Origin of the sequence: Clostridium fallax, from assembly GCF_900129365.1 — a bacterium.
Taxonomy (GTDB): domain Bacteria; phylum Bacillota; class Clostridia; order Clostridiales; family Clostridiaceae; genus Clostridium_AH; species Clostridium_AH fallax.
The window spans coordinates 1-57,671 of the sequence record NZ_FQVM01000001.1; the positions used below are offsets into that span (position 1 = coordinate 1).

Here is a 57,671-nt window from a genome sequence, read left to right on the forward strand (position 1 = left end):
CTATATACTATATGAGTTTCTGCTCCTAATCTTAAAGCTGTTCTTGCAGCATCCATTGCAACATTACCGCCACCTACTACTGCAACTTTCTTTCCGGCTCTTATAGGAGTTGAATAATCTTCTTTAAATGCTTTCATTAAATTGTTTCTTGTTAAAAATTCATTAGCTGAAAATACACCATTAGCATTTTCACCTGAAATATGCATAAACTTTGGAAGTCCTGCTCCTGAACCTATAAATACAGCATCAAAATCTTCTTCTTCCATAAGTTCATCTATAGTTACTGTTCTACCTATAACAACATTAGTTTCAATCTTTACACCTAACTTTTTAATATTTTCAATCTCATTTTTAACAACTGTATCCTTTGGTAATCTAAACTCTGGAATTCCATAAACTAAAACTCCACCTGGTTCATGTAAAGCTTCAAAAATTGTTACATCGTAACCTTTTTTAGCTAAATCTCCAGCACAAGTTAATCCAGCTGGACCACTTCCTATTACAGCTATTTTCTTACCATTTTTAGGTTCAGTTTCGCTTAAATCAATATTATTTTCTCTAGACCAATCTGCTACAAATCTTTCAAGCTTTCCAATAGCAACTGGCTCTCCCTTTATTCCTAATACACATTTTCCTTCACATTGGCTTTCTTGAGGACAAACTCTACCACATACTGCTGGTAATGCACTATATTTAGCAATTTCTTTAGCAGCTGATTCAATATCTCCCTCTTTAATGTGTGAAATAAATTCTGGAATATTTATAGAAACAGGACAACCAGCCATACACATTGGCTTTTTACATCCTAAACATCTTTTAGCCTCTTTTATAGCCTCTTCTAAAGTATATCCTAAACAAACCTCTTTAAAGTTTTTTGCTCTAACCTCTGCTGGCTGTTCAGCCACTGGTGTTCTAACCATTCTATCTTCCATTTTCATTACTTGTCACCTCCGCATCCGCAGCCACCGTGGTGATGAGTGTCTCCTTCTTCTATCTTTAATTGAGCTCTTCCTTCTTCTGTTTTATACATTGTTTGTCTTCTCATAGATTCATCAAAGTCAACTAAATGTCCATCAAATTCTGGTCCATCTACACAAGCAAATTTAACTTCTCCACCTACAGTAACTCTACATGCTCCACACATTCCAGTTCCATCAACCATTATTGGGTTTAAACTTACTGTTGTTGGTATATTTAGTTCTTTAGTTAACATAGCCATAAATTTCATCATTATCATAGGTCCTATAACTACTGCATGATCATATTTTTTTCCTTCTTTTTCAACTAACTCTTTTAAACAATCAGTAACTCTTCCATTAAATCCATATGAACCATCATCTGTTGCAATATAAAGATTTCCTGCAACTTTTTTCATTTCGTCTTCTAATATTAATAAGTCTTTTGTTCTACTTCCTATTATTACATCAACGTCTATTCCATGAGCTTTCATCCATTTAACCTGAGGATAAACTGGTGCTGCACCAACTCCTCCTGCTATAAATATTAATTTTTTCTTTTTAAGTTCTTCTAAATTCTCATGTACAAACTCACTAGGTTGTCCTAAAGGCCCAACAAAATCTGATACATATTCTCCAACTTTAAACTCTGCTAATTTTTTTGTCCCTTCTCCAACAGCTTGAAAAACTATTGATACTGTACCTTTTTCTGAATCATAATCTGCTATTGTTAGGGGAATTCTTTCTCCCTTTTCATCATTTTTTATTATTATAAATTGACCTGGTTTTGCTGATTTTGCTACTCTTGGAGCCTCTATATCCATCAAATAAATATTGTTAGTAAGCTCTCTTTTTGCTACTATCTTATACATTTATTTTCCTCCGTTCTATTTATCTTAAAAGTATAGTTTTTATAATAATGACTTATCTGGTGTAACTAATATTTTAACATGTTTTTTCTTTTCTGGTCCAGTTAAAGTACCAAAACCTTCTTCAACTATATCATCTAAAGAAATTTTCTTTGTTATATATTCAGTTGCCTTGATTCTTCCATCAGCCATTTGTGCTATAACAGCTGGGAATTCATTTCTATAAGCTATTGTTCCAACAATTTTCTTTTCTGTGAAAACTAATATATTAGGATTAAATTCAATATCCTTTTCCCATATACTAGTTATAACCATAGTTCCTGCACTTTTTAAGCTTTCTAAGCCTATATCTAAACCTACCTTAGCACCAGTTGTTTCAAAAGCTACATCTACACCAATTCCGTTAGTTAATTTTCTAACCTCTTCTGGAATATTAACTTCTGTTGGATCTAATACTACATCTGCTCCAGCTTTTTTTGCATATTCTTGTCTTACTGATTTTCTTTGAAGAACTATTACAAGTCTTGCACCTGCTGCTTTTAAACATTCAATAGTAGCTAATCCTATTGGTCCAGCTCCTAAAACTAAAGCAGTATCCCCTGTTCTAAAATCACCAATTCTTACTGAATGAAATCCTACTGCTATAGGTTCTATTAAAGCAGCCTTCTCATAAGACATATTATCTGGTATCTTGTGGATGAATTTTTGTGGAAATACAGTATATTCTGCAAATCCTCCACCGCCACCACATAGTCCATGGAATCCTAAAGAAGGACAAAGGTTATATTTTCCTTCTTTGCAAGCTGAACATTTACCGCAAGCTACTATAGGCTCAACTACAACTCTATCTCCTATTTTAAAATTTGTTACTCCTTCACCTACTTCTGTAACTTCACCTGCTAATTCGTGTCCTAATATAACAGGAGCTACATCTCCACTTATAGGATGTGGTTTTTCTACTGGTATAAATATAGGGCCTCCTAAATATTCATGTAAATCAGAACCGCATATTCCACACCATTTAATTTTAACTTTCACACAATCCTTTTTTATTTTAGGTTCATCAACTTCCTCTATTCTTACGTCATTTTTTCCGTACCATAATGCTGCTTTCATATAATGCCTCCAAAATTTATATTGTTTTATTGTTATCTCAAAACAAAAGCCCCCAAAATTTTGAGAGCTTTTTATTTTAATTAGAGTTAAAATTTAATTCCCTCATTAAAACTAAAAATTAACCTTTGTTCCATAGAATGTACACTCTAATAATTTTTCCATAGTTTCATCATCTATTGCTCTTGGACTTGATCCTGTACATGCATCTAAAACAGCATTATGAGCTACTGTTTTATAATTAGCTTTAAAATCTTCTTCTGTTATTCCATATTCCTTCATAGTTTTTGGAATACTTAATTCTATATTAAATTCATTAATCATTTCTATTAATGAATCTGTTAATTCTTTATCTGTTTCACCTTTTAACTTTAACATTCTAGCTATATCAGCATATCTATCTTCACATACAGTTCTGTTATATTCAATTACATAAGGTAAGAATATTGCATTTGCACATCCATGAGGAATATGGAATACAGCTCCTACTTTATGTGCCATTGAGTGAACTATTCCTAATAAGGCGTTAGAAAATGCCATTCCAGCTAAACATTGAGCTTCATGCATTAAGTTTCTAGCTTCAACATCACCTTTATATGATTCAAGTAAATTAGCTTTAATCATTTCTATAGCCTTTAATGCTAGTGGATCTGAGAAATTTGATCTTAATGATGCAGTATAAGCTTCTATAGCATGGGTTAATGCATCCATTCCAGTATGAGCTACCAATTTAGCTGGCATTGTTTGAGCTAAATCTGGGTCAACTATAGCTATATCTGGAGTTATATTAAAATCTGCTAAAGGATATTTTATTTTAGCTTTATAATCTGTTATTACTGAAAATGCTGTAACTTCTGTAGCTGTACCTGAAGTTGATGGAATAGCTACGAATTTTGCTTTTTGTCTTAATTCTGGTAAACCAAATGGTACTACAGCTTGTTCAAAAGTAAAATCTGGGTATTCATAGAATATCCACATAGCTTTAGCTGCATCTATTGGTGAACCTCCACCCATTGCAACTATTGTATCTGGCTGAAAATCTCTCATCATTTGAGCACCTTTCATAACAGTCTCAACTGATGGATCTGGTTCAACACCTTCAAAAAGCATAACTTCCATTCCAGCTTCTTTTAAATATTCTTCAACTTTTTGTAAAAATCCAAATCTTTTCATTGATCCTCCGCCTACAACGACGAAAGCTTTTTTACCTTTTAATGTTTTTAGAACTTCTAGACAACCTTTTCCATGATATAAATCTCTTGGTAATGTAAATCTTGCCATTTCTAAACTCCCCCTGTTATATATCACAATAATTTATTTTTATTAAAATTATTAATTATTTTCCATTACATAAATTTATATAGCAATTTATATGCCAACTTTTAAGATTGTTATAAAATTAACTTGTTTGCTATTTATCAAACAACTATCTTTTTCTATAAGAATCTAAAAATGTCCTATTTTGATACATATTTTAAAAAAATTGTGTTCAAATTTAGGACACTGTATAATTTTATTACAATTTTATTTTATATTTTTTTATTTTATTATATAAAGTATTTCTACTTATTCCTAAAAAAGTTGCTGCCTTACTCATATTATTTTTACAGCCTCTAATAGCTTTTATTATAGTAGCTTTCTCTATATCTACTAAATTAAAAGTATCTAAAAATTCTATCTCATCTTTTTCATTATTAAAATCTAGAGAATTAAATTTATTTTCGTAATAAATATTATTTTCTTCTATGTCATTAAATATATCAAAGGATATATTCCCCTCTAAATTAACTAAATTCTCTATACAATTTTCAAGTTGTCTTATATTTCCCGGCCAATTATAATTTATTAATTTATAATAAAGACTTTCATTTATATGAGGGACTGATTTGTTTAGTTTAAAAGCTTTAATTCTTAAAAAATAACTTATTAATTTTTTTATATCTCCCTTTCTTTCTCTTAAAGGCGGAACTTTTATAGGAATTACACAAAGTCTATAATATAAATCTTCCCTAAAGTTTCCCTTTTTTATTTCTTTTCTTAAATCCCTATTAGTAGCTGCAATTACCCTTACATCTACAGGAATTTCTTTATTTCCTCCAAGTCTTGTTACTCTTCCTTCTTGTAAAATTCTAAGAAGATTTACCTGAAGATCTAAAGACATTTCACCTATTTCATCTAAAAATAAAGTTCCTCCATTAGCTAATTCAAACTTTCCTTCTTTTCCACCTTTCCTTCCTCCAGTAAATGTTCCTTCATCATATCCAAAAAGTTCACTTTCTATAATATTTTCTGGTATGGCTCCACAATTTATAGCTACAAATTTATTATTTCTTCTATGGCTATAATTGTGCATAGCTTGAGCTAGCACTTCCTTTCCAGTTCCACTTTCTCCTTCTATAAGAACTGTAGAAGGACTATTAGATATTATTTTACAATTAGTTATAACATTTGCTATAGCAGCACTTTCCCCTATAATATCATCAAAATTATAAAAAGCTCCTGTATTTAACGTATTGTTTAATGGTATTTCCTTCTCACATGTCATTGTGATTACCATTCCTACTACCTTTGTTTTAAGTCTAACAGCTCTAAATTTTAATAAAACTTTATGCTTACTTGTATGTTTTATCTTTACTTCCTTTGCAAAATATTCCTTGCCATTTTCCAATTCTTCTAATATATTTATCCAATCTGGTACTATATCTTCTATATTTTTATTTATTATTTGTTCCTTTACTTCAAATAAGATTTCTGCACCAAAAGTACTTATATTTTTAATTTTTCCTTTAGTGTCAACAATCATTATTCCCTTATCTACATTATCTATTACACTCTCCATATAATTATAAGTTTCATCTAAAATATTATTTATTTTAAGTTTATCAAGTTCATTCTCTATAGCCTTTACCCCAAATATAACTAGTCCTAAAGTATGAGGATGTTTTTTACTTTGCTCCCCGGTTAAATTTAATGTTCCTATTATTTTTCCAGAGCTATTATGTATTGGCGCTGCAGAACAAGTTAACTTATGAAATATATCTATATAGTGTTCCTTAGCAGTTATTTGAACTGCCTTGTCTTCACTAATAGCTGTTCCCATAGCATTAGTACCTATACTTTTTTCATCCATATATGCTCCAACAATTAAATCTAATTTTTCAAATTCATCTACTATTTTATTATCTCCCTTAACATATAAAATGCATCCGTTATTATCTGTTAAAACAATTATAAAATCCTTATCGCCAAGAGCTGAATAAACCATATCTATGTAAGTTCTAGATATTTCTATAAGCTCTTTATTTTTTATAAGTATCTTTTCTAAACTCTCGCCCTTTAATATCTTTTTAGAATGACTACTCTCTTTTTCTATTCCATAATATTTACTTCTTTTATGAGACTCTTCTATTATCAATTCTCGATTTTTCATTTAAATAATCCTTCCATATAAATACTTATATCTATTTAAATTGTTAATAATTTAATTATACCATATTATTAATATTTAATAGGTTAGTATATATTCCACCTTATAATAATAAAAAGATTACTAATTATTTATAGTAATCTTTTTATTGTTATAATTTATTTAAATTTTATTTATAATAAATCTTTTATCAAAATATTTTCTCCATAAATTTTTATCCAGTCTTCTTTAAACTTAAAAAGAATATTTTCTATATACTTTTCATCAAAAATATCGTTTATAAGCTCTTTATTTAATGATAATCCGTGTACTCCTATTTTTAAAATTTCTTCTAAATAGTTCTTTGTTTTGATATTAGAAACTAAAAGTTTAGTATTTAATTTATGTATATTTATTTCTTTAAAAATATCTGATATTATTTTTAATAAATTATTATCATTTATATCACCTTTATTTTCTTTGTTTTCACAACAAAAAATTTCTAAATAATCTGCACCACATAAAGCGGCCATGATCCCTTTAGAAGATGAATTTACAGCTGTTGCTATTACATTAAACTCTTCTTTTTTAAGTATTTTTATAGCTTTTAATCCTTCTTTAGTTACAGGTATTTTTATATAAATATTACCACCTAAGATTTTTTTTATCTTTTTTGCTTCCTCTATAATATCCATAGTCTTTTCTCCTAAAACCTGAATATTTATAATTCTTTCTTCACCAATTAACACTCTAATGCTTTTTAAAAGCTTTGAAAATTCTACTTCTTCTTTTGCTATTAAGGATGGATTAGTATTAATTCCACTTATAGGATAATTGTCTATAATATCTTTTATATCTTCTAAACTAGCTGTATCTAAAAAATAAATCATATATTATCCTCCTTATATTTTAAAAATATTGTTCTGTTTTGTTTATTATAGATTCTTGAATGTCATAATCTAAATTTACAAACTTTGCACAGCATCCTTCTACTTTAACTACTAAATCTTTATATTTTTGTGGATACTTTTGTGCTTCTTTTAAAATATCATTATCTAATATATTAAATTCAATATTAATTGATTTGGTATTTATAAAGTATTTAATCAAATTTATAATCTTTTTTATTCCATAAGCGGTTTCTAATATATTTTTAGAAAATTTTAAGTTTAATGATTGATTAAATTCTAATTTTCCTTTTACTGTAGATAAGGATTTCAATAAATTTTTAGGCCCTCTTATATCTGTATTATAATATGGTAAAATCCCTTCTGAAATTGGCATGTAAGCTTTTCTACCATCTGGAGTTCCATAAGTATGTTTCCCTAAAATAACATGTGAACATAATCCTACTGTAGATAAACTATAGTTATATTTTTTAAAGTTGTTTTTATAATTATAATGTTTATATTTTTTTATTTCATTTAAATATGATAAATAAATATCTCCCATAAGATCATCTACATATTTTTCATTATTTCCATACTTAGATGCCGAACTTAAAATATCTTTAATATTTTTTTCTTCTTTACCTTTAAAATTTTTATCTACAGCTTTTTTTATATCATTTATTGTTAATATATTATTTTCATAAACGGTTTCTTTTATAGCTTTAAAGGAATTAGCTACATTAGTTAATCCAATTTGGGCTCCAGAAACTATATTATAAAATTCTCCGCCTTCATTTATAGGCTTTCCTCTTTCTATACAATTATTTACTAGTGAAGAACAAAATATATTAGGAAAGTCTTTTATATTATTATCTATAATATCATCTAAATTTATAACTAAATTAGTATAATACTTTAAATTTTCTCTCCAAGTATTATATAAGCTTTTATAAGTATAAACTTCATTTAACTCCTCTTTACCATTACAAAATTTATTTAAAGTTATTTCCATTATCTTTGGCATATTTATAATAGTTTTTCCTATGCAATTATAGCCATGCTTTCCTGGAATAGATATTCCTCCATATCCAGTTATCCCATAATTATAAGCATCTTCGTATTTAACCCCACTATTAACTAAAAAATTTATAACCTCTTCATCATTATAAAATCCTAAAGACTTAAATCCATTTTTAATAGTTTTTACAGATTCTTTTATAAAATTTTCATCATAATTTAAATTTACCCGTATAGAAAGATTAGGTTCTATTAAGTTTAATTCTCCTATAGATTCTAAAATTAAATAACTTAATTCATTTACACAATTATCTTTAAAATAACTTTTACCTCCGATTGTTATATTAGAAAAAGGTAAATATCCTATATTACTAGTTATACATTTATTAGGTCTTATTTTTATAATAGAATTTAATTTTATTACAAAACATTGTAATAATTCCTTAGCCTTATATTTACTTAATGTTTTATTATGTATATCATTCTTATAATACTTATATAAATATTGGTCCATTCTTCCAAAAGATAAAGAATCACCATTGCTTTCTATCTCTAAAACTAAATATATAAACCAAATCATTTGAATAGCCTCATAAAAATTAGTTGGAGGTTTTCTAGGAACTCTATTACATATCTTACTTATTTTTAATAATTCTTTTTTTCTTTCTATATTGTTTTCTTCTTCTAATAATTTTAAAGCTAAATCTTTATATCTTTTTGAAAAATTTATAATACTTTTATTCACTATAAGTATAGATTGTAAAAATTCTTTCTTTTTAATATTATCCTTATTATCATCTAAACTTTTAATTTTTCTAGTAACTTCATTGTTTATTCCTTCTAATCCTAAAGTTAAAGCTTTCTTAAAATCAGGTATTATATTAGAACTTCCTGATACCATAAGCTCCTCTCCATAAAGGACTTTATCATTAGTTGCAATTTTTAGTTCCTTAAATATACTTAAATTACATTTATCATTGAGATTTTTTCCTTCCCAATATCTCAAAATTTCTAAAAGTTCTTCTATGTTATTTTCATCTAAAGAAAACCTATTTTTAGACCTTTTATTGAGATCTTTATTATTAACCAATTCTTTTATCCATTTTACTGAATACTCTGGAAAAATAGGAGCAGATTTTATATGAGAACTTAGATTTCCAACTATTAATTCTTTATCATTTATATATATTGTCATATTTTTTAGTATCTTTTCTAAGGCTTTTGCTCTTTTTATATATGTTGATTTATTTTCATTTTCCTTATAACTTTCTGTTAGATATCTTGCCCTTTCAACACAAATTTTAAGATTTTGAGATAATATCTCTTTTTTTAAATTTTTAATTCTATCTAACATATTATCTCCTTACATTTTACAATTTATTATTACTTATTATTATTTATTATTATTTATTATTATTTTATATTTCTTTTTCATTCTAAGTCAATACTTTTAATTTAATTATTTTTATTTATAATAGTTTATATAATGATAACTAATCATAATTAAGCTTGAGGTGATTTATATTGTTTGCAGAAGAGCGCTCACAAGAAATATTAAATATTTTAAATAAAAATGGAAAGGTTCTCGTTAAAGATTTAAGCGTAAAATTCAAAGTTTCAGAAGGAATGATAAGAAAAGACTTACAAAAATTAGAAAAACATGGAAAATTAAAAAGAACCTATGGTGGAGCCATAACAAATAGGCAAATAGCTGAAAAAACAACTATATCTAATAGAAAAATAAAGAATTTAAACAAAAAAGAAACCATATCTAAGAAAGCCCTTACTTTAATTGAAAATAATGATACTATATTTTTAGATATTTCTAGTATAAATTTAATTCTTGCAAAACTTATATCTAAAAGTGATAAAAAGATAACCTTAATTACAAACATGATAGAAATAGCTACTATTTTTGATGATACTTCAAATGTAAAAATAATTTGTATAGGTGGTATATATGACAAAAAACTAGGAGGCATTATTGGTTCTGAGGCTATAGATGCCATTTTAAAATATAGAGTTAATAAAGCCTTTATAGGAAGCTGTGGCGTTAATTTACAAGATAATTCTATAAGTAATTTTGATTTAGAAGAAGGGAATACTAAAAAAGCTATAATTTCCTCTGCTAAAGTTTCATATTTATTAATGGAAAAAGAAAAATTCTATTATGATGGAATATATAAATTTTCACATCTTAATGATATTGATGGAATTATTTGTGATGCTATGCCAGAACAAAATATATGCAAAACGTTAAAAAAATATAATGTTTCTATTATATAAAATATAAAATTTATATTGAATTATTTATAAAAAAATATCCTATAGAATAGTTTTATTTTCTATTCTATAGGATATTAAATCTTATTTATAAATTCTAAGTAACTAAACTGGTTTTATTTTGGATAAGAAATATATTTAATTCAATCTTTAAAATAAACTTTTAGAATAAATTTTTATTTTAATATTATTCCATATATTATGGTTGAAACTATAGTCATTCCTAAACCAACTAAAGATTCATAAGGAATTAACTTTAGTCTTTCCTTCATTGGCATTGTAACACTACCACCTGTGGCATGGAAAAAGCTTCCATGAGGTAAATGATCTAAAACTGTTGCTCCAGCATGAATCATAGCTGCTGCTGGTAAAGCTCCAACTCCTAATCCTAAGATTGTTTGTCCGAATACTGAACTTGCAACTGCTGTACCTGATGTTGTTGATGCTGTAGCAGCTGACATTAGTATACCTGAAATTGGTGCTAGTAGAAATGCTGGAAGTCCTATGTAAGTTAGTCCATTTACTATAACATCTTTTAATGCTGAATTTGAAATTATTCCAGCTATAGTTCCTGTTCCTATAAGTAATATGGCAACCCCACTCATCTTAGCTAATCCAAATTGTGCATATTCATTTAATTTTTTAACCTTACCCATAGCAATTATACCTATTACTCCACCTATTGGAAGTGCTAATAATGGATCTATTGCAATATTAGCTAAAGGTCTTAATGCTAGTAATACTATAGCTACTAAAGGACCTATAATAGATGCAAAAAATGATGGCTTATCTTCTACCTCTTCCGTTAAATCTGATAAACTTACACTACTTCCTCTTTTAGCTAGCTTTTTTGATATTATTATTGTTATTATGATTCCGAATATTGCTGGTATTACTCCTGCTAGCATTACTGAGGTTAAAGGTACGTTAAAGTTATTTGCTGCTGCTATAGTATTAGGATTTGGTGAAATTATATTTCCAGCCTTTCCTCCACCAACCATAGCTATTAATATACCTGTTTTAGTTAATCCTGTTTTATGAGCTACTGCTAAAGCTATTGGTGCTACTGTTATAACCGATACATCTACAAATACTCCAACTGCTGTTAAAACCATAGTTGCTATAGTTAAAGCGACTAAAGCATTTTTCTCTCCTATTTTTTCTATTATACTTTCTGCAATTTTAGCTGCTGCTCCTGATTTTATAAGAACTCCTGCTAAAGCTCCTGCAGTTAATATTCTTAAAACCGCTGGCATCATTCCCTTACTTCCGTCAATCATAAGCTTTACTGTTCCTTCGATTCCAGCTCCACCTACTATTCCTCCAACTAAGGCTCCTATAATTAATCCGTAAGCAGGATGAACCTTTTTTATTATAAGAAAAATAGCTACTATTAATCCTAAAATTGCTCCTAATGCTGTTACATGCATTTTACTCCTCCTAAAATATTTAAATTTATAATCTTTATCAATGTAAACATTGTAAACCAAGTAATTGCATAAATCATTGTTAGAATAACCAAAGTTGAAAATGTTTGCTTAGTGCAAATAAACAATTACTTTCTGTACAATAAACAAGCAGTATATAGTTCAAACAAATCTAAAAATACCTTAGGATTCTTGCCTGTTAAACAGTTTATTTTTTCTAATCTATAGTTAAGGGTATTTCTATGAATATTTAATTTCTTAGCAGTTAAATTTATCTCTCCATTACATTCTATATACATATCTATAGTCTTTATAAGTTCAATTTTTTCTCCTTCATCCTTAAGCTTTTTCACATGATTTTTCATTAGATCATTTTCCTTACAGGTTGCTAAAACAGAAAGAAAATAAAGATTTTCATAGTAAAATATATTTTCTTTCTTTATATAATCGCTTCCTACTTTTATTGCTAATTTAGCTTGCTTTACTGCTTTTCCTATGATCTTTTCTTTATTACTTATTCCTACCTTAACACTTTTATTTTCTAAAATATCTAGTATACTTTTTATCTTATCTTTACTTTTTAATAGAACAACAAAAGAATTGTGCCTTCTTTCAATAATGAACTCTTGTTCATCTAAATATTGCTTTATAGTATTTTTTATAGTTTTTATTTCCTTAACTCCACTACTAATAAAATTAATTAAAACCGCTATTCTTTTAACCTCTAAATTAATACCAAGTTGCTCACATCTATCCTTTAGTTCTTTTTTATAATCATTTTCCACAGATACAAGTTCATATAGGAGTCTTTCCCTATGAATTTCAAAAGCTTTTCTTTCAGATAAAATATAGTTTTGATTAATTAAAAGCTCTGCAGTTACCCTTACTAATTCTCCAAAGGGTCTAACCTCATCAGGATTACCTGTAATCCCTATAACCCCAACTACTTCTCCTTTAAAAAATATAGGACTATTTACCCCTAACTTTACTTTATCTTTATTCTCAGTTATTTCATTCATTCTTTTAGTTGCCAAAGCTTCCTTTGCACCTTCATGAACTGTATATAATCTATTTTTATCTCCACTTCCTATTATAATTCCTTTATAATCCATAATATTAATATTATAAGGAATTATATCCATAACCTTCTCCACTATCTGCTGGGCTATATCTTCATTTAGAACTAACATCAAAGCACCTCTCTATTTTATAAAATTATATTTAAGTATTAATTATACTTTCAAAATTAAATTATATATCAATATTTTATAAATATATACAAAAATATATTTTTTATCAACTTTTTATAAAATTATTTATAGTGTAGATAAAAATACAATAAATAAAAATAAACACTATCATAATTTTGTTGTATTAAAATATTTCTTTAAATACAACAAAATTAGATAGTGTTTTTATTTTTATTAAACTTATATAGATTGATATAACAAACAATATTATTTATAAATTGTAATGTTATGTTTTTAAAGGATTTTTAACAAATTTATATATTTAAATAAATTATATTTATATTTAAAATTATGCAAGAATCATATAAATAATATATAGGTAGTTTTTATGTAAATAAAAATATTTATTAAAATCCTCCTTGTAATCTTATAAATTTAATATTCTAACGATATTTTCTGTAGTTCTTTCTATATTTTCTTTTCCATCTTTTAAAGCATCTTCTAAAGATACTATTCCTGGTAAAATTCCTATTATAGAATTTATTCCACAACTATAAAGCTCTTCTATACCTTCTCCTACCTTACCTGCAAAAGCTATAGTAGGTACATTGTATTTTTTAGCTATACTAGCTACTCCAAATGGAGTTTTTCCAAATTTAGTTTGCCTATCTATGCTTCCTTCCCCAGTAAACACAAAATCTGCATCCTTAACTTTATCTTCAAGCTTTGTATATTTTATTACAATATCTACTCCTCTATTAAGTTCTGCATTACAAAATCCTAAAAGAGCAGCTCCTAGTCCTCCAGCAGCTCCTGCACCTTCTAAAGTCTCTACTTCTTTACCAAGTTGAGTTCTGATAATTTTTGCATAGTGTTTTAAATTCTCATCTAATACCTTTACCATTTCTTTATCAGCACCTTTTTGAGGTCCAAAAATATTTGATGCTCCATTATCTCCAGTTAAAGGATTAGTAACATCACAAGCCACTTCTATTTTTATATTATTAATTCTTTTATCGAAATTATCTAAGTCTATTTTTTCTAATTTATCTAAAGTTCCACCACCATAAGATAATTCATTACCATCTTTATCCAAAAGTTTTCCACCTAGAGCTTGAACCATTCCAGCTCCTCCATCATTTGTGGCACTTCCTCCGATTCCTATAAATATTTTATCTACACCTTTATCTAAAGCTGCCTTTATAAGTTCTCCTGTACCATAAGTTGTAGTAATCATAGGATTTCTTCTTTCTAGTTCTACATAATGAAGACCACTAGCTTCAGCCATTTCTATTACTGCTGTTTTTTTATCTCCAAGTATTCCATATTTAGCTTTTACTTTATTACCTAAAGGTCCAATAACATCTATAGTAAATATTTCTCCATTTGTTGCATCAACTAATGATTGAACAGTTCCTTCACCACCATCAGCCATTGGTACTTTAACACATTGTGCATTTGGACAAACTTTTTTTATTCCTTTTTCCATAGCATCAGCTACTTCTCTAGCTGTCATACTCTCTTTAAACGAGTCTGGTGCCAAAACAAACTTCATAATTTTTCACTCCCAATTATCTCTTTTAGACTTTACTTTTAAAGTATATATCAAAAATTAAATGTTTTCATCATGCAGTTATTAAAATAAAAGATAAATAATTAGTGCAAATATACAATCTTATTTTTTAGCAACTGCTTTCCATATTAATACTTTATCTTATATATATTTACAGCAATGATACCATAAATTTTTATAATTATGATATTATTAAATAAAAGATATATGATAAAAAGGAGAGGTAATTATGACTAATTTATTTGAACACAAGCTTTCTATAAAAGATAAACAGAATTTAATAAAAATAACTTCTTTTATCAATGAAGATATAAAAACAAGTAAAATTAGAGATGGAATCATAGTTGTATATTGCCCTCATACAACTGCAGGAATAACTATTAATGAGAATTCAGATCCAGATGTAGTTAGCAATCTAATAAAGGGATTTGAAAAGGTATATCCTACGATAAATAAAGACTATAGACATCTTGAAGGAAATTCTCATGCTCATTTAAAATCATCAACTATAGGAGCATCCCAAAGCTTAATTTTAAAAGATGGAAATTTAATATTAGGAATATGGCAAGATATATATTTCTGTGAATTTGATGGCCCAAGAGAGAGAACTTTTTATGTGAAAATAATGGAAGGTTAATTTATCACATTTTATTATATATTAAATTTTATTTTAAATATTTTTTATATAAATATACATACTAATATATGGAGGTGAAAATTATGAATACCTCATTAATTATAAGTACCACTATATTCATAATTAATTTAATATTAATAGGCTTTGTAATATTTTTTGAAAGAAAACAACCTTCTGTCACCTGGGCTTGGGTTCTAATTTTAACATTTATACCAATTATAGGTTTTATAATTTATATATTCTTTGGTCAAAATCTAACACACCAAAAAATGTTTAACAAAAAAATCATAAATGATAAAGGAAAAGAAGAATATATAAAAACATTAAAAGAAAATTATAGAGATAGTAAATATTTAAAAAAATACTCTTCTCTTATAAAGATGAATTATAAAAATGCTAATGCACCTTATACTGAAAATAATAAAATCACACCTTTTTTTGATGGTAAAATTCTATTCGAAGATATATTCTCAGAAGTAAAAAAGGCAAAAAAATTTATTCATATTGAATTTTATATATTTAGAACTGATAACTTAGGTAGTGAATTTATGGATTTACTTATTGAAAAAGCTAAGGAAGGTGTAGAAGTTAAAATTTTAGTAGATTGTTTAGGGGACGGAATTAGTAAAAAATATATAGAAAAACTTAAATCTTTTGGTGGAGAATATGCTGTTTTCTTTAAAAGTTTTTTTAAATATATAAATAAAAGAATTAACTATAGAAATCATAGAAAAATAATTGTTATAGATAGTAATGTAGCCTACTTAGGTGGTTTTAATGTAGGAGATGAGTATATATCTAATGATAAAAAAATAGGTTACTGGAGAGATACCCATCTAAAAATTGAAGGTAATTCTATAAACGATTTAGAATCTCGATTTATACTAGATTGGACTTACACAGTAAAAGATTATTCTATGTCAAAGTATAGAAAATACCTTAAAAAATTAGAATTTAAAAATACCTTAGATTCATTAATAGGCGTTCAAATAGTTTCTTCTGGTCCAGATTTAGATACAGAACAAATAAGAAATGGATATGTTAAAATAATAAATGATGCTAAAAAAAATGTATTTTTGCAAACTCCTTATTTTGTTCCTGATGATTGTATGCTTCAATGCTTAAAAATGGCTGCTAGCTCTGGAATAGATGTTAGACTTATGATACCAGGAAAACCTGATCATTTATTTATGAGATGGGTTGCTAATTCATATATAGGTGAACTTTTAGAAAGTGGAGTTAAAGTATACTTATATGATAACGGATTTATTCATAGTAAAACTATGGTTTCTGATTGTAACGTCGCAAGTGTTGGAACTGCTAATATGGATATTAGAAGTTTTTCTTTAAATTTTGAAACAAATGCCTTTATCTATAATAGTGATATAGCAAATATTTTGGAAAATCAATTCCTTAAAGATATGGAATATTGTAAAGAAATTTCCTTAAAAGAATTTAGAGAAAGAGGAATTGTAACAAGATTTTTTGAGGCTATATCTAGACTATTATCTCCTATTGCTTAAATAAAAATACTTCCACAAGTTTTTCTTGTAGAAGTATTTTTCATTTTAATTTTTAAATACATCCCATATTATTATTAAAGCTATAATTATTAAAATTGCAGAAATTACTATAGGCTTACTTAAAAATACTAAAACATATCCTAATTTAGGAATTACTAACTTAACTTGTCCTATAATATTATTTTCCTTTACAATTTCACTATCCTTAACATTATTATTATCTCCTTTAGTTATAAAGCCATTATTGTTTTTTTCTACTATTCTATGAGTTACAATTCTATTATCTTCTTTAAAGGTTATAATATCTCCCTCTTTTAACTCATCCTCTGCTACTTTTTTAACTAGTACAATATCTCCTGGCTTAATTTTAGGTTCCATACTTCCTGTAAGTATAGTATAAGTTCTATATCCAATAGTGTTGTAAGCTCCATCAAATCTATTTAATATTCCATTTAGTATTATAAGAATCATGAAAGCTACAACAAGAACCTTAATAGTTCCTTTAATTACCCTTGAATACTTTTTCACCAATTATTTCCCCCTGTTAATAGTAAGTTATTTATAAATTTCCTATTTAAAATATCTGATAAAGTATACTTTACAATTTTAGCCATTTATATTTTAACATTTTTTACCTGATTTGATAATATACTTTAAATTTTTTTTATAGAGAATCCTTTAATAACTTTAATTTTTCTAATAATTTTTCTTTCCAAGTTTTATTTTTTTCTTTTATCATCTTTTGAAATTTACTTTTAACAGTTTTCTCTTCTAGTTTTTCTATCTTTTCTTCCATTTTGCTTTTATTATCAATACCTATTTTTTTTAATAGATTTTTTGTAGGTTTTATATTACTCATCTAAATCACATCCTTAAAGATAAAAAATTGTAATTAACCATTTAATATTAAAAATAAAATTTAATAATAAATTAGTTATTTCTCTTTAATTAAATTATAAAGAAAAAAACAACTTCTTTAAACAATTTAAAGAAGTTGTTTTCTATTTATTTATAAATTATTTTTTAATATAGCTTTATATGTATTTTAACTTTAAGTAAAATCCTTAAAAATTTAACTATTCTTTTTCTCCAAATGATTTAATTCCATAATATATAGTTAATGCTATATTTATTCCTGTAACTACGCCAAAAATTAATGATGGTGTTGTATTTCCTTTTAAAAAATTTATATAGGATATTGCTGAAGACAATATAGCAAAAAATAAAAATCTTATACATTCTTTAGTACTTTTTTTCATAATACCTCCTATGGATATATTAATAGTTATATATTAAATATATCGAAAGATTCATTAACGTTTTTAGCTAAATCTTTTATATTACTAGCTGAACTATAAATCTCTTGTGATGATGCACTCATCTCTTCTGCTGATGCAGTTATTTCCTCTGAAGATGATGATATCTCCTCTGCTATTGATGATATACTATTTATCTTTTCTAGAATTTCGTCTTTTCTTTTATCTAGCTCATTTGTAGAAGAATTCATTTTATTCATTAAAGGTGAAACTTCTTTAAGTGATGTACTAATCTCTTTAAAGCTACCTATAGCATTTTTTATTATTACTTGTTGAGCTTTAAACTCTTCATTCATCTTATTTGTGCTATTACTTATATCTTTATTATCTTCTAATATATTATTTGATATTGATATTATGTTTTCTGTAGCCTCTTTGCTTCTTTCTGCTAGTGTTCTAATTTCATCTGATACAACTGCAAACCCTTTTCCAGCCTCCCCAGCTCTTGCAGCTTCTATAGCTGCATTTAATGCTAAAAGATTTGTTTGATCTGATATTTCATTTATCAAATAAGTTATCTCATTTACCTTTAATATATTTTTATTCATAGAATCCATCTTATTTAAGAAATCTTTAAATGTATCTAAAATATTATTAAAATCATCTATAACCTTTTTCATCTCATTATTGCTATCTAAAGCTTTAATATTAGTGCTTTCTGTTAAATCATTAATGGTTATAAATTGTTCTTTTATTAAATCTACATTATTGCCAAAATCATTTGTTTTATCTACAACATCTTGGAGTGATTGTGCTTGCTCTGTAGCTCCATTTGCAACCTCTTCTATAGCTTTTGCTATATTTTTAGTTGTCTCTGTAAATTCTTTAGAAATACTATTTAAATTTTCTGATTGAGATGTAACCTTATAGGTATTACCCTTTATATCATTTATTATATTAGAAATTGAATTTTTCATATTTTCTAAAGCTCTTATACTTTCTCCTAGCTCATCATTTCTATTTATATACTTTTCATCTATTTTTGCTTTAAAGTTACCTTTTGCAATTTCTTTTATATAATCATTTATTTTATATATTAAATTAACTAATTTTTTGCTAATAAATAAAGCTAATATTATAGTTATAATTATTAAAAATACTATAGTATATAGAAAATCTTTCTTTAAAGAATCTAAAGAGCTTAATATATCGCTTTGTTCTACTACAGCACCTAATGTCCATCCATTTATATTTACTTGAGAATAAGCTAAATATTTTTTTATTCCATCAAATTTATATCCTCCAAAGCCTGATTCTCCTGCCATCATCTTTTTTTGAATAGCAACTATGGCCTCTAATTGTTTATTTTCTTTTACCTGATCTAATATATTATTTTTTCTATCTACTAACACCTTATTTTTATGGGCTATTGCCTCACCTTTTTTATTAAGTAAATAAACAAATCCCTTATTTCCCACTGCTATACTATTAGATACTTCACTTAAAAAATATCCACTTTTAATTCCTACTAAAATTTTGCTTACTTTATCATCTTCTTTTATTGGAACAGCAAATGGCAGTAAAAAAGTTTTATTATCATCAGTAAAATAAGGATCTCCTACACCATTTTCTCCTTTTAGTGCTTTCTCAAAATAATCCTTTCCCTTTAGGTTGGAATTGTTTCCATCATTATAAATAGTATTTCCATCTATAGATGCAATACCTACAGCTATAAAATCTTTTGCCTTACAAAATTTATTTAATAAATCTAGTTTTACTCTTTCATCAGTTCCTTCATTAATAATATAATCATTTAATTGTAAATCTGAAAGTGCATCAAATACAAAATCAATATGTTCATTAATTTCATCAGATGCAGATTTACTTATTTGAGTCATAAATTGTTCTGCTGTTATCTCAAGAGATTTTTTTCCATTTAAATAACTAATACTTAGTACAAATGCTGACATAACAGAAATTATTAATATTGTTGATAATATTATTTTTTCTTTAATACTTACTTTCCTTTTAGATTTTTTACTATTGTTTTTTTCCATATTCATCCCCCTACAAGAAATAATTGTTAAAGTAAGTTTATCGGTTTACTTTTATATAAACTTTACAAATTTTCCATATTAATTTAAATATAATTAAACTTTTTATTCTTTATAATGGTTATTTATGCATAAAAAAAGACAGTAAATATATACTGTCTTTTTCATATTAAACTTATCTTTATAACAATTTTATATATTAAATACATCAAAAGATTCATTAACATTTTTAGCTAAATCTTTTATATCACTAGCTGAACTATAAATCTCTTGTGATGATGCACTCATCTCTTCTGCTGATGCAGTTATCTCTTCTGAAGATGATGATATTTCCTCTGCTATTGCAGATATACTATTTATTTTTTCTAAAATTTCATCTTTTCTACTATCTAATTCCATTGTAGAAGAATTCATATTATCCATTAAAGGTGAAACTTCTTTAAGTGATGTGCTAATCTCTTTAAAGCTAGATATAGCCTTTTCTATTATTATTTGTTGAGATTTAAACTCTTCGTTCATTTTGTTTGTACTATTACTTATATCTTTATTATCTTCTAATATGTTATTTGATATTGAGATTATATTATCTGTAGCTTCTTTACTTCTTTCTGCAAGAGCTCTAATTTCTTCTGATACAACTGCAAACCCTTTTCCAGCCTCCCCAGCTCTTGCAGCCTCTATAGCTGCATTTAATGCTAACAGATTTGTTTGATCTGATATTTCATTTATCAAATAAGTTATCTCATTTACCTTTAATATATTTTTGTTCATAGAATCCATCTTATTTAAGAAATCTTTAAATGTTCCTAAAATGCTATTAAAATCATCTACAACTTTTCTCATCTCATTATTACTATCTAAAGCCTTAATATTAGTGCTTTCTGTTAGATTACTAATAGTTATAAACTGACCTTTCATGGAATCTACATTTTTACCAAAGTCATTAGTTTTATTCATAATATCTTGAAGTGATTCTGCTTGATCTGTAGCTCCGTTTGCAACTTCTTCTATAGCTTTTGCTATATTTTGAGTTGTCTCTGTAAATTCCTTTGAAATGCTATTTAAGTTTTCTGATTGGGAAGTAACTTTATATGTATTATCCTTTATATCATTTATTATATTAGAAATTGAGTTTTTCATTTTTTCTAAAGATCTTATAATGTCACCAATTTCATCATTTCTCTCTACATATTTTTTATCCATTGTAGCCTTAAAGTTACCTTCTGCTATTTCTTTTACATAATCATTTATATTATATATTAAATTAACTAATTTTTTACTAACAAATAAAGCTAATATTATAGTTAAAACTATTAATACTACAATAGTGTATAAAAAGTTTTTCTTAAGAGTGTCTAAAGAACTTAATATATCATCTTGATCTATTACAGCACCTAATGACCAGTCTGTTCCTTCTATAGAACTATATCCCATATATCTTCTATGTCCATCATACTCATACTTTCCAAAGCCTGATTTACCTGCCATCATATCTCTTTCAATTGCTGCTAATGGTTCTAGCCTTTTATCTTCTTTAACACTTTTATTTACATTATCTTTTTTAACTACTAAATCATTATCTCTATGTGCAATAACTTCCCCTTTTCCATTTATTATATATACAAATCCTGTTTTCCCTACTTTAAAGTTATTCGCAACAGTTCCTAAAAATCCCCCATCTTTAAGAGCTAATATTACTCCTGTAACTTTTCCATCTTCCTTTATTGGAACAGCGAATGGTAATAAGAAAAGATCCTTAACAACCTTACTAAAGTAAGGTATTCCTAAAGCTTTTTCACCCTTTAAAGCTTTTTCAAAATAATCTCTTCCCTTTACATTAACTTTAGCCCCATCACTATAAGTAACGTTACCATCTACATCGGCTATTCCTACAGTAATAAAGTTTTGTTGTTTGCAAAAATTATTTAATACGTTTACTCTTGTTTCTTCGTCTCCATTTATAACTTCACTATTTAATTCTAAAGTTGATACTTCTTTAAATATATCCCCTATTTTTTCCTTAAACTCATTTGAGGATGATTGTCCTATTTTTACTATGAACTCTTGTGCTGTTTTTTCAAGAGCATTTTTCGCATTGATAAAACTTACCATAGAAGTCAATGTTAAAATAAAAATCATCACAACTAACATAGCTGATATTATTTTTCCCTTTATACTCCCCCTTCTTTTTAAATTTTTTTTAACTCTCTTATTCATTTTTATCCCCCTAGCATTTAAGTAATTAGATTCACTTAAAATTATCGTTTCCAATTATTACTTGCTTAACTAAAATTTTATTATTTTAAGAAGAAAAGCTATATTAATTAGATATTTTACATAATTTCATTTAAATGTTTTACTTTGAATTAAATCTCTATAAAAAAAAGAGATATGTTATTTACTTAAACAACATATCCCTTCTCTTTAATATCAATTTTAAAACCAATCTATAAATAATCTAATTTTATTGATTATTTGTATCTAAATTACCATCAGAAGTTATATTTTCTTCATTTTTCACTTCATCATTTATAGAATTTTGATTTATAGGTTCTTCTCCATTATTTGTTTGATTATTATTATTTGAATCTACTTCATTTGATTGATTATTAGGATTTATGGTCTCAGTAGTTTCAGTAGATTCATTACTATTTTGACTATTTTCTTCTTCTAAATTAGGGACTTCTACATTAGGATTTTCATTATTAGAAGAATTACCCTCACTATTTTCTTTATTATTAGTTTCACCATTAGCATTTTCATTTGAATCTACTTTTTGATCTGTATTTTCATTATTTATTTGATCTTGATCTTTACTATTATTTTCTAATATATCATCATCTATTTCTATTCTATTTTCTTTTAATGTATCTTGACTCTTAAAATATGCATAACTACCTACTGTTCCTGTAAAAGCTAAAGTTAAACCCATCATTGTACCTATAATTATACTTTTTAATTTCATAATATACCTCCTTAGCTCCTACTCTTTAATACTATCATTAGTTTGAGTTGCTGTTACTTTAATATCAAATGTACATAAGATATCATCATATTTATCTTTAGTATTTTTTTGTAATGCGAATTTTCCTTCTATTTTTTCTCCTGGCTCTAGCACTGCAGGAATTCCTTTATGATAAATTATAATAGATTTGCTTTTAAACTCTGAAAAAGGTGCTACATATGTGTCTAAGCTTTCTCTTGATCCGTCTTTTTTAATTTTTGTAAATTCAATAGAATGTTTTATATTGCTTAGGTGTTTATTCTTTATTAAAGTTTGGTGCTCTTTATAATTTTCTATATTAAGCTTTAATTTTTGATTTAAGGTTCCTTTATTTTCAATAGTAAACTTATCATTTTTTATTGTAGTTCCATCTTTGTAATCATCATCATCATATTCTATATTAATTGGTTTATTTTTTTCAAGAAATACGGTTTGTAATGTTCCGGTTGTTATATTTAAATCAGGGTTTACTTTAACTTCATCTTTAAAATATGCGTAGCTCATGCCTGTTCCAATAGAACCAATAATTAATGCTAAAGCTAGTGCTTTTATACTTTCCTTTTTAAAAACCTTTAATCTTTTCTTTCTTCTTTCATTTCTACTTTCTCTATTATTCATCCCTATCACCTTCCTTTTTCTTGTTTTTTATAACAAAAAAAGTACCTAATGATAAGACTCCTATTCCTATTAAAGCTGAAGTGGCAGTACCTACTAAAGCTCCTGTTTTCGGCATACTATTAGATAAAGTGTTATTTGAGCTATCTTGTCCAGAGCTTCCTATATTACTATCATTACCACTATTATTACTATTATCTTCACCTTCTGTTTTGCTATCTAAAAGCTCATAATTAACAGCAATATTAAATTCATTTCTTAAATCCTGCAAATCATTATCTGCTTCTTTGTTAATAGAAAAATTCATCTTAAAGTTTTTCTTTTCCCCATTTTTTACTACTATATCATTAGATAATTTAATGCCATTTTTATCAAAAGCTTTATTTAAATTCCCCTTAAAAATCTCCTTATTCCCATCTAAAATAGTAATAATACAATTTTCCATAGTCTTTTTATGTTCTATATCATCTAATAATAGTTCTTTATTAGTCGTATTATTTTTTAAAGATATATGCTTTAAATTAAACTTTTTTATTTTTATATCATCATCGCTATTATTAGTAACAATAAATCCTTTACTTAAATTCATTCCTGGCTGCCAAAGTCCATCTCTATCTGAAAATATTCCTTCATCAATTCCATTTTCTGCATGAATTATAATATCTCCATCTTTTGGAGCTGCATAAGCTGTTATACTACTTGCAGATATTCCAAAAAATAAAGTTCCAATAAGCAAAGATTTAATTAACATTTTATTTTTTTTCAAAGTATCACCACGCTTTTGCCTTATTTATAATAAAGCCCTAAGAAACTTAGGGCTTTATTATATTAATTACTTAATTATTTTCCTTTATTAAGTTGATCAGCTATAACTGTTATAGTGTTTTTAGTTGTTTCTTCTAAATCAAATTCTATACCTTGTACATCAATATTTTTAACTACATTTGGAATTTCTTTTTTAAATTTCATTTCAATACCCATAGTAATGCTTTCATTTGGATTTAAAATATAATATTTATTATCTTCTAAAGTTACTTCTGGAGATGATGTTGCATTCTCTTCATCAGAAGTATTAAAATAAGCATATTTAATATCAAATATATCACTAACTAAAATCTTATTTCCATTGATATCCTTAGCTAAAACTGCATTATTTAATTCATCAATATTAAAAGTTAATCTTTGTTTTAATGTACCATTATTTTTAAACTTACTATATTTTTTAAATGTATCTCCTGGTCTAACATTTTCAAATTTATTTTCATCTAATTTTTTTGATTCTGTTTTTAAATCAGTTTCGTTTTTTGAATCTCCATCACTTAAATCGCATACGTACCAGTCTGATTCTTCAGAACCAAGTCTTAAAGTTCCAGTAGTTACTACCAAATTATTACTTGTTTTTGCTGTATCATTAAAATAAGCAAATGTTCCTAGTGCAGTTGCCCCCACTAATAATGCTCCTGATAATGCTAAAGCAGCTATTTTATTTTTTTTCATAAAAAGAATCCTCCTCCCAAATATAAAATTTAAATTCATAATATTTATTTAAGCAATTATTATTTTAAATTCACTTGGAATTAATTTCAATTTTTTTCATTCACCAAATTTCAATGCCTGTCCACACAAAGTTCCATAGTACAATTTTTAAATATTTTTAAAACAGATTCATCTTATTTATTCAACATCTTTTTCGATTAAAAAAATATTTTTTATAAAATTTATTTAATTTAAAGATTTTTAATTTAATTTTATAATATTTATTAGTCGAATTATTGCTATAAATTTTCTTATTTAATAATTTTATTTTTTAATATAACTATATATATTTTCTTTTAATACATTATTTTATATATTTTTTAGGTTTAATTTTTATAAATATAAAAATAGAGTATATAACTTTAAATCTTAAAGTTATATACCCTATTTAAGTATTTTAAATAGACTACATTATAAAAATTAATTTATTAACTTATAATCTTTTATTTTAATATAAATATATAAATATTATTTTATAAAAGTTCTTTAAAAAAATTTATACTTTTAAAACCTCTTCTTTAAATTTATCTATACCAATTCTATCTATAAAAAACCCTAGTTTTTCTCCAGCTTCTGCATTTTCCTTATAAATCTTAAAAAGATTATCTATTATTTTCAATACCTGCTCTTCATCAATGTCCTTTATTATTATATCTGCAAGCCTTGGATTATATCCACCAGAACCTCCAGCAGTTATAATAAGTCCTGTTTTATCTGCAATAACTCCTACATCTTTACTATAAACACTTCCACAGGCATTTCTACATCCTGCTACTCCTATTTTAGTTCTACAAGGCATTTCCATTCTTTGATATTTCTTAGATAATTTCATTCCTATTCCCATTGTATTATATTTAGCTCTCTTGCAAAATCCAGCTGGACATATTTCTACATTTTTAACTGAGTTTTGAGATACTACCGCTGGCTCCATACCAAGTTCTTCCCATATATTAGGTAAGTCCTCTTCCTTTAAATTTGTTATAAGAATTCTTTGACCAGAAGTTATTTTTAAAACTCCCTTATACTTTTTAGCAACTGTTGCTATTTTCCCTAAATTTTCTGGAGTTATAAATCCTCCAGGTATATGAGGAGTTATACCATAAGTTCTATTATCGTCTCTAACTTTTTGAAGATTCCCATAATAATTGCTCTTAACCATTTTATCTACTCCTTAGATCTATCTATATTAATTACAAAATTTTCATATTTTTATCTCTTTATTTTTATTAATGTAAAATTGTTTTATATATTAATACTTTAAATTGCTTTATTATAACTATATTATAACTATAATTTCAAAATATATCTGTAACATTTATTACAAAGAAAAAGAAAAATAAATATATTTATAAAAAAAATGCTTAACCATAAAACTTTTAAAAAAATTTTATAGCTAAGCATTTTAAAATAAAATTATTATTATAATTAAAAGAATTTTTTATTTTATTTAGCACTAAGAGCTGCACCTATTGCTCCTGCATAATGAGATAATTCATCAGTCTCTACATTAGATTCTAATTTTTTTGAAAGATTTTCAAGAATATAAGAGTTATTGCTAAGTCCACCAGTTAAAAAATATTCACTATTTCCTCCATATTTTGAACATAATGATTTAACCTTTGATGTTATTGAATCTACTATTCCATAAGCTATATCATTTTTACTTACTCCCTTTGCAATAAGTCCTATAACTTCTGATTCTGCAAATACAGTACACATAGAACTTATAGTAACATCTTTTCCTGTTCTTGCAAGGTCACAAAGTTCATCTATTTTAACTCCCATAAGATTACTCATAACCTCTAAAAATCTTCCAGTTCCAGCAGAGCATCTATCATTCATAAGAAAATTTTCAACTTTTCCCTTTTGTATAGAAATTATTTTTGTATCTTGTCCACCAATATCTATTACTGTGCAATCTTTATTATATAAATAATATGCACCTTTTCCATGACAGGTTATTTCTGTTATTGTTTTATTTGCAAAAGGAACAGAAACTCTTCCATATCCAGTTGCAACAACTTTACATTCTTCTATATTAGTTTTTAGATAACCTTCTATTTTTTCCTTTATAGAATTAGAAGTTTCTACACTACTCCATCCTGTTGGCATAATAAAATATTTAATTATTTCATTATCTTTAATAATTACTGTTTTAGCTGATGTAGATCCTATATCAATTCCTACTTTATACAAAAAATCCCCTCCTAATTTTATAAAGAAATTATTTATAAAAGTTTTTAATAGTACTTTCTATACTTTCTAAACTTTTATAATTAAGATGCTCTTTATTTATTAAATCTTTTATTTTCTCCTCATCATCTTTTTTATACATTATAGATATACCACAGCAAACAGATAATTTTCTAGGTGTTGGTGATATAACATATTTTATATTTTCCTTAGAAAGTGCTTCAGAAAATCTCATTCCATCTGTATGATTTTCAAAAAGTATATAATATTTTTTATTGTTCATTTTAAATCATTTCTAAAAAGGCTTCTATTCTTGTAGTTAACTGTCCTGCATCCTCATTAGAATAATCAGTTTCTATTCTCAAAATTGGTATATTATTTTCTTCTAGCACTTTTTTAAGACTTCTATGTTCAACTGCATATGTATGACAGAAAGATAGACAATAATCTATTACCCCATCTACTTTATATTCTTTGCTATATCTTACTATATCCTCTGCTCTTCCTTCATTTGGTGTAAAACATGCACAGTTTATTTTCATATATCTTTTTGCTATATTATAAGCTAATTCCTCTATGGTATCTCCTTCTTCTGAAACTTCATTTTCAAAATATCTAGATCCTGTACAGCTTTCTTCTAGTACAACCTCTGCATCTAAACTTTCAATAAGTGAATGAAGTTTCCAGTTTGGTACTGCCATAGGAGTTCCTGTAACTAAAATTCGCTTTTTATTATTTTTTATCTTTCCACTTTTAACTCTTTCTTCTAATTCATCACAAAGTTTATTAGTGTTTTCTATAAATCTTTTTGGATCATCATAAAAAGCTATTTGAGTTATTAATAAACAGTCTAATCCACTAATTGGTGATGGCTTATTTTTCCTTAAATCATTTAATCTTTTTAATGCTCTTCTTTTTTCATTGCAAAGTTTTATTCCAGCTTTTAATTTTTCTACTGTTAATTTATTTCCTGTTAGTTTTTCCATTCTATCTATAAAAGCTAATATTTCTTCTTTCCAATGTAAGATATCTTTTTCTCTTTTCATTTGTGGAAGATCCATTACATAAATATCTTTCTTATCTTTCATAATCTCCCAAGCTTTTTTCTTTCCATCACAGGTAGTTTCTCCTACTATAAGATCTGTTGATAAATAATATGGGCAGGTAGCATCTGTTGCTGCTCCCATAAATGCCTTTATTAGTGGACACATATTTTTAGGCATAACAGTTTCCCCTGATTGTACCCAAAACTCTGAACCAGCACATAAACCTATGCTTATAGCATCTAAAGCTAAAATAACTTCATCAGGAACAAAAACACAAAAAGTTCCTACTACTTTTCTTCCTTTTGCTCTTTCTTTATCTAATTCTTCAATTCTAAGACCATGGATTTCTGAAATTACCATATTAAAATAATTCATTCCTTCTGGTCTATCTTCTTGATTAAGATAAACTGAAGAATAAATCTCTGGTAACACCTCACATAATTTATCATGTCTTTTTAAATCCACACCTAAACGTTTCCATAATTCTGCATAATTTCCCATAATTACTCCCTCCTAACCATATTCATTATAACTCCAAATCCTTCCTTTTTGGTTTTATTTTATCAATAGATATTTAATAATCTATTAGTAAATTTAATATATATTTAAAACTTACTTTTTAAAATATACATTTTTCATAAAAAATATATATTATGAACGTAGAAATATTAGTTATTATGCTAAATCGATAAAGTTTTTTAAATACTTTATTCATTTTGTTCAAAAATAATTAATTTTTAACTATATTTTTAAAAAAAATCATTTAAATTTGTTTTTATATAATATATTTATTTTGTTAACAAATTATGAACTAATGGCAAATACAAATTATTCCATTGAAAACGTTTCATGCATTTGCTAATATTTAACCGGTAAACAAAATAAATATATTAACTAGATTTTTTGTAGGCAGAGATTAGTAGAGAAGCCCTATTTAAATTCACTAAGTGATTTTAAATAGGGCTTTTATATTAAAATTGCTAGAAGGGAATGACGTATTATGCTAAATTTTTTAAAACCTGCACCTCATATTGCAAGATTACCTGAAGAAAAAATTGATAAGTCTTATAAAAGACATCGTCTTCAAGTCTTCATATGCATATATATAGGTTATTTAACTTACTATTTTGTTAGAAGTAACTTTGCTTTAGCTAAAGCTTACTTAGTAAATGAAGGATTTACCACCACTCAATTAGGCTTTGTTGCTTCGGCTTTAGGAATCGCTTATGGTATAAGTAAATTCGTTATGGGAAACCTTTCAGATAGATCTAATCCAAGATATTTCTTAGGAATAGGTTTAATAGCATCGGGAATTGTAAACTTATTCTTCCCTTTCACATCAAGTGTTTCAATAATGTTTATATTAATGCTACTTAATGGTTGGGTTCAAGGAATGGGATGGCCACCTTGTGGTAGAACAATGACTCATTGGTTTTCTGATAAAGAACGTGGATTTAAAATGTCAATTTGGAATACTGCCCATAATGTTGGTGGTGGATTAGTTGCTACAATAGCATTAATAGGGGTTTCAATGTTTCATAGTTGGAAAGGAATATTTTTCTTACCTGCTATAATCGCAATTATTGTTGGAATTTTATATATAGTTTTTGCAAAAGATACTCCTCAATCAGTAGGACTTCCTCCTATAGAAGAGTATAAAAATGATTATCCAGATATACCTGTAGCAGACAGAGAAAAAGAGTTATCTGGTAAAGAGATATTATTTAAATATGTTTTAAACAACAAATTCTTATGGTTTATTGCTCTAGCTAATGTATTCGTATATTTAGTTAGATATGGTGTAATTAACTGGGTTCCTACATATCTTGAATCAGTTAAACATTTTTCTCCAAAGGATTCTTCAATAGCTTTTGCATTATTTGAATATGCTGCTATTCCTGGAACTATAATAATTGGATGGCTTAGTGATAATATATTCCATGGTCGTCGTGCTCCTTTAGGAATATTTTGTATGTTTGGTGTTGTAATTGCAGTATTAGTCTATTGGAATAGTTCAAGCTTCCTTGCAATAAACTGTGCCTTAGCATCTATAGGTGCTTTAATATATGGGCCTGTTATGTTGATTGGTGTTAGTGCTTTAGACTTAGTACCAAAAAAAGCTGCAGGGACTGCTGCTGGATTTACTGGCCTATTTGGATATATGGGCGGTGAAGTATTAGCAGAATTACTTTTAGGTGCTTTAGTTGAAAAGTTTGGATGGAACGGTGGCTTTATGCTATTAATTTGTGCAGCTGTATTGGCAATAGTATTCCTATCCTTTACTTGGAATGTACATAATACAGCTAAAGAGGAAAATTAAATATCTATTTTCATTAAATAATATAAAGTTATATAAAATAGTAATTTTATTTTTAATAAAAATTTTTCTAAATACCCACAAAAAGGAGAGCTATGCTAAAATAATTAATTATTTTAACATAGCTCTCCTTTATTTTCACATAAATCATTTTTATAATATATTTTTCTATTTTATTATGAACTTACCTACTTTAAAATGTTATACTTAAAGTATAATGTGAAAAATTTTCCAAATAGATAGGTGTCATTATGAAAACTAAACTAAAAAAATTATTAAATATTTCTTTAATTATAATTTTAACATTAATATCTGTTTATCTAATAATATATTTTTTAGAAGATATTATTAAAATAATAAAAAATCCTAAAATCCTTAGGGATAATATTTTGTCTTATGGATCTTTATCTTTTGTTGTATTCATATTTCTTCAAATTGTACAATGTATATTCTTTTTTTTAATTCCAGGACAAATAATAAATATAACCGGCGGATATATTTTTGGTCCATATTTAGGATTTTTATTTAGTTTTATAGGCTTAATTTTAGGTGTTTCTATAAATTATTTTATAGCTTTTAAACTTGGTAAAAAATACCTAATGAAACTTATTCCCAAAAAACAGCATAGTAAAATAAATAAATTATTAAGTTTAGTAGATAATAATAAAGTTATTTTTATTATTTATTTAATTCCTGGTACTCCTAAAAGTTTAATCCCATATATTTGTGGACTATCTGGCTATAACTATAAAGAATATTTAATATACTCTTCTATGGGTAGATTTCCTGTGGTATTAGTTTCCTCCTTTATAGGTTCTAATATATACGGTAAAAACTTTAAATCTTTAATTATATTAATAGTAATTATATTATTAGGGTCTTTTATTGGATTAACTAAAGGTGAAGCTATTGCAAATAAATTTTCTAAAAGGTCTAAAAAATCTTCCTAAATAAAATTTATATAATTTAATATGAATATAAATAGTTATAACAGTTAAACTACAAAAATTTTATAATTGTTTTATTTCACATAAAAATACATAAAATAAAAACTATGAAATTTAGATGTTAAATCTACTTTAATAGTTTTATTATTGTTATAATATTACCTTAAAATGGTATAAAATTTAAATATATAATCTTTAGATAGAATATCTAAAGATTATATATCTAAATAAATTGATTTAATCAAATTTTATTAAACTATCTAAATTCTACATTAGTGATATAAATTTTATATTAATTACATACTAATATTCTCTCTTAATCTATCTCCTAGCATATTAAAACTTAAAACAGTAATCAAAATTAATAAACCTGGAAAAATAGCTAATGTAGGTCTATCCATCATCTGACTTTGTGCATTCTGAAGCATACTTCCCCAAGATGATGTAGGTGCTTGCACTCCAAGACCTAAAAAACTTAAAGATGATTCTGTAATAATAGCTCCTGCAACATTTATAGTAGATGCTACTATTACTGTATTCATAATATTTGGTATTATATGTTTTGTTATTATTCTATATTCTCTAATCCCTTGAGACTCTGCACAAATAACATAATCTCTTTCTTTAATAGATAATGTTTCACTTCTTACAATTCTTGCTATGTTCATCCAACTAAATAAAGATATTATTATAATTATAGTTCTAAGTCCCGGTTTAAAATAAATATTTAAAATAAGTATTATAAAAAAGCTAGGTATACACATAAGAATATCTAAAGATCTCATTATAAAAGAATCTATCCATCCACCAAAATAACCACTTATTGTACCAACTAAAGTTCCTATAACACAAGAAATTATCATAGAACAAAATCCTACACTTAAAGAAACCCTGCCTCCATACAATGCTCTTGTTAGATAGTCTCTTCCCATATCATCTGTACCAAAAAGATGTTTTAAACTTGGTTCTTGTAATCTATCATTTATATTTATACCATTAGGATCATAAGGTGATAAAAAAGCGAATATACTTAAAAGAACTAACGAAATTAATATTATAACACTTATTTTTGCTCGCTTATCTTTCTTTATTACCATTACTATATCTTTAATCATTCTAATTCCACCGCCTTTATTCTAGGATCTACAAATCCATAAAGTATATCTGAAATTAAATTTCCTATTATAAGAAGTAATGATGATATCATAGTTATTGCCATTATCACCGGATAATCAAAGCTAAAGATAGCATTTACTCCCATTCTCCCCATACCAGGCCATCCAAAAATAGTTTCTGTAATAAAAGCTCCTGTTACAAGGTCTGGAAGAGACATTCCAAGAATAGTTACTATAGGTAATAAAATATTTCTTAATATATGCTTATAAAAAATAATTTTATTAGGTACTCCTTTTCCTTTTGCTGTTCTTACATAATCTCTTGTTTTTTCTACAATAGCCTTTCCCCTTATATATCTACTTATTACAGAAAAACTGCCAAAGCTTAAAACTAAAGCTGGCATTATAAGATGATGAATTACATCTAAAGTAGAATCTACTCCTGGAGAATGCATACCTACACTTGGTAATATTTGAAGTTTTACTGCAAATATTATTATGAGTATCATTGCAAACCAAAAACTAGGTATAGATATTCCAATATAAGAAATTACAGAAAATATTTTATCAAATTTACTGTTTTGATAATGAGCACTTATAAGTCCTATAGAGATTCCTAAAACTAAAGAAAGTACTAATGACGTACCCATGAGTAAAAAGGTTGCTGGAAGTCTTTCTAAAATTTCTTGTCCAACAGGTCTATAATCTACTAAAGAATATCCTAAATCCCCTTTTAATGTGTTTTTTAGCCACTGTAAATATTGAATAGGTATAGGTTTATCTAAACCTAAATTTGTTCTAACATTTTGTATATCTTCTTGAGACATTTTTGGTGTTACATAAGACATTACTGGATCTCCTGGTGCCATATGCATTATTGTAAAGGAAATTATAGATACAACTATTAATATTGGTATGGCTTGTAGAAATCTTTTTAATATATACTTTCCCATAGGTAATACTCCTTAAATTAAGTTTTACTTAAAACAAATTATTAACTTAAAATAAGGTGTCCCTTAGGACACCTAAAGATTTTCTAAATTTATTAATTAATATTTTTGATTAAAACTATTTAATATAAAGTTTTCCTAAATTTCTAAACATAAATATAGGAGCTGGTTGGGCTTCATCGGCTCCACCAATCTTTTTATCTAAAGCTACAATTGATTTTGGATAACATATTGGATAAATTGGCAATTCTTCTGCTAATAATTTTTGAATATCTACATATATTTCATCTCTTTTTTTAGAATCTGTTTCTATATTAGCTTTATTAAATAATTCATTTACTTTATCATCACTAAACTCAATAAAGTTATTTCCTCCACCAGTTTTAAATATTGATCCATAGGAACTTGGATCATTGCCCATTACATATCCATTAAATGCTATATCAAAAGCATCATTTGTTTTTGGAGTAAATAATTTTTGAATAAACGCATTTCTTTCCATAGGAACAAGTTCTATATCTATTCCTATTTCTTTAAGACTTTTTTGAATTATTAAGGCTTGAGTTTCTTGTCCCTTATCTCCAGTGGTATATGTTAATTTAAGTTTTATATTTTCTACACCTGCATTTTTTAATAACTCTTTTGCTTTATCAATATTTTTATCATATTTTTCAACATCATTTGTAAATTGTGGTACATCTGGTGTAAATACTGAATAAGCTAACTCTGCATAATCAGTGGATATCTCTGAAGCTTTTAAAAGTTCTGTTTTATCTAAAGCATAAGCTATAGCTTGTCTTACTTCTACTTTTGCTAAGTTAGGATTTTTCATCATAAATATTATGTTATTATTCATACCTTCATCAAAAGTAATTATATTAGCTTTATCTTTAAAGTCATTAACTGATTGTGGTGAAATATATAAGGCAGAAACCTCACCTGATAAAAATGCTGATTTAGATGAATTAGCATCTGGAATAACCCTATAAACAACAGTATCTATATGAGCCTTGTTTCCAAAATAATTATCATTTCTTACTAATGTTACACTTTCACCTTTTTTAAATTCCTTAAACTTATATGGACCACTGCCTATTGGTTCATCATTTTTAGGGCTTTTAGATATATCTGTCTCACCTTCATAAACGTGTTTTGCTATTGGTGAAAAATCTGAAAGTTTTGATGGAAAAGACATATCCAGTGTTGGTAAAGTAAACTCTACTGTTACATCATCAACTTTTTTATATTGTACTGGTTTATCGTCTATCATAAAATCTTCCCTTTTCATGCAGTTTTGACTTTTATCCATTATCTTATCTAATGTGAATACTACATCATCTGCTGTTAAAGGTTTTCCATCATCCCATTTTAACCCTTCTTTAAGCTTTAAAGTATAATGTAAATAGTCCTCAGAGTTTTTCATACTATCTGCCAAATAATATTCATATTTTCCATCATTAATAACATATAGAGGAGAATATATAGCATTATTAATTGTCATAGTTACTCTATCATTTCCATACATAGGATTTAATCCCTTTGGATCTCCACCTACGGCAAAAGTAATAGTTCCTCCATCTTTTATCTCACCATCTTTTTTAGTGGCATCATTTGCTGCATTATTGGAACCACCACATCCTGTTAACAGTAACATCGATGATGCTAATACTGCTGCAAAAACTTTTTTTAATTTCATTTCTCTACCCCCAATACCTAATTATCAATCTATATAAATTATACATTTACATATTTATACAATCTAATACATAATATTCATAGCTTCTTCAAAAACTATTATGTTTATCAATAACATATATTTATTATTAAAAAAATAAAAAAGTACTAACTATTTAGAGAAAATTTTCATATTCTTTCCCAAATATAGTTAGTACTTTAAAAATTCTATGAATTTTTATAAATTATTAATTATATCTTATGGCATCTTGCCTAGCTCTAGATTTTTTAGTGCTTTTTTTATTTCTTCTTTAGATTTACCAATGCTACTTTCTACTATAGCCGTTATAGCTCCTTCAACTAAAGCAGCATCTATTATTTCAACATTCTTTTGTTTATCCTCATCTAAAAACTCTATAGCCATTTCCGTATTCATATAAGCACTGCCTAAATCGAATAATACAATAACTCCATCTTCACAATAAACACTTTCAATAGCTTCCATAATTTTATTAGCATCAGTTCCTAATCTTCCATCTGCAGTTCCTCCTGCTAAGGCTAGATTAGCATCTGGTGCCATTTGAAGAGATAATTCTTTTATTCCATTTGCAATATCTTCACTATGGGATACTAAAACAATTCCTACCATTAAAAACTCTCCACCTCTCTATATTAAAGTTTTAGATTATAAACTATCATATATTGCAGAAAGAATAACTGCTGAAGATGTAGCTCCAGCATCTTGATGACCTAAGCTTCTTTCCCCTAAGTAACTAGCTCTACCCTTTGTTGCAATTATAGTTTTTGTATATTCAACACCTTCATAAGCGGCATTTTTCATAACTTCCAAAACTTCCTTTGGACTTTTTCCATCTTCAATGGCTTTCTTTCCTTCTTCATAGGCTGGTATTAAAGAGTCTAGCATTGTTTTTTCTCCTTTTTTAGCCTTACCTCTCATTTTTATACCTTCTATTGCAATATTCATCATTTCAATAAAATCTTCTATAGAAATTTCTTCTTTTCCTTTGGCATATATGGAAGCTTTCATAAAAGCTGTTCCATATAAAGGTCCTGAGGCTCCCCCTACTGTTGAAACTAAAGTCATACCAACTTTTTTTAATAAATTTCCAATATCTTTGTCAGTATCACATTTTATTTTCTCACTAACAGCACTAAATCCTTTGCTCATATTAAGACCATGGTCTCCATCTCCTATTGCTGCATCTAGTTCTGTAAGATATAACTTTTTATCATTTATTTTATCTGTTACATTATTTAATATTTCTACTATTTTTGTGCTATTAACCATAAAGTTGTTACCTCCACATTTAATATAATGTAATTTTAGTTTTTATAAATTTAATTTACTTTAAATGCAATAGTATCTGATTCTTCGTCTAGTAATTTTTCTAACTTATCATTAAGTCTTAAAATTGTAACTGAAAAACCAGCCATCTCTAAAGATGTCATATACTCCCCTATAAAAGTTCTATGAACTTTTATTCCTCTATCTTCCATAAGCTCATGTACCTTTTTATTTATTATATATAATTCCATATAAGGAGTAGCAGCTAACCCATTTATCATTATAGCAACCTTATCTCCCTTTGATATTTGAATGTCCTCTAAAACTTTATTAACTAAGTGTTCAGCTATTTCATCAGCTGTTTTTATTTTTTCTCTATGAGTTCCAGGCTCCCCATGTATACCTATTCCTATTTCCACCTCATCATCTGCTAAAGTGAAATTAGGTTTTCCTGCTGCCGGAACAATACAAGAACTTAATGCCATCCCCATACTTCTCACATTAGAAATAACAGATTCTGCAACTGTTTTTACCTCTTCAAGAGATGCTCCACTTTCTGCCATAGCTCCTGCTATTTTATGAACAAAAACTGTTCCTGCTATTCCTCTTCTTCCAGCAGTATAAGTACTATCTTCAACAGCTACATCATCATCAACTATAACTGCCTCAACTTTAATTCCATCCATTTCAGCCATTTCTTTAGCTATATCAAAATTCATAGTATCGCCTGTATAATTTTTAACTATCAAAAGTACACCTTTTCCAGAATCTACTGCTTTTATAGCTTCATAAATTTGATCTGGTGTTGGAGATGTAAAAACTTCACCTGCTACTGCAGCATCTAACATTCCTTTTCCTACATATCCACCATGAGCAGGTTCATGACCACTTCCGCCACCACTAACTAATCCTACTTTTCCCTTTATAGGAGCGTCTTTTCTTACTATTACATTAAACCCATCAATTAATCTTATATATTCTGGATAAGCTAATGACATCCCATCTAACATATCCTCAACTACATCATCTACATTATTTATTAACTTTTTCATCAAAATCCCTCCAAACCATACATTCTCAATATTTTAATCCATATTTTTCAATTATGATTGATTTTTAACTAACAAACTAAATGAAATACTAAAGCACCAAATACTCCACCTAGTATTGGAGCAACTACAGGAATCCAAGCATATTGCCATTCTGAGTCACCTTTATTTGGTACTGGGAATATGTAGTGCGCAAGTCTTGGTGCAAAATCTCTTGCTGGGTTTATTGCATAACCAGTAGTACCACCAAGTGATAATCCAATTACCCATATTAATAATCCAACTGCAAATGGTTGAACACCTGTAGCCATTTCTTGAGTAGTTATTCCTAAAATTCCAAATAATAATATAAAAGTTCCTATAAATTCGCTTACAAAGTTAAAAAACTTATTGTTTATTGCTGGGCCTGTACAAAATGTTCCAAGTATTGCACCCTTATCATCTGTAACTTGGTAATGATTGTAGTAGAACACATAAACTAAAAATGCACCTATAAATCCACCTATTAATTGAGCTATTATGTATCCTGGTACCTCTGCCCATGGGAATTTACCTACAGCTGCTAACGCTACTGTAACTGCTGGATTAAAATGCGCTCCACTAATTCCTCCAAATATGTATACTGGAATTGCAACAGCTAAAGCCCAACCAGTTGTTATAACTATCCAGCCACCGCCAGCTCCTTTAGTTTTCTTTAATACTACGTTGGCAACAACACCATCACCTAATAGAATTAAGATCATTGTTCCAAGTACCTCTGCTATGTACTTTTCCATAAAAATTCCTCCTTAAAAACTTAAATTTTAATTATTACCATCCTCTCAAAATTTTATTATACGTACTATTTATATTATTAGCAATCTTTGTGCCAAAATTTTTCTTCAGGAAAAATTTTACTTAACAAAAAGCTGTAAATCCTTTATTTGTAATACTTTATTAATATTCTCTTTAAAACCTTTACAATGCATTTTAATTTATTATTTTTATAATTTATTTGGTATTTTAGTTCCATATTGATACTTTTTACCAAGTTGTTCTTTTTTACTATGAATTTATTTTTCTCCATATTGTTTCTTTCTCTATTCCATATTCCTTAGCTTTTGCAGAAACAGTTTTATGTGTAACCCCTAACACCTTTGCTGCTTTATTATAGCTTCCATATTTTATTAAAGCTTTTTCTATAATTATTTTTTCATATTCTTTTAGTGGTAATATTTCATCACTATTTATTATTTCATCTTTTATATTTATTTCTTCATAACAAGTAATTTCTTTATCATAATTAATCTTACTATTATTTATTTGCTCTATATCTTTTTCTCCTAATTTATTTCCATTATTCCATTTTGCAGATTTAATATATGATGGTAAGTCTTCAAGACAAATATAGTTTTTATCTGTTAGAGCTATTATTCTTTCCATTATATTTCTTAACTCTCTTATATTTCCTGGCCATCTATATGCAAGCATAGCTTCCATAGCTTCATTTGTTATCATTTTTATCTTATCTTTCTTCCCACTTTGAAGCTCCATTAAGAAATATTCTAAAAGTAACGCTATATCCTGTTTTCTTTCTCTTAATGGAGGTAAATATATTGGAATTACATTTAATCTATAATATAAATCCTCCCTAAACTCGCTATCTTTAACCATTTGTTCTAAATTTCTATGAGTGGCAGTAATAATTCTAACGTCTACTTTTATAGTCTCTTCTCCACCTACCCTTTGAAACTCTTTTTCCTGTATTACTCTTAATATTTTAGATTGCATACTTTTTTCCATTTCTCCTATTTCATCTAAAAAAATCGTACCTCCTTTTGCAAGTTCAAACTTACCTAATTTTCTTTTTATGGCACCGGTAAAAGCTCCTTTTTCATGTCCAAAAAGCTCACTTTCTAAAAGCGCTGAAGGAATAGCAGCACAATTCACTCTAACAAAAGGTCCTCCATTTCTAATACTTGCATAATGTATACCATCTGCTATAAGCTCTTTTCCTGTTCCACTTTCACCTCTTATTAAAACTGTAGCATCACTAGTTGCTGCTTTTAAAGCTATAGCTAAAGCATCTACAATTTTCCCACTTCTTCCTACATATTTTTCAAAAACTTCCTCTGGTTTTTTTGTTCTAATTAGTTCTTCTTCCAAGTAATCTGCTCTTTGAGTCATTTCTGAAAGCTTTTGAGTAAGTTTTTGAACTGCTGAAATATTTTTAATAACAGATACAACTCCTAATTTTTCATCTTCAACAATTATAGGAGTTACATTTGCAACTACTGTTTCTCCATTCCTTTTCTTAGAAATAGCATCTATTATTCCTTTTCCTTCTGTTAAAACCTTCACCCTTGCTCCATTAGGTGATATTTTATATATATTTTTCCCTATTAATTCTTCTTCTTTTTCTCCTGTTATTTTTTCATAACTCTTATTTACATAAGTAATTATCCCATCGCCATTTACCATACATATTCCATCTTGAACTGTTTCTAATATTAATTGCAGTCTTTCCTTTAACTCTTTAACCTCTCCTAATTCTATTTTAGCTCTTTCTAATCTTGATATATCTTGAAGTATCAAAACTGCACCTTTTAAAACTCCATCTACTTCTACTGGAGAAGTAAACATCATTAAAAGAGAATTTCCTACTCTAATTCTTTTTGCTATAGTATTTTTCTCTATCTCTTTAAATATATTAATACCTATAGTGCCTAGCACTTCTAAACTACCTTTTCCAATAACATCTACTCCTTGTAAATTTAATAATTTTTCTGCAGCACTATTTACAAGAACAATGTTATCCTTTTCATTAACTACAATAATTCCATTATGTATATTTTGAAATATAAGTTCCCAAGCCATAAGATTGCTGTTTATAATATTATCAACTTGCTTTAATGTCCCTTCATCCGGTAAAGAAAAATCACCTTCTAAAAATTCAATTATCTCCTCCATCGCTTCATTTTCTCTTTCTCCATCTACTCCTATAAAAACCTCATCCCCTAATTTTATCTTCATATTTACTATAGCCATTAAAGCAGTAGCCGGAGCTTTCTTTTTATCTTTACACTTTAAAAATATTTTAACTTTATACCTTTCTTGTATCTCATCTGCCTTATGTACAATCATTGCTACTATTCTTCCATGAAGACCTTTTCTATGTTTTATAACTACACTTTTTATTTTCATAATTATCACCTCTTTTATTGGAGTTTAAATACTACTTAAAATTATACATTAATTAATGATATAATTTTAAGTAGTATTTATAAAAATTAGGAGGATTTTATGTTCTTTATTGGTATTTTTGGTATAGATAAAAAAGAAGTTAAGCTAGGAACAATAACTTCTACTAATTGTAATATTTGTTCAAATTATTCTGTCCAAATTATAAAAACTTATAGTTTTTTTCATTTTTTCTTTATTCCTTTATTTAAGTGGAATGAAGAATACTTTGGTATATGTGCTAATTGTAATGCTATCTATAAAATTAAACCTGAAAAAGGTAAGGCCTTTGAAAAAGGAGATAAATTAGCTATAACTTATTGGGATTTAACATTAATAAATAACTCCTTTAATTCTATAAAAAAATGTCCTAATTGTAATAGGGAATGCGAATCAGATTATGAATTCTGCCCCTATTGCGGACATAAATTGCATTAAACTATATATAAATTTAATGCATAATATTTTTAATAAAAAAATATATTAGTAGATTTAAGTTACATATATAAAAAATTCATGGTTTGAAATATTTTTCATAATGCCATGAATTTTTAATATATTAAACTTTTTTAAATTATAACTTTATTTTATTTATAGGTATATCTCATTTAAAATGTATAATCTTCATACTTATTTAATTTCTAATTATAATATAAACCATATACCCTATATATAATCCTACCAAAACAAGACCTTCTACCTTTGAAAGCTTTTTAACTTTTTTATTTTTATTGAAGAATACAAGAGCACCTATAAAAATACATACAACTATTAAAAATACAAAATCAAAAATTAAAGTTTTTGATACTGGTATAGGGCTTATTAATGATGAAAGACCTAGTATTAATAAAATATTAAATATATTAGATCCTAATACATTTCCTATTGCTATATCAGTTTCTCCCTTTAATGCTGCAACAATAGATGTCACAAGCTCTGGCAAAGATGTTCCTGCCGCTACAATTGTAAGTCCTACAAGTTTTTCACTCATACCTAGAGAATATGCAATATTAGTAGCTGAATCTACTACTAATTTTCCTCCTATTACTATACCTAAAATTCCTAAAATAGACATAAGAATTTTTAAAGGAATACTTATATTTTTTTCTTTTTCTGTTAAGTTTTCATCTATGTTAGAATTTTTTGCTGATTTTATAAGTAAAAACATATATATAAAGCATAATATAACTAATATTAATCCATCTAACCTTGATATAACGTTTTCCTTACTAAAAAAGAGACTATCAAAGGTTAAGAAAAATAATACTAGAGTAACCAAAAGATTTACAAAAAAATCTCTTTTTACTGTAGCTTTTTTAATAATTATAGGCATAACTAAGGCAGTTCCACCTAAAACTACTAAGGAATTAAATATATTAGATCCTAATACATTTCCTAATGCAATACCATTATTTCCTTGTACAGATGAAATTACACTAACTGCAAGTTCTGGAGAACTTGTTCCTATTGATACAATAGTTAATCCTACTATTACTGAAGGAATTCCTATCTTTTTTGCTATTGAAGAGGCTCCATCTACAAAAATGTCTGCACCTTTAATTAATAAAATAAAACCTAAAATCAGAATAATATAATTCATGAAGTCATTTCCCCCATTTCTATAAATGCTATTATAAAAAACTTACAATTAAAGCATACAGTTTATTTATTATATCTTCAAAGGTTTTTGCTATATTTTACAAATTCATAACATTATAAAATAAAGAAGCTATAAGATTAAAATCTTATAGCTTCTTTTATAGAAAATAAAATTATCTTCTGTTATCTCTTTGTTGCTTTCTTGCTCTTCTGCAATCAGCACATCTTACAGGCTCGTTATCGAATCCTTTTTCTTTGTAGAAAGCTTGCTCACCTTCAGTAAATATAAATTCTTGTCCGCAGTCTTTACATATTATTTTCTTATCTGCCATTTTAAATTCCTCCATTTTCTGAAGATTTAGATAAAAGTAATATCCCTTATAAATGGAGAAACTTACATCTATTTAAATCTTATATAATTGTTTTACTAACTTTCTCTAGTATATCACCTGAAATGATATTATGCAAGTGTTATTTTGTAAAATTCTTTATTAATTATAAAAAATACCTTATATAATTATGTATCTATATAATATATCTTTATCATTTGGCTATTTTACTATGATTATAGTATTTTGCATTAACTATTTTAAGGCTAATTTTTCTATTGCTTTTGCTACACCATCATTTAAATTTGTATCAGTTATATAATCTGCTAACTTTTTAACTTCATCTGGAGCATTTCCCATAACTACAGCAGTACCAGCTTCTTTTAACATAGAGATATCATTTCCACTATCACCTATACACATTATTTCTTCTTTTTTAATACCTAACTTTTTAGCTAAAATTTTAACCCCTTTACCTTTTGAAGTTCCCTCTTTCATAATCTCTGCACATCCGGACCAAGAATAAACTACATCTATTCCTTTAATTTTTTCTAAATCTAATTTTGCATCTTTTATTTTTGAGCTATTTTTTGTTTCTATTAATATAACTTTTAAAATATCTTCTTTATATTTTTTAAAAGCTTCTTTAAAATCATCTACTATATAAAACCTTATAGCTTCTTCTTCCGTAGTTAATTTATTCATTATTCTATGACTATCATCCTCTGGGATTTCTTCATCTGAAATTATTCCATAAGGAGTATCAAAAACAGCTAAAAAATTATATTTCTTTACTATATCATATATACTTTCTAATTCTTCTTTATCTAATATGGATTTAAATATAACTTCATCTCTATCTTTTTCTCTAATATATGATCCATTAGAACATATAAGTGGAGCTTTTATACCTGTAAGCTTTGCAAATATTCTAGCGGAGGCAAATACTCTTCCTGTAGAAATAGCTACCTTAATTCCTTCTTCTGTAGCTTTTTTTAAAGCTCTTTTGTTTTCCTCACTAATATTATGCTTATTATTTAAAAGTGTGCCATCCATGTCTATGCATATTAATTTATATCCCATAATCTATACCTCTTCTAATGTTTTATAAATTTATTATATCAAATATAGCTTTATTATAAATGTATTTAAATAAAGGTTTTTACTTAAATATTCAAAAAATTCACAAGTTACTTTCAATATCTAATAAAATTTATATTATTCAATAAATATCATAGTTTAACTTCTACTTTTTTTAATAAGTTTATTCTAGTATCTGTTTCAATTATTAAATGAATACTTTTGTAAAAATCAATATACTCATTTATACTTCTCTTATTTTTAAAAGATTTATATATATTAAAGTTTTCATTTAACTTTTCTACTAATAATTTTTTTATTATGCTTAAATTAATATTTTCTACAAAATTAATATTTATTATTTTATTTCCTTTAAAAGGAATAAAAAAAACGTAAAATTTATTATTTCCTGTTAAATTATTTTTAGAGAATCTTTTAGGCTCTAAATATTCTATAGAAACTTTTAAAATTCCATCATAAATAGCTTTTCCTTTTAATTTATTTTTACTATCTATTTCTAAATAAACATTTTTTATATCTAATTTACATTTTATATTTGAAATATCATAAATATATTTTGGAAAATTTATGTTTCCACTAAAGACTTCCTGCACTTTTAAATAAGCTAATTTTTTTGGAATATTTATATTGCTACCACAAGTATTTACATAACTTTTTTCTGTATTTTTATTATTTTTAACACTTTTCTTATCATCATAAAATTTAAAATCACTATTTATTTTTTCTACTTGCTTTATATTATTAAAAATAGTATATTCTTCATCTCTTCTTTTATGACTTAAATTAAATTTATCCTCTTTAAAATTATTTTCCTTAATATCTTTTTTAAAATTATTTTCTTTAATATTTTTATTAAGTAAATCCTGTTTTTTAACAGTTTTATTAATAAAATTATTTTTTTTAGTATTTTTATTAATAAAGTTATTTTTATGATTTTTTTTGTTATCTTTTTTATATTTATTTTTTTCATCTTTTATTTTTATGTATTCATTTTTTTTGCTTACTAGTAAAGCTTTTTTATTATTGAATGTTTTATCTTTAAAATCAAAAGTTTTATAATGTTTTTCCCATAGAATTTTATTTATATTATTTTTGTTTATATCATCTTTATTTATATTGGAATTATTTTTTTTATTTGTTTTTGTATTACTATTTGTTTTTATATTATTATTTTTATAAAAGCTATCTTTATAATAGTCATCCTTAGAAAAACTATTATCTTTAATATTTTTTTCTAACTTATCTTTTTTTAATTTATCTTTCTCTAAGTTATTTATTTTATTGTAATTATTTAAATACAAAAGTAGCAAAATAACATATCTTTTATCTATCATTTTTTATACCTAATAATTGTTTTAATATATTTTATACAAAAATGCAGAGTTTAATAACTCTGCATCTTAATTTATTTTATTTATTTTTCTTTTTTGTCACAAGGTCTATATGGTGGCATTTTAATATAATCTTTAACAAAAACTTTTATATAAAGTTTTAATACTATTTTTTCTACTAAAGTTGAATATAATACTGAATCTTCTTGTTGGCATTCATTACATGGTTTTTTATTAACATCTAGCTCTGTAATTTCATATTTATATAATTTACAATGAGGAGTTTCATTTAAATAAACTTTTTGCTTAGTTAAGCTTTCACAAGGTGAATGTCCCATGAAACCTTCATCACAGCAGCAGTCTTCCATTGTATCACATAAATAAGATACATCTTTTTCTTTATTCTTCTTTAAATGATGATGATGTTTTATACGTGTTGCTATACTAAATGGTATTTTTACCTCTATATCACTCCAGTTATTTCTAAAGGATTGACATTGGCAAGGATTTAAATCATCATCTACTGGTGATACATAAGTTATATTTTTTACAATATATCCTTCTACCAATAAATTTTTTCCTACTATTTTACATTGAGTTAAAATTACTCTTCTTTTAATTTTCTTTATTTCTAAAAAGCCTTCAGGTATTGTAACATCATCTATTAATATTCTTTCTAATTTTGCTTTTCCTATAAGTTTTTCTACTTTATAAACATCATCTCTTCTATGATGAAAATGTCCACTATCATTTATTTCTCTAACATCAACTTCAATATCACTACATTGAACTAAATCACAACCACCTGGTAAAATGTCTGGATAATTTTCACAACTCATCTTAAGATATCCTCCTTATTATCAACAGCTTTATCTTTATCTAATATATTTATATGATAATTGTCTAAATTTGTTCTATTTTTTCATATAAATTAATGAATATTTTTATAAATTATAAAAAAATTAAGTTTGAAGTCAAAATATTGACTCCAAACCCTAATATTTCAAAATTATAATTAACTTTAAAGTTGTTATATATTATTTATAAGGTATTAAAATAAGTTATTTAAGAGATACTGTGAATTTATCCTCTTCATATATATTATAATTCTTTGATATATCATTGCATTCAATTAAATATTCTGTTCCTTCCCTAAGTTTTTTAAATTCGACCATTAAATCTTCTCCACTATCTGATTGTTGTATACCACTAATTAAGTTAAATTCTTCCCCTGATTCTTTGTCTACTATATTATGTGGACGCATTATTGTAGGATATTTACCATTAAAATAAATCTTAGTTTTATCATCTAAAATTTCTACTTTAGTTATTTTTAAATTAAAATTACCAGATATTATATCTGTATTTCCATTTAAATTTAAAGGAACTTTAATAATATAAGGTTTTAAGCTTTCTTTACTTCTTATTGGCACTACAGTTAAACTTTCGCTATCATCATAAATTTTCTTAAATTGATTTTGAAAATAACATTTTTCTTTATTTCCTACTAAGCTATTACCTTCTTCTAATATAACTCTTCCTTTGTCATCACGAATAAAATACATCATATTTTCAGTATAAAAATTATTTTTTTCACTTATATCTTCCCCATAAAAAACTGTGTTAATAGGAGTACATATTAATTTATTTAATTTCATACCATCTTTTATATTTTTTAAGTTTATATTTAAATCTATTTCTTTAATCCTACCTTTAACTTTTTCACTAGTTACAGGAATCTTAAAATTCCACTCTCCTTTTATGTTTCCAAGAAACTCTCTAATATTAATATCCAAGTTAAATTTATCAGGAACCTCAACATTTCCTCCTAAGAGAACTTCATCTTTAATACTCCTTGGAATATAGCTTGAATTTATATTAAAGGTCTCTATACCTTTATAAATTGTTTTGTTAGTGTTTATAAATTTCCCCTTGCCTCCAGATGAAAAAGTAGTTATTTTTCCATTTACTTTAAAATCCTTGTCTAAAATATGAGGTTCACTTTTCATTTCTCTTTCAGTTTCTACTGTATACGCAATAGCTAAATTTATACTGTCATAAACTATGCTATTTATAGTAACCTTCACTCCATTACTTTCTTTTGTAATATCTATATCCGAAGAATACTCCTCAAAATTTTTATCTACATTTAAAAGGCTAAATATTGATCCTATAACAGGTAAGCTTTTTGCATAACTTGGCATTGTTAAACCAAATGCAATAAATGATACTAAAGTTATTGAAGCTGCAATTACACCTCTTTTTATATTTTTTAAACTTCTTTTATTTTTTATCCTATTGTTATCATCTAAATTACTTAAAGTATCTTCTATTTTTTTATTTATACTTTTAGGTATTTCTTTATTTTCACTTCTAGCCATATCCTTAAGTTTTTTATCTATGTAAAAATCATTATTCATAATATACACCTCTAATCTAATTATCTATAATTTTGGATAATATTTTTCTTGCAGTATTTAATCTAGATCTTACAGTACCCTCTGGTATTTTTAATATACTTGAAATATCCTTTTGAGGCATGTCTTCAAAATAGAATAATATAGTTACCAATCTAAGTTCTTCTTTTAAAGAGTTTATACCATTCCATAAGTCTATATTAGAATATTTATCTATATAACAGTCTTTATCTAAATCACTATTCTCTAAACATATATTCTTTTTATGGTGCCTTAAAATTATATTACATTCATTAATTAAAATTCTTATTAACCATGTTTTAAAATACTTATCCTTTCTCAAGCTATGAATATTTTCATAAGCCTTAACTATAGAACTTTGGATAGCATCTTCAATGTCTTCATCAGTTTTTAATATTCCTCTAGCTATCCTATACAAACTAACTTTATTTTCTCTAATTAAAGTTACGAAAGCTTCCTTATCTCCCTTTTTAGCTAAAGAAACATCATCAAATTTTTTATTTTTATATTTTGCAAAATTTATTAGTTGCACTTTTTTTCCTCCTAAACCAATTTACTTAGCTAAGCATTCACTTATTAGATACTAATCCAGTTAAAAATGTTCACCAAAATTTTTAAAATTTAAATTGAATTTTAAAAATATAAAAACCTTAGATAATAAAGTTAAAATCAACTCATTACCTAAGGTTTTTAAAATATGTAATTTATATTTATTTTATTATTTATGATAACCTAATTCGTTTAGTGTTTCTAGTAATTTTGTTCTTATTTCAATCATATCTATTATATTGTTTAATGATATAACTTTCTTTGGATCCATCATTAGCTCTGCTGCTACATCTCTTCCTCCAACATAAATATCTGCATCAGTTTTTTTGGCTGATGCTAAATCTGAAACTTCAACATCTACATCCTTAATACCTAATTCTTTTAATGCAGTTTCTACATTTCTTTGAATTATAAAACTACCTGCTAGTCCATTTCCACAACACGCTAATATTTTCATAAAAATTCCTCCTTAATGTGCCTTTTCTTTTTTTGCAAAAGCTAGCTGTATTTTGTTAATATATTTAATACTTCTTTTTCTGTTTTAGAATTCATTATCTTTTGTAAATCTTCTTTATTTCTAAGCAAATCAACAATTTCACCTAAAACTCCTATATGACTTTTATTATCTTTAGCTGCTAATGTTATAACTAATTTAACAGGATCATTCTGTTCACTTCCAAAATCTATAGGTTTTTTTAAAGTTAAAAAACTAACAGCTGTTTTATTAACACCATCTTCTGGTCTTCCATGGGATAATACTATATTAGGCGCTATAACCATATAAGGACCTATATTTTTTAAACTTTTTATTATAGCATATTCATATTCAGGTTCTACGTATCCCTTATTTTCAAGTAATTTACAGCCCTTTTTTATAGCATCTTCCCAATTTTCACATAATACATTTACTTTTATGGATTCTAAAGTTATATCACCTAACATTTCTTCATTCCTTTCACTTTAAACCAAAAAAATTTAGCTAGCAATCCTATGCTACTATATTATAACAATTAAGTCAAAGAAAATGAATAGGTTTACATAAAATATAAATTTAATTTTTTTATTGATTATTTAAAATAGCCAAAAAAGATTTAAATATTTAATAATCATTAAAAAAAGATGATTTAAATTTAATATAAAAATCATCTTTTTAATATATTATTCACTTTAAATTTTATTAATATAAAATTAATTAAAAATAATATTTACTTTAACCAGTTTTATATAATTAACTTCTAGCTTTTTCAACTTTAAGTTTTTTACCTTTTATAGTAGAATTTTTTAATGCTTCTAATACAATTTTTCCTTTGCCGTTTAGTATATCAATATAAGAAACATTATCTTGAATATCTATTATTCCTATATCATCTGCTGTAATACCTTCTATTCTTGATATAGCACCAACAAAGTCTCCAGCTCTTAACTTTTTTTTCTTTCCACCATTAAAATATAACTTCATTATATCTTTTTCTAATCCAAAAGCCTTATCCCTTTTTATTGTTGATTTATTTTTTATTTTATTTTCAAATTCACCCTTACATTTTTCAAAATCATCTTTTGATGGTTCTTCAATAGATTGTAACTTTAATCCTATATACTCTTCTATCTCATTTAAAAATCTATCTTCAAAAGGAGTTACAAAAGTAATTGATTTTCCTTTTTTACCAGCTCTTCCTGTTCTACCTATTCTATGTACGTAACTTTCTTTTTCTAAAGGAATGTCATAATTAAATACATGAGTTATATCATCTATATCTATTCCTCTAGCTGCAACATCTGTAGCTACTAAATATCTAAATTTTCCTTTTTTAAAGTCTTTCATCACATTAAGTCTATCTTGTTGCATCATACCACCATGAATTTTTTCTGATGGATAGTTTCCTCTTTTTAATCTATTAAACACATCATCAACCTTATCTTTTGTATTACAAAATATAATAGCACTATCTGGATTTTCTATAACAGTAAATTTTCTTAATAGATTAAATTTATTATCTTCTTTTACCCTACAACAAAAGTTTTCAACTTTATCTGCTGTTAATGCCTTTGCTTGAATTTCAATTTTAATTGGATTTTTCATATATTTTATACATAAATTTTCTATATCTTCTGGTAAAGTAGCAGAAAAAAGCATTGTAGTTCTATTCTTAGATATCTTATTTATTATTTCTTCAACTTGATCTATAAAACCCATATTAAGCATTTCATCTGCTTCATCTATTATTAGATATTTAATATTTTCAAGAGATATGGTTTCCCTACTTATATGATCTAAAACTCTTCCCGGTGTACCTACAACTACATGAGTTCTTTGTTTTAATTCTCTTACTTGAACTGAAAAAGGTTGTTTTCCAAAAACAGCAACTGCCTTAATTCTTTTAAATCTTCCTATATTAGATATATCCTCTTTTACCTGTACTGCCAATTCTCTTGTTGGAGTAAGTATAAGCCCTTGTGGTTTACTTTCATCCCAATTTATTTTCTCACAAAGTGGTATTGCAAAGGATGCTGTCTTACCACTTCCAGTTTGAGATTTTACTATTATATCCTTTTCTTTAAGAGCTAAGGGAATCACCTTTTCTTGAACTTCTGTTGCTTTATCATATTTTAATCCCTTTATAGCTTTTATTATTTCATTGCTTAAATTTAAATCACTAAAATTTATTTTATTCATATTTAAACCTCATTTATTATTTAATATATCTTGTATTCTAAAGGTTATTTATATTTTTATCAATGCTAATATCTTTATTCAAATTATTATTTAAATAACTACTTACATAAAAGTAATTTTAAAGATACAAATTTATTTTATAAATAAAAAATATATAGAAAAAAGACCATATAGAAATTTAAAAAATTTCTTATAGTCTTATAAAGATATTTTTATTCAATTTAAAGATTTTCTTTTATAAATATTTTTCTAATTTTTCACTTTTAATATTTAAATAATTTAAAGCTTCACCATATATATTAATTTCTCTTCCTATTTTTTCTATTAATTCAGTGTTTTTATTAGAATCTTTAAGGAGTTCTATTAGTTGAGATGTGTAAGATGTTATATCCTCTACTAAATTACTTACTATTTTTTGATTACTTCTTATTGCTTGCTCTACTAAAAATTGAGATTTTATATGCTTTTCTTTTTTTTCATTTATAGATAGCCACTTCATTCCTCTATATATACCAAAGCCCACTATTAAAGCTACTCCAAGTCCTGTTACCATAGAACTTAATCCTAAAACCCCACCTAATCCAAGGGCTGCAAGACCTGATGTTATACCCTCTGCACTCAATCCAACTACAGATCCACTTAAATACACTGCAGCTACAGGGACACCTACTGCGGCTGCTTTAGTAGCTATCTCTTTAAAATCCTTAATTATTTCAGAATCATCTTTTGTAAAATTCATTATTTTAAAATCATTTTCACATGCTTCCTTTAAAAATTCTACTTGTTCATCATTTATTTTGTATTTTTTAGATATTTTATGTATTATCTCTTTTTCTTTATCATTATAAGAATTTAAAGAAATACATCTTCCTATCATATCTTTTATCAAAGATAAGTGTAAAATTTTTTCAGAAGCTTCTGGTACATTTTCCTCCATCTTATCTAAAACTTCATATAAATTCTCTTTAGTCTTAGACATTATATATTCCTTTATCTCTGAGCGACCTTCTTTGCTTACATTTATTTGAGTCATTAATGAATAAATTTCAACTATTTTTTTGTAATTTACCTTTTCATCAATTGAGATTAAATTTATTACAGCCTTTATATAATTAATTTTAATACTTTCATCCATACACTCTAAAATTATATATTTATCATTTTCTCCAACTAATCCCTCTAAACATAAATTCATCGATTCTAACAATATCTCCATAAATGGTGTTTTCTTTAATAAAGATGTTTTAATTTTATTTATAGTTCCATTTTTTGATGTTATTATAAGAACTCTGTTGCAATCCTTTTCAGCACTAGTTACTGTAACATCCTCTATATCTTTATATAATATATACAAAGGTTTTTCAAAAGATTCTTTAAGATAAAAACCTTCATTAGTGAATAAAACACCTTCTTTAGAACTTCCAAATAGAGTTAAGTCTATTAATCCTATTATGGTACTTTCTTCTACTCCTTTTGCATAATATCTCATAGCTTTTTCTAGTTTTTTTCTAGGAATTTTATCCTTTGAATAGTATGTAAATGCATCTACTAATTGGGGAGCCTTCTCATTTATAATATCTTCTAATTCTTTATACTTATTATCCATTTATAACCCCTCTTTTATTTTAAAATATATAATAAATTATCTTTAGTCACTTCTTAATTAGTTTATAATTAATATTCTAACACATATTTAAAAGATAGCTATTATAAAATTTATAAATAACATATATTAAAAAGTTTCATAAACTGAAATAATTTTCTTTAGGAATTTTAAAAAAAGCTTAGAAGTAATAATTCATTACCACTAAACTTTTTTATTATATATTTATTCAATATGTAATACCTAATTATATATATAGTAAGCTATTAGTATATATAAAGAATAACTCTTCATATAATATATCTTCTGGATGATTAGCTAGCTTTTCTTTATTTTCCCAAACCTCATCAGTATATTTTTTTATTTCATCTTGAGTTACATGAATATGAACCTTTACTAATTTATCCATCAATTCTTCAAATTCCTTATGAGATTCTAATCCTAGTAATTCATAAATCTTATTGACTTTTTTTCTATCTTTAAATATCTTTAGATATTCTTTATATAAAGAACCTATTGCAAATCCATGAGAAATCCCTTTATGATATGTTAAAGGATAGCTCATTCCATGAGGAAGAGATGTTCCTGTTTGTGCAATTATCATACCACCTATATTGGATGCTATCATTAACTTTTCTCTTGAAGTATTTTTTATGTCTCCAGAAACTAAGTCATCTTTACATTCTCCCCAAATTTTAATTCCTCTCTCTGCTAAAGCATCTGTAATATCATTAGCATGTCTATTTAAATATCCTTCTATTATATGTGACAAGGCATCTATAGCTGTACTAACAGTTGTATCTAAGTCCATTTTCTCTGTATATTTAGGATCTAATAATGCTAACTTTGGGAAAACTTCTTGTCCTAAATTTCTTTTAGTTTTATTTTTATGGTCTGTAAGCACTGAATATTGAGTAACTTCTGTACCTGTTCCAGATGTAGTTGGTATGGCAATTACATCTAAAGCCTCTAGTTTTTCTGGTGTTATTAAATTATCTTTATTTAATTGTGGATTTTTAATCATAACAGCTATAGCCTTAGCTGCATCTATAGGTGATCCTCCTCCTACCCCTATAATAAAATCTACATTTTGTTCTAATCCAATCTTTGAAGCATCTTCTATTGTTTCTAATGATGGATTTTCTTCTACCCTATCAAATATGTAATAATCAATTCCTTCTTTATCTAATGCAGCTTCTACATCTTCTAATGAGCCATTTATCTTAGAAGAACTTTTTCCTGTAATTATAAAAGCTTTTTTACCAAAGCCTTTAAATTCATGGTGTTTCTTTATTACAATTCCTTTTTCCATCATTACTTTAACAGGCATATGATATGTTATATCCATAAAAATCCCTCCTAATATTTCCTCTTAATACCTTAAAATAATTATAGCATTATTATGTTACTAAATAATTAATATGTTCTAAAACAAATTGTTAAATAACAAATAAGAGATTTACATATTATTAATAGTATTTTAATTGACTATAATTTTTAATAGTGATAATTTAAAATAAACCATAATAAAAGAGGTGATGGTTAACATTAATCAATGCCTTAAATCAAAGAGCAAAAGTTTTAAACAAATGATTACATAGCTTTAAGCTACATAATAAACTTAAGAGAAATCATCACTCTATAAAAGTATAATAGCATGATTTTGCTATAACCTAAAATAATTCTTTATATCATACTAAAGATAAGTTGAATTATTGTGCCTAGCTAGTGCAAGATTCTAACTAAACACTTAATGCTTACTAAAAGAATAAAGAGCTGTCATAAATTTATGACAGCTCTTTATTCTTTAATCTAAACCTATTAAAATTCCTTTAGTATTTCTATAATTATATTTTTTGTATTTTCTATATCACTTTTATTTACAATCTCACTACTAGTATTTATATATCTACAAGGAATACCTAAAGCCCCCGTTTTGGTTCCATTGCCTTCTTTATGAATAAAACCTCCATCTCCACCATGATTATTTACTATATATTGAGGTTTTAGAGATATCCTCTCAAATACTTTATCTAACTTTTCTTTAACTTCTCTATTTATTATTAATGTTTTATCTAAAATTTTAATTGCCGGTCCTCTTCCTAAATAAATACTATCACCACATTCCTTTGCTTCTTCCATATCTAAAACTATAGCATAATCTGGTGCTATTATATTAGCTGCTGCCCTTGCTCCTCTTCCACCTAAAATATTTTCAGTGGAAAATACAAAGTAAAATTCATTATTTTTATCTAAATTTTTTATTTCTTTGTTTTTTATCATTTTTATAATTTGAAATAATATAAAACATCCTATTTTATTGTTTAATCCTGAAGATAATATATTATTATTATTTTCGATAATACTAGGTTTAATTACTGCTACATCTCCTTCTTTAATCAAACCTTCTACTTCTTTTTTAGAATCTAATGCAAGGTCTATAAACAAATCCTCATCTTTAGGATCCTTTTTATTTGAATATAGTTTACCTATAGTTCCATTTTTAAATGATACATAATTATTTACTACTTTACTCAAGTCAAATTCCCCAATAGATGCCACTTTAATAAGACCCTTATCATCAATGCCAGTAACTATAAACCCTATATTATCCATATGGGCACATATCATAACCTTTTCTTTTTTATCAATAGTATTTTTAGTATAGAAATTATCACAAATATCTACAATCAAATTTCCCATCTTATCTTCTCTATATTTTACTGATAATTTATCCAATTCTTTAACTATAACGTTTCTAAGTAACTCTTCATTTCCGCTTGTAGAAAATGTTTCTAATAAATCTTCTAATAATAAATCCATATTCCCTATCCCCCTAATATTTACTCTTTTTTAAAAACTTTTTAAATATCTTTTTAATAAATCTATTGTATTTTTATAATCCTCTAATGAAGCTACGCTTAAAGATGAATGTATATATCTACAAGGTACAGAAATAGTAGCAATTACCGCTCCATCCCCTGACATATGAATTGCTCCAGCATCATTTCCTCCTGCAATAGCTTTTCTTCTTTGATATGATATTTTATTTTTCTCCGCTAAATTTATTAATTCTTCACATAAATCATAATTAAAGATGCTAGTCCTATCCATAATAGAGATTGCTGGTCCTCTTCCAAGCTCTGTAGCCACTAAAGTTTTATCTACCTTAGGTAAATCAGCACATATAGTTCCTTCAATAGCAATACCTATATCTGGTTTTATTTTATAAGATGATACATACGCTCCTCTATCTCCTATTTCTTCTTGCACATTAAAAACTCCATAAAGATCACAATTATAATTCTCCTTTAAAATTTCTATTAAAACTCCACACCCAATCCTATCATCAAAAGCCTTACCCTTTATAAAATTTTCTCCTAATATTCCATACTTAGTATCAAAAACTGCAAAATCTCCGAGACTTACATACTTTTTAGCCTCTTCTTTAGAATAAGCTCCAATATCTAAAGCAAGATCTTTATATTTGGGAACTGATATTCTTTCATCTTTAGATTGTAAGTGTATAGGCTTAAACCCAATAACTGCAGGTATTTTCTTTTCACCTACATATACTACCTTTGATAAAACTACTTTAGGATTTATTCCCCCTAACGGTGAAAACTTTAGGGTTCCATCATTGTTAAAACCAGTAATTATAAATCCAACTTCATCCATATGAGCATCTATTAATATTTTAGGCCCACTGCCTTTTTTATGAGTTATTATATTTCCCATATTATCTATAGTAATTTCATCTACATAATCTTTTATATAGTTTTTTATTATATTTCTAACTTCCCCTTCAAATCCCGTTGGAGATATTGCATTACATAATCTTTCTAAAAGCATAAAATCTCCTCCAATTCATCATATTTAATACTCATTATAAAATCTGCTAATAATTTTCCTGTATTTTTTATGTCTCCTAAATTAGCTACTTCTACAGATGTATGCATATATTTTATAGGTATTGATATTAAAAGAGTGGCGATTCCTTCTCTTGATACTTGAATATCCCAAGCATCTGTTCCAGTATTTCCTGGTTCTACCTCTACTTGATAGGGAATCTTATTTTTTTCTGCTATTTTCATAAGTTTTTTTCTTAACTTTGGATGAATATTAGGTCCTATACATATACATGGACCTCCCCCAACTTTTACTTCATCATCATCTCTTCCAAGATGTCCACCATCAAAAGTAGTATCAATAGCAATACCTATATTAGGGTTAATTATATGAGATGCTACTTTAGCTCCTCTATGCCCAACTTCTTCTTGAGAAGAACATACAAAGTGCACATCTAAATCATGATTTTTATTTTTTAGTTCTTCAAAACATACATATAAAGCTCCTATAGATGCCCTGTCATCTAAGGCTTTACAGCATATATTATTATTTAATAATTCAATAAAATCTCTTTTTAGAGTAACAAAATCACCTACTGATACTATTTTTTCTAAACTTTCTTTTGAATATCCAGTATCAATAAAAAGCTCTTCTATCTTAACTCCTTCTTCTCGTTCCTTATCATTCATAAGATGAGGAGGTTTTATTCCTATTATACCTAAAATACTTTCTTTTCCATGAACAATAACTTCCTGCGATACTAAAGTTTTAGGGTCTATTCCTTTTCCAATAAACCCTAAAAAGCCATTATCTTTTATTGAATTCACCATTAAAAATACTTCATCTAAATGAGCAGAAAGCATTATTTTACCATTCCCTCTACCCTTTTTTATAATATGAAAATTATCAATGTTATCTGTAAAACCTTTATCTACTCCTTTAAATATTTCTTTTATTTCCTTATGAAGCCAATATTCTCTTCCACTTGGGCCATGGTTTTCACAAAGAGTTTTTAAAACATATTTTAAATCCA

General features: G+C 26.2%; 52 protein-coding genes (1 of these 52 running past the window's edge). 6 read left to right on the forward strand and 46 right to left on the reverse strand.

What is annotated here, in order from left to right:
- From BUA70_RS00005 to BUA70_RS00035, 7 genes are all read right to left on the reverse strand, one after another.
- Positions 1-938: FAD-dependent oxidoreductase (locus tag BUA70_RS00005; RefSeq protein ID WP_072892176.1), on the reverse strand; the 938-nt coding region annotated here is incomplete at its 3' end.
- A complete protein-coding gene (locus BUA70_RS00010) occupies positions 938-1,828 on the reverse strand; it encodes a sulfide/dihydroorotate dehydrogenase-like FAD/NAD-binding protein (protein WP_072892177.1) in 891 nt (296 codons plus the stop codon). The genes BUA70_RS00010 and BUA70_RS00005, both read right to left, overlap by 1 nt.
- A gap of 39 nt (positions 1,829-1,867) precedes the next feature.
- Positions 1,868-2,941 carry a 2,3-butanediol dehydrogenase gene (locus BUA70_RS00015; RefSeq protein ID WP_072892178.1) on the reverse strand — a complete coding sequence of 358 codons (1,074 nt, stop codon included), beginning with the start codon at positions 2,939-2,941 and terminating at the stop codon, positions 1,868-1,870.
- A 111-nt stretch (positions 2,942-3,052) separates the two neighbouring features.
- Positions 3,053-4,219 (reverse strand): iron-containing alcohol dehydrogenase, encoded by a 1,167-nt coding sequence (locus tag BUA70_RS00020; protein WP_072892179.1) that lies wholly within the window; start codon positions 4,217-4,219, stop codon positions 3,053-3,055.
- A 235-nt stretch (positions 4,220-4,454) separates the two neighbouring features.
- Positions 4,455-6,368, reverse strand: coding sequence for a sigma-54-dependent Fis family transcriptional regulator (locus tag BUA70_RS00025; protein ID WP_072892180.1), 1,914 nt, complete (start codon positions 6,366-6,368; stop codon positions 4,455-4,457).
- A gap of 170 nt (positions 6,369-6,538) precedes the next feature.
- On the reverse strand, positions 6,539-7,234 hold the full coding sequence (locus tag BUA70_RS00030; RefSeq protein ID WP_072892181.1) for a transaldolase family protein: 696 nt from the start codon (positions 7,232-7,234) through the stop codon (positions 6,539-6,541).
- Between the two features lie 19 nt (positions 7,235-7,253).
- On the reverse strand, positions 7,254-9,605 hold the full coding sequence (locus BUA70_RS00035; protein WP_072892182.1) for a pyruvate formate lyase family protein: 2,352 nt from the start codon (positions 9,603-9,605) through the stop codon (positions 7,254-7,256).
- A 170-nt stretch (positions 9,606-9,775) separates the two neighbouring features.
- On the opposite strand from BUA70_RS00035, the gene BUA70_RS00040 reads away from it, so the two are divergent.
- The gene (locus BUA70_RS00040; protein WP_072892183.1) at positions 9,776-10,537 is read left to right on the forward strand and encodes a DeoR/GlpR family DNA-binding transcription regulator; all 762 of its coding nucleotides are present in this window, start codon (positions 9,776-9,778) and stop codon (positions 10,535-10,537) included.
- A gap of 173 nt (positions 10,538-10,710) precedes the next feature.
- On the opposite strand, the gene BUA70_RS00045 is transcribed toward BUA70_RS00040, so the two are convergent.
- The 3 genes from BUA70_RS00045 to BUA70_RS00055 form a co-directional block, all read right to left on the reverse strand.
- On the reverse strand, positions 10,711-11,964 hold the full coding sequence (locus BUA70_RS00045; protein WP_072892184.1) for a GntP family permease: 1,254 nt from the start codon (positions 11,962-11,964) through the stop codon (positions 10,711-10,713).
- A 125-nt stretch (positions 11,965-12,089) separates the two neighbouring features.
- Complete coding sequence (locus BUA70_RS00050) at positions 12,090-13,151, reverse strand: CdaR family transcriptional regulator (protein ID WP_072892185.1); 1,062 nt, start codon at positions 13,149-13,151, stop codon at positions 12,090-12,092.
- A 427-nt stretch (positions 13,152-13,578) separates the two neighbouring features.
- Positions 13,579-14,706 (reverse strand): glycerate kinase family protein, encoded by a 1,128-nt coding sequence (locus tag BUA70_RS00055; RefSeq protein WP_072892186.1) that lies wholly within the window; start codon positions 14,704-14,706, stop codon positions 13,579-13,581.
- A 247-nt stretch (positions 14,707-14,953) separates the two neighbouring features.
- Here BUA70_RS00055 and BUA70_RS00060 point away from each other — a divergent pair, with 247 nt between their 5' ends.
- On the forward strand, positions 14,954-15,361 hold the full coding sequence (locus BUA70_RS00060; RefSeq protein WP_072892187.1) for a secondary thiamine-phosphate synthase enzyme YjbQ: 408 nt from the start codon (positions 14,954-14,956) through the stop codon (positions 15,359-15,361).
- A gap of 83 nt (positions 15,362-15,444) precedes the next feature.
- On the forward strand, positions 15,445-16,884 hold the full coding sequence (cls, locus tag BUA70_RS00065; RefSeq protein WP_072892188.1) for a cardiolipin synthase: 1,440 nt from the start codon (positions 15,445-15,447) through the stop codon (positions 16,882-16,884).
- 45 nt (positions 16,885-16,929) lie between these two features.
- On the opposite strand, the gene BUA70_RS00070 is transcribed toward cls, so the two are convergent.
- From BUA70_RS00070 to BUA70_RS00130, 13 genes are all read right to left on the reverse strand, one after another.
- Positions 16,930-17,412: a signal peptidase I gene (locus BUA70_RS00070; RefSeq protein WP_242977329.1), complete on the reverse strand. Its 483-nt coding sequence runs from the start codon at positions 17,410-17,412 to the stop codon at positions 16,930-16,932.
- A gap of 136 nt (positions 17,413-17,548) precedes the next feature.
- Positions 17,549-17,743, reverse strand: a complete 195-nt coding sequence (locus BUA70_RS00075; RefSeq protein WP_072892190.1) for a hypothetical protein — start codon at positions 17,741-17,743, stop codon at positions 17,549-17,551.
- Between the two features lie 217 nt (positions 17,744-17,960).
- Positions 17,961-18,143, reverse strand: a complete 183-nt coding sequence (locus tag BUA70_RS00080; RefSeq protein ID WP_072892191.1) for a hypothetical protein — start codon at positions 18,141-18,143, stop codon at positions 17,961-17,963.
- Between the two features lie 26 nt (positions 18,144-18,169).
- A complete protein-coding gene (locus tag BUA70_RS00085; RefSeq protein WP_072892192.1) occupies positions 18,170-20,197 on the reverse strand; it encodes a methyl-accepting chemotaxis protein in 2,028 nt (675 codons plus the stop codon).
- Positions 20,198-20,386: 189 nt separating this feature from the next.
- Complete coding sequence (locus BUA70_RS00090) at positions 20,387-22,411, reverse strand: methyl-accepting chemotaxis protein (protein WP_072892193.1); 2,025 nt, start codon at positions 22,409-22,411, stop codon at positions 20,387-20,389.
- Positions 22,412-22,658: 247 nt separating this feature from the next.
- Positions 22,659-23,159 (reverse strand): hypothetical protein, encoded by a 501-nt coding sequence (locus tag BUA70_RS00095; protein ID WP_072892194.1) that lies wholly within the window; start codon positions 23,157-23,159, stop codon positions 22,659-22,661.
- A gap of 18 nt (positions 23,160-23,177) precedes the next feature.
- Positions 23,178-23,816, reverse strand: coding sequence for a hypothetical protein (locus tag BUA70_RS00100; RefSeq protein ID WP_072892195.1), 639 nt, complete (start codon positions 23,814-23,816; stop codon positions 23,178-23,180).
- Positions 23,809-24,579, reverse strand: a complete 771-nt coding sequence (locus BUA70_RS00105; protein ID WP_072892196.1) for a hypothetical protein — start codon at positions 24,577-24,579, stop codon at positions 23,809-23,811. Before BUA70_RS00105 ends, BUA70_RS00100 begins: the two co-directional genes overlap by 8 nt.
- A 74-nt stretch (positions 24,580-24,653) precedes the next feature.
- Positions 24,654-25,310: a TasA family protein gene (locus BUA70_RS00110; protein ID WP_072892197.1), complete on the reverse strand. Its 657-nt coding sequence runs from the start codon at positions 25,308-25,310 to the stop codon at positions 24,654-24,656.
- 535 nt (positions 25,311-25,845) lie between these two features.
- Positions 25,846-26,508, reverse strand: a complete 663-nt coding sequence (locus BUA70_RS00115; protein ID WP_072892198.1) for a nitrite/sulfite reductase domain-containing protein — start codon at positions 26,506-26,508, stop codon at positions 25,846-25,848.
- A gap of 284 nt (positions 26,509-26,792) precedes the next feature.
- Positions 26,793-27,545, reverse strand: a complete 753-nt coding sequence (locus BUA70_RS00120) for an acyl-CoA dehydratase activase (protein ID WP_072892199.1) — start codon at positions 27,543-27,545, stop codon at positions 26,793-26,795.
- 28 nt (positions 27,546-27,573) lie between these two features.
- Positions 27,574-27,825, reverse strand: coding sequence for a putative Se/S carrier protein (locus tag BUA70_RS00125; RefSeq protein WP_072892200.1), 252 nt, complete (start codon positions 27,823-27,825; stop codon positions 27,574-27,576).
- Position 27,826: 1 nt separating this feature from the next.
- Positions 27,827-29,089: a double-cubane-cluster-containing anaerobic reductase gene (locus tag BUA70_RS00130; protein ID WP_072892201.1), complete on the reverse strand. Its 1,263-nt coding sequence runs from the start codon at positions 29,087-29,089 to the stop codon at positions 27,827-27,829.
- A gap of 499 nt (positions 29,090-29,588) precedes the next feature.
- Here BUA70_RS00130 and glpT point away from each other — a divergent pair, with 499 nt between their 5' ends.
- Together glpT and BUA70_RS00140 are read left to right on the forward strand one after the other, a co-directional pair.
- Complete coding sequence (gene glpT / locus BUA70_RS00135) at positions 29,589-30,908, forward strand: glycerol-3-phosphate transporter (RefSeq protein WP_072892202.1); 1,320 nt, start codon at positions 29,589-29,591, stop codon at positions 30,906-30,908.
- 248 nt (positions 30,909-31,156) lie between these two features.
- Positions 31,157-31,855, forward strand: coding sequence for a TVP38/TMEM64 family protein (locus BUA70_RS00140; RefSeq protein ID WP_072892203.1), 699 nt, complete (start codon positions 31,157-31,159; stop codon positions 31,853-31,855).
- A 293-nt stretch (positions 31,856-32,148) separates the two neighbouring features.
- Here the strand turns inward: BUA70_RS00140 and BUA70_RS00145 are convergent, their stop codons facing one another.
- The 8 genes from BUA70_RS00145 to BUA70_RS00180 form a co-directional block, all read right to left on the reverse strand.
- Complete coding sequence (locus BUA70_RS00145) at positions 32,149-32,949, reverse strand: ABC transporter permease (protein WP_423236771.1); 801 nt, start codon at positions 32,947-32,949, stop codon at positions 32,149-32,151.
- Between the two features lie 14 nt (positions 32,950-32,963).
- Positions 32,964-33,920, reverse strand: coding sequence for an ABC transporter permease (locus BUA70_RS00150; protein WP_072892205.1), 957 nt, complete (start codon positions 33,918-33,920; stop codon positions 32,964-32,966).
- 115 nt (positions 33,921-34,035) lie between these two features.
- A complete protein-coding gene (locus tag BUA70_RS00155) occupies positions 34,036-35,613 on the reverse strand; it encodes an ABC transporter substrate-binding protein (protein ID WP_072892206.1) in 1,578 nt (525 codons plus the stop codon).
- Positions 35,614-35,850: 237 nt separating this feature from the next.
- Complete coding sequence (gene dhaM / locus BUA70_RS00160) at positions 35,851-36,240, reverse strand: dihydroxyacetone kinase phosphoryl donor subunit DhaM (RefSeq protein WP_072892207.1); 390 nt, start codon at positions 36,238-36,240, stop codon at positions 35,851-35,853.
- Between the two features lie 36 nt (positions 36,241-36,276).
- The gene (gene dhaL, locus BUA70_RS00165; RefSeq protein ID WP_072892208.1) at positions 36,277-36,900 is read right to left on the reverse strand and encodes a dihydroxyacetone kinase subunit DhaL; all 624 of its coding nucleotides are present in this window, start codon (positions 36,898-36,900) and stop codon (positions 36,277-36,279) included.
- A gap of 50 nt (positions 36,901-36,950) precedes the next feature.
- Positions 36,951-37,949 (reverse strand): dihydroxyacetone kinase subunit DhaK, encoded by a 999-nt coding sequence (gene dhaK, locus BUA70_RS00170; protein ID WP_072892209.1) that lies wholly within the window; start codon positions 37,947-37,949, stop codon positions 36,951-36,953.
- A 68-nt stretch (positions 37,950-38,017) separates the two neighbouring features.
- The gene (locus BUA70_RS00175; RefSeq protein WP_072892210.1) at positions 38,018-38,722 is read right to left on the reverse strand and encodes an MIP/aquaporin family protein; all 705 of its coding nucleotides are present in this window, start codon (positions 38,720-38,722) and stop codon (positions 38,018-38,020) included.
- 268 nt (positions 38,723-38,990) lie between these two features.
- Complete coding sequence (locus BUA70_RS00180) at positions 38,991-41,129, reverse strand: sigma 54-interacting transcriptional regulator (RefSeq protein ID WP_242977330.1); 2,139 nt, start codon at positions 41,127-41,129, stop codon at positions 38,991-38,993.
- A gap of 99 nt (positions 41,130-41,228) precedes the next feature.
- Between BUA70_RS00180 and BUA70_RS00185 the strand changes: the two genes are divergently transcribed.
- On the forward strand, positions 41,229-41,603 hold the full coding sequence (locus tag BUA70_RS00185) for a zinc-ribbon domain-containing protein (RefSeq protein WP_072892211.1): 375 nt from the start codon (positions 41,229-41,231) through the stop codon (positions 41,601-41,603).
- A 196-nt stretch (positions 41,604-41,799) separates the two neighbouring features.
- On the opposite strand, the gene BUA70_RS00190 is transcribed toward BUA70_RS00185, so the two are convergent.
- The 15 genes from BUA70_RS00190 to BUA70_RS00260 all read right to left on the reverse strand — a co-directional run.
- Positions 41,800-42,765, reverse strand: a complete 966-nt coding sequence (locus BUA70_RS00190) for a calcium/sodium antiporter (RefSeq protein ID WP_072892212.1) — start codon at positions 42,763-42,765, stop codon at positions 41,800-41,802.
- Positions 42,766-42,937: 172 nt separating this feature from the next.
- Entirely contained in the window at positions 42,938-43,096 is a 159-nt protein-coding gene (locus BUA70_RS00195) for a zinc-ribbon domain-containing protein (protein WP_072892213.1), read from the reverse strand.
- Positions 43,097-43,348: 252 nt separating this feature from the next.
- Positions 43,349-44,176, reverse strand: coding sequence for a Cof-type HAD-IIB family hydrolase (locus BUA70_RS00200; protein WP_072892214.1), 828 nt, complete (start codon positions 44,174-44,176; stop codon positions 43,349-43,351).
- Positions 44,177-44,325: 149 nt separating this feature from the next.
- A complete protein-coding gene (locus BUA70_RS00205; RefSeq protein WP_072892215.1) occupies positions 44,326-45,528 on the reverse strand; it encodes a hypothetical protein in 1,203 nt (400 codons plus the stop codon).
- Between the two features lie 80 nt (positions 45,529-45,608).
- The gene (locus tag BUA70_RS00210) at positions 45,609-46,364 is read right to left on the reverse strand and encodes an SPOCS domain-containing protein (protein ID WP_072892216.1); all 756 of its coding nucleotides are present in this window, start codon (positions 46,362-46,364) and stop codon (positions 45,609-45,611) included.
- Between the two features lie 222 nt (positions 46,365-46,586).
- Positions 46,587-47,945 carry a DUF4179 domain-containing protein gene (locus BUA70_RS00215; protein ID WP_072892217.1) on the reverse strand — a complete coding sequence of 453 codons (1,359 nt, stop codon included), beginning with the start codon at positions 47,943-47,945 and terminating at the stop codon, positions 46,587-46,589.
- A gap of 16 nt (positions 47,946-47,961) precedes the next feature.
- Complete coding sequence (locus BUA70_RS00220) at positions 47,962-48,495, reverse strand: sigma-70 family RNA polymerase sigma factor (protein WP_072892218.1); 534 nt, start codon at positions 48,493-48,495, stop codon at positions 47,962-47,964.
- A gap of 186 nt (positions 48,496-48,681) precedes the next feature.
- Positions 48,682-48,969, reverse strand: a complete 288-nt coding sequence (locus BUA70_RS00225) for a PTS sugar transporter subunit IIB (RefSeq protein ID WP_072892219.1) — start codon at positions 48,967-48,969, stop codon at positions 48,682-48,684.
- 41 nt (positions 48,970-49,010) lie between these two features.
- Positions 49,011-49,454, reverse strand: a complete 444-nt coding sequence (locus BUA70_RS00230; protein WP_072892220.1) for a PTS sugar transporter subunit IIA — start codon at positions 49,452-49,454, stop codon at positions 49,011-49,013.
- A 286-nt stretch (positions 49,455-49,740) separates the two neighbouring features.
- Complete coding sequence (locus BUA70_RS00235) at positions 49,741-51,186, reverse strand: DEAD/DEAH box helicase (protein WP_072892221.1); 1,446 nt, start codon at positions 51,184-51,186, stop codon at positions 49,741-49,743.
- Positions 51,187-51,421: 235 nt separating this feature from the next.
- Entirely contained in the window at positions 51,422-52,792 is a 1,371-nt protein-coding gene (locus BUA70_RS00240) for a hypothetical protein (RefSeq protein ID WP_072892222.1), read from the reverse strand.
- Positions 52,793-53,036: 244 nt separating this feature from the next.
- Positions 53,037-54,137 (reverse strand): iron-containing alcohol dehydrogenase family protein, encoded by a 1,101-nt coding sequence (locus BUA70_RS00245; RefSeq protein ID WP_072892223.1) that lies wholly within the window; start codon positions 54,135-54,137, stop codon positions 53,037-53,039.
- A gap of 473 nt (positions 54,138-54,610) precedes the next feature.
- Positions 54,611-55,612 (reverse strand): M42 family metallopeptidase, encoded by a 1,002-nt coding sequence (locus BUA70_RS00250; RefSeq protein WP_072892224.1) that lies wholly within the window; start codon positions 55,610-55,612, stop codon positions 54,611-54,613.
- Between the two features lie 30 nt (positions 55,613-55,642).
- Complete coding sequence (locus tag BUA70_RS00255) at positions 55,643-56,641, reverse strand: M42 family metallopeptidase (RefSeq protein ID WP_072892225.1); 999 nt, start codon at positions 56,639-56,641, stop codon at positions 55,643-55,645.
- Positions 56,632-57,671, reverse strand: partial view of a M42 family metallopeptidase gene (locus tag BUA70_RS00260; protein WP_072892226.1) — the 3' portion only. Its footprint extends 1 nt past the window's final position; only the last 1,040 of its 1,041 coding nucleotides appear in the window; its start codon straddles the right edge of the window (only 2 of its three bases are visible, at positions 57,670-57,671); its stop codon occupies positions 56,632-56,634. Before BUA70_RS00260 ends, BUA70_RS00255 begins: the two co-directional genes overlap by 10 nt.

What these genes read in the sequence shown, in the direction of transcription:
- glpT (WP_072892202.1), top strand. Translation starts at nt 29,589, where the DNA reads ATGCTAAATTTTTTAAAACCTGCACCTCATATTGCAAGATTACCTGAA.
- BUA70_RS00155 (WP_072892206.1), bottom strand. Translation starts at nt 35,613, where the DNA reads ATGAAATTAAAAAAAGTTTTTGCAGCAGTATTAGCATCATCGATGTTA.
- BUA70_RS00200 (WP_072892214.1), bottom strand. Translation starts at nt 44,176, where the DNA reads ATGGGATATAAATTAATATGCATAGACATGGATGGCACACTTTTAAAT.
- BUA70_RS00015 (WP_072892178.1), bottom strand. Translation starts at nt 2,941, where the DNA reads ATGAAAGCAGCATTATGGTACGGAAAAAATGACGTAAGAATAGAGGAA.
- BUA70_RS00090 (WP_072892193.1), bottom strand. Translation starts at nt 22,411, where the DNA reads ATGAATAAGAGAGTTAAAAAAAATTTAAAAAGAAGGGGGAGTATAAAG.
- BUA70_RS00035 (WP_072892182.1), bottom strand. Translation starts at nt 9,605, where the DNA reads ATGTTAGATAGAATTAAAAATTTAAAAAAAGAGATATTATCTCAAAAT.
- cls (WP_072892188.1), top strand. Translation starts at nt 15,445, where the DNA reads ATGAATACCTCATTAATTATAAGTACCACTATATTCATAATTAATTTA.
- BUA70_RS00235 (WP_072892221.1), bottom strand. Translation starts at nt 51,186, where the DNA reads ATGAATAAAATAAATTTTAGTGATTTAAATTTAAGCAATGAAATAATA.
- BUA70_RS00115 (WP_072892198.1), bottom strand. Translation starts at nt 26,508, where the DNA reads ATGGTTAAGAGCAATTATTATGGGAATCTTCAAAAAGTTAGAGACGAT.
- BUA70_RS00085 (WP_072892192.1), bottom strand. Translation starts at nt 20,197, where the DNA reads ATGGAAAAAAACAATAGTAAAAAATCTAAAAGGAAAGTAAGTATTAAA.
- dhaL (WP_072892208.1), bottom strand. Translation starts at nt 36,900, where the DNA reads ATGGTTAATAGCACAAAAATAGTAGAAATATTAAATAATGTAACAGAT.
- BUA70_RS00080 (WP_072892191.1), bottom strand. Translation starts at nt 18,143, where the DNA reads ATGAAAAAAAGTACTAAAGAATGTATAAGATTTTTATTTTTTGCTATA.
- BUA70_RS00060 (WP_072892187.1), top strand. Translation starts at nt 14,954, where the DNA reads ATGACTAATTTATTTGAACACAAGCTTTCTATAAAAGATAAACAGAAT.
- BUA70_RS00225 (WP_072892219.1), bottom strand. Translation starts at nt 48,969, where the DNA reads ATGAAAATATTAGCGTGTTGTGGAAATGGACTAGCAGGTAGTTTTATA.
- BUA70_RS00140 (WP_072892203.1), top strand. Translation starts at nt 31,157, where the DNA reads ATGAAAACTAAACTAAAAAAATTATTAAATATTTCTTTAATTATAATT.
- BUA70_RS00110 (WP_072892197.1), bottom strand. Translation starts at nt 25,310, where the DNA reads ATGAAAAAAAATAAAATAGCTGCTTTAGCATTATCAGGAGCATTATTA.
- dhaK (WP_072892209.1), bottom strand. Translation starts at nt 37,949, where the DNA reads ATGAAAAAGTTAATAAATAATGTAGATGATGTAGTTGAGGATATGTTA.
- BUA70_RS00010 (WP_072892177.1), bottom strand. Translation starts at nt 1,828, where the DNA reads ATGTATAAGATAGTAGCAAAAAGAGAGCTTACTAACAATATTTATTTG.
- BUA70_RS00095 (WP_072892194.1), bottom strand. Translation starts at nt 23,159, where the DNA reads ATGAAATTAAAAAGTATAATTATAGGTACAATGATGGGTTTAACTTTA.
- BUA70_RS00230 (WP_072892220.1), bottom strand. Translation starts at nt 49,454, where the DNA reads ATGTTAGGTGATATAACTTTAGAATCCATAAAAGTAAATGTATTATGT.
- BUA70_RS00145 (WP_423236771.1), bottom strand. Translation starts at nt 32,949, where the DNA reads ATGGTAATAAAGAAAGATAAGCGAGCAAAAATAAGTGTTATAATATTA.
- BUA70_RS00215 (WP_072892217.1), bottom strand. Translation starts at nt 47,945, where the DNA reads ATGAATAATGATTTTTACATAGATAAAAAACTTAAGGATATGGCTAGA.
- BUA70_RS00125 (WP_072892200.1), bottom strand. Translation starts at nt 27,825, where the DNA reads ATGAACAATAAAAAATATTATATACTTTTTGAAAATCATACAGATGGA.
- dhaM (WP_072892207.1), bottom strand. Translation starts at nt 36,240, where the DNA reads ATGGTAGGAATTGTTTTAGTATCCCATAGTGAAGATATTGCAAATGGA.
- BUA70_RS00240 (WP_072892222.1), bottom strand. Translation starts at nt 52,792, where the DNA reads ATGGATAATAAGTATAAAGAATTAGAAGATATTATAAATGAGAAGGCT.
- BUA70_RS00100 (WP_072892195.1), bottom strand. Translation starts at nt 23,816, where the DNA reads ATGAATAATAGAGAAAGTAGAAATGAAAGAAGAAAGAAAAGATTAAAG.
- BUA70_RS00210 (WP_072892216.1), bottom strand. Translation starts at nt 46,364, where the DNA reads ATGAGTTGTGAAAATTATCCAGACATTTTACCAGGTGGTTGTGATTTA.
- BUA70_RS00180 (WP_242977330.1), bottom strand. Translation starts at nt 41,129, where the DNA reads ATGAAAATAAAAAGTGTAGTTATAAAACATAGAAAAGGTCTTCATGGA.
- BUA70_RS00030 (WP_072892181.1), bottom strand. Translation starts at nt 7,234, where the DNA reads ATGATTTATTTTTTAGATACAGCTAGTTTAGAAGATATAAAAGATATT.
- BUA70_RS00055 (WP_072892186.1), bottom strand. Translation starts at nt 14,706, where the DNA reads ATGAAGTTTGTTTTGGCACCAGACTCGTTTAAAGAGAGTATGACAGCT.
- BUA70_RS00050 (WP_072892185.1), bottom strand. Translation starts at nt 13,151, where the DNA reads ATGTTAGTTCTAAATGAAGATATAGCCCAGCAGATAGTGGAGAAGGTT.
- BUA70_RS00150 (WP_072892205.1), bottom strand. Translation starts at nt 33,920, where the DNA reads ATGGGAAAGTATATATTAAAAAGATTTCTACAAGCCATACCAATATTA.
- BUA70_RS00245 (WP_072892223.1), bottom strand. Translation starts at nt 54,137, where the DNA reads ATGGATATAACATATCATATGCCTGTTAAAGTAATGATGGAAAAAGGA.
- BUA70_RS00195 (WP_072892213.1), bottom strand. Translation starts at nt 43,096, where the DNA reads ATGGCAGATAAGAAAATAATATGTAAAGACTGCGGACAAGAATTTATA.
- BUA70_RS00250 (WP_072892224.1), bottom strand. Translation starts at nt 55,612, where the DNA reads ATGGATTTATTATTAGAAGATTTATTAGAAACATTTTCTACAAGCGGA.
- BUA70_RS00020 (WP_072892179.1), bottom strand. Translation starts at nt 4,219, where the DNA reads ATGGCAAGATTTACATTACCAAGAGATTTATATCATGGAAAAGGTTGT.
- BUA70_RS00075 (WP_072892190.1), bottom strand. Translation starts at nt 17,743, where the DNA reads ATGAGTAATATAAAACCTACAAAAAATCTATTAAAAAAAATAGGTATT.
- BUA70_RS00185 (WP_072892211.1), top strand. Translation starts at nt 41,229, where the DNA reads ATGTTCTTTATTGGTATTTTTGGTATAGATAAAAAAGAAGTTAAGCTA.
- BUA70_RS00130 (WP_072892201.1), bottom strand. Translation starts at nt 29,089, where the DNA reads ATGGGAAATTATGCAGAATTATGGAAACGTTTAGGTGTGGATTTAAAA.
- BUA70_RS00025 (WP_072892180.1), bottom strand. Translation starts at nt 6,368, where the DNA reads ATGAAAAATCGAGAATTGATAATAGAAGAGTCTCATAAAAGAAGTAAA.
- BUA70_RS00175 (WP_072892210.1), bottom strand. Translation starts at nt 38,722, where the DNA reads ATGGAAAAGTACATAGCAGAGGTACTTGGAACAATGATCTTAATTCTA.
- BUA70_RS00255 (WP_072892225.1), bottom strand. Translation starts at nt 56,641, where the DNA reads ATGCTTTTAGAAAGATTATGTAATGCAATATCTCCAACGGGATTTGAA.
- BUA70_RS00190 (WP_072892212.1), bottom strand. Translation starts at nt 42,765, where the DNA reads ATGAATTATATTATTCTGATTTTAGGTTTTATTTTATTAATTAAAGGT.
- BUA70_RS00045 (WP_072892184.1), bottom strand. Translation starts at nt 11,964, where the DNA reads ATGCATGTAACAGCATTAGGAGCAATTTTAGGATTAATAGTAGCTATT.
- BUA70_RS00205 (WP_072892215.1), bottom strand. Translation starts at nt 45,528, where the DNA reads ATGATAGATAAAAGATATGTTATTTTGCTACTTTTGTATTTAAATAAT.